The following is a 56,515-nucleotide window of genomic DNA, read 5'->3' on the forward strand; positions in this document are numbered from 1 at the left end:
TCTCAATATGGTGGCGCGATATGACCCAACAATCTCCCTATTCCGCGGCCGTTGCCGAACAACGTCATCAGGAGTGGCTGCGCTTTGTGGCGCTGCTACAGCAGGCCTATGCGCAGGATCTGCATCTGCCGCTGCTGCAGCTAATGCTAACCCCTGATGAGCGCGAAGCGCTGGGAACCCGGGTGCGCATTATCGAAGAGCTGCTGCGCGGCGAGATGAGCCAGCGCGAGCTGAAAAATGAGCTCGGCGCCGGCATTGCGACCATTACCCGCGGGTCGAACAGCCTGAAGTCGGCGCCGGTTGAGCTGCGCCAGTGGCTGGAGCAGACGCTGCTGGCTAGCGATAAATAGCGTTGTGGAACGGGCTTAACGCCAGCACGACCGCCTGATGGTAAACGCTGCTGCGGGTTAATTTGCCGCCGGTGAAAACCCCAATCGCCCCCTCTTTACGACCGATCTGATCGATGCCGGTATACTGCGACATGACCGGCCCGAGGGCTTCGCCAGCGCGAACCTGCTCAAGAATAACGTCAGGCAACGGCAGCGTGGCTGAGCGCGCTTCTCCGCGCTGGCTGGCGCTTTCGATGACCACCCAGCTAAAGGTACTGCCATCGTCAATTCCGGCTTCGATGGCGACCCAGAAATCGGCATGGGGCTGGGCGAGGCGCGCATTGGCGACGCGATTTCGTGCGCCAGCGCGCGTTTCCTCGCTGCCGAAGGGCTGTTCCGGCACGCCGCTCTCGACGGATACGGACTCAATGTGGCAGGATCCTTCGCCGAAAATCTCGTCAAAAGCCTGCAGAATTGCCTGAATTTTGGCGGGATTAGTGGTCGCTGAGACAACATGGTGCATAATCAAAACAACTCAGAATAAACTAACGTCATCGCAGTATACTCTAAATCACCCCCAGGGCAGGCGGTAATGCCCGAAAGCGGTCGATAACGAGTTCAGAACGGAAAAAAAGCATGTTACAGGTATACCTTGTTCGCCACGGTGAAACGCAGTGGAACGCCGAGCGACGTATTCAGGGTCAGTCCGACAGCCCGCTGACCGCACACGGTGAGCGCCAGGCCTGGCAGGTTGGCGAGCGCGCCAGAACGCTGGGGATCACCCATATCATTACCAGCGATCTGGGACGAACCCGCCGCACAGCAGAGATTATCGCCGAAGCCTGCGGCTGCAGCGTGATCGCCGATGCGCGCCTGCGCGAGCTGGATATGGGGGTGCTGGAGAAGCGCCATATCGACTCGCTCAGCGAAGAAGAAGAGGGCTGGCGCCGCCAGCTGGTCAACGGCACGCCGGATGGTCGTATTCCTCAGGGCGAATCGATGCAGGAGCTTAGCGAACGCATGCATGCGGCGCTGGCAGCCTGTCTGGAATTACCGGCCGGTAGTCGACCGCTGCTGGTGAGTCATGGTATCGCGCTGGGCTGCCTGGTGAGCACGATTTTAGGGCTGCCGGCGTACGCAGAGCGTCGGCTGCGTCTGCGCAACTGCTCTATCTCGCGCGTCGATTATCAGCAGAGCCCGTGGCTGGCTTCCGGCTGGGTGGTGGAAACGGCGGGCGACGTCTCGCATCTTGACGCCCCCGCGATGGACGAGCTGCAGCGTTAACGGCGGATCGGGATCAGATATTCGCAGCGCAACTGAATCGGCGTGGCCTGATCCCGGCTTTCATCTTCAGGATAGAAGCGTTCAATATCCAGCCCCTTGCGACGCGTCAGGTTCAGCATCGGCATGCAGGTGCCGTAGACCGTCAGGATGAATTCCTGCAGGCCGGTACCCAGCCCTTCATACGTAAACATGACATACTCGCCGCCCTCCAGCGTCACCGGATGGGCGTTCTGCAGGTGGCCGTTAGCCATCTCCGGCGTCAGCGCGGTGGTATAGAACACTTCCTGTTCATCGTCTTTCTCCAGGCTCGGACGCGGTTCATGCAGCCCATAGAGCACCGGGGGGATCGACGGCGAGTTGCCGAGGAAATCGCGCCAGAACTGGACCCGCATCTGGTTGCGGAAGTCGGAGATTTCCTCCAGCTTACAGGTATAGCTCTGGGTTACCCCCAGCAGTTGAGTCGTGGGCAGGGCGACAAATTCATGTTTCGGCAGGGTAAACTCGCCAAGACGCAGCGGCGGACGCATACCGAACGAGCTCCAGTCCGGCGAGCGGCGGTAGAGCGCCGGCGTCAGCGAGAACTGCTTCTTAAACGCCCGGGTGAAGGTCTGCTGGGAGTCGAAACGGTACTGCAGCGCAATATCAAGGATTGGACGGGCGGTAAGGCGTAATGCGACAGCTGATTTCGACAACCGGCGCGCGCGAATATAGGCACCGATGGCATGGCCGGTGACATCCTTAAACATTCGCTGCAAATGCCACTTGGAATAACCCGCCTTCGCCGCCACATTGTCCAGAGAAAGCGGCTGATCCAGGTGACCTTCCAGCCAGCTAAGGAGATCGCGAATAATCCCTGCTTGATCCATAAAATGTCCCCATCCTTAAACACAGGTGCCTGATATTAAAGTAGCGGATAATAGCATTTTTTGATGTTTTAGCATTCAGTGTTTTTTTTGCTTTTAAATGCGGTAGGTCCGTGGATCTGAACGAGATTTTTGTAAAGCTGTGATCTATAAACCTTTTCCGCAAAGTGCGTGATAATCACTCAGCTATATTTTTTAAGAATGGTAACAATATGAAATACAAGAAGTTTGCGATGGGCCTGCTGCTGCTGGCCGGCTGCCAGGTCGCTCAGGCGGAGCAGATTGGTTCCGTGGATACGGTCTTCAAATGGTTAGGGCCGGATCACAAAATTGTCGTCGAAGCCTTTGACGATCCGGATGTGCAGAACGTGACCTGCTATATCAGCCGGGCGAAGACCGGCGGGATCAAAGGCGGGCTGGGTCTGGCGGAAGATACCTCCGACGCGGCCATCTCCTGCCAGCAGGTCGGGCCGATTGAGCTGACGGACAAAATCAAAAATGGCAAAAGCCAGGGCGACGTGGTGTTCCAGAAGCGCACCTCGCTGGTGTTTAAAAAGCTACAGGTCGTTCGCTTCTATGATGCGAAACGCAATGCGCTGGTCTACCTGACCTATTCGGATAAAGTGGTTGATGGTTCGCCGAAGAACGCCATCAGCGCCGTGCCGATTATGCCCTGGAATAAATAAACGGGAGCGCGCATGCAGCAGCCACGGATTTGGTTAGTTGAGGATGAACAGAGTATCGCCGATACCCTGGTTTATATGCTCCAGCAGGAGGGCTTCCAGGTCACCGTCTTTGACCGCGGGTTGCCCGCGCTGGAGGCGGCGGCGCATCAGGCGCCCGATGTGGCCATTCTCGACGTCGGCTTGCCGGATATCAGCGGCTTCGAGCTCTGTCGGCGCCTGCTGACGCGCTTTCCGGCGCTGCCGGTGCTGTTTCTGACGGCGCGGAGCGACGAGGTCGATAAGCTGCTGGGGCTGGAAATCGGCGCTGACGATTACATCGCCAAGCCGTTTTCGCCGCGCGAAGTCTGCGCGCGGGTGCGCAGCGTGCTGCGGCGGCTGCAAAAATTCGCCGTGCCTTCGTCGGTAGTTCGCGTCGGCGAGTTTGTGCTTGACGAGCAGGCGGCGTCGATAAGCTGGTTCGGCCAGCCGCTGAACCTGACGCGCTATGAATTTCTGCTGTTGAAAACGCTGCTTCACGCGCCCGGTCGCGTCTTCTCCCGCCAGCAGCTGATGGAGCTGGTGTGGAGCGATGCTTGGGAAAGCCTCGACCGCACCGTCGACACCCACATCAAAACCCTGCGCGCTAAACTGCGGGTCGTTAATCCTGAGGTGGCGCCAATCAATACCCATCGCGGGATGGGCTACAGCCTGGGGCGCGGCTGATGCGCATCGGCATGCGCCTGCTGCTGGGCTATTTTCTTATCGTCGCGATCGCCGCGTGGTTTGTACTGTCGATCTTTGTCCAGGAAGTCAAGCCGGGCGTGCGCCGGGCGACGGAGGGGACCCTCAACGATACCGCCACCCTGCTGGCGGCGCTGGCGCGTGAGGACCTGCTGGCGGCAAACCCGCAGCAGGGCAGGCTGGCGCAGGCCTTTCACCAGCTCAACCAGCAGCGGCTCAACGCCAATATTGGCGGAATTAAAAAGGTGCGGAATGAGTACCGCGTCTATCTGACCGATGCCCGGGGCAAGGTGGTGTTTGACTCGAACGGAGAGGCGACAGGGCAGGACTATTCACGCTGGAACGACGTCTGGCTCACCCTGCGCGGCCAGTACGGCGCGCGCAGTACGCGCAGCGATCCGCATGATGAAGCCAGCTCGGTAATGTATATCGCCGCGCCGGTGATGGATAAGGGGCGGATTATCGGCGTGCTGAGCGTCGGTAAACCCAACCTGGCGATGACGCCGGTCATTCAGCGCAGCGAGCGGAGGATCCTTTGGGCCGGCGGCGCTCTGCTGGGCATTGCCCTGTTGATTGGCTGCGGCGTCGTCTGGTGGATTAATTTCTCTATCGGCAAGCTGGTGCGCTATGCGGACTCGGTGACCGCTGACCGCCCGCTGCCGCTGCCGGAGGTCGGCAGCAGCGAACTGCGTAAGCTGGCCCAGGCGCTGGAGAGCATGCGGGTGAAGCTCGAAGGCAAAAACGCCATCGAAAACTATGTCTATGACCTGACTCACGAGCTGAAAAGTCCGCTGGCAGCCATCCGCGGTGCGGCGGAGATCCTGCGCGAAGAGCCGCCGCCTGCGGTGGCTGCGCGGTTTACTGAGAATATCCTCGCGCAAAATACTCGCATGCAGCTGTTGGTGGAGCGGTTGCTCCAGCAGGCGCGACTGGAAAGCCGGCTGGAGATAAAGCCGCAGCCGGTGTCGATAGATGCGCTATACCAACGCCTGGCGGAAGAGCGCGACATCGCCCTGGCGGCGAAAGCCATCACCCTGCGCTGGCAGGAGAGTGGGATGCTGGTCAATGGCGATGGCGAACTGCTGTCCCAGGCGCTGGGCAATCTGCTCGACAACGCGATTGATTTTACCCCCCAGGGGGGCGAGATCGCCCTGGCAGTAGAGAAACGAAATGCAGAGGTGCGACTGAGCGTAACGGATAACGGATGCGGTATTCCGGAGTATGCCCTGACGCGGATCTTTGATCGGTTCTACTCGCTGCCGCGTGAAGACGGCCATAAGAGCAGCGGCCTTGGGCTGGCCTTCGTTCGTGAAGTCGCGCGCCTGCATCACGGCGATATCCGTCTACACAATCGGCCCGAAGGCGGCGTGGTCGCCACGCTGAGACTTCACCGTCCCTTCACATAGCTTCAAATTCCCCCCACACAACCGCCCTATTGTGAGGCCATCACGATAGGGAGAAAGCTATGTTGAAATCACCGTTATTCTGGAAAATCACCACGTTAATAGGCTGTATTGTGCTGTTATCTCTGCCTTTGATGATAGTCAGGGAGCTCATCAATGAGCGGGCTGATTATCGCAGCGAGGTTGTGGATGCGATTGAACAGAGCACCAGCGGCCCGCAAAAACTCGCCGGGCCGCTGATCGCTATTCCGGTAACCGAGACGCTGCCCCGCAGGGAGAACCAAAAAGAGGTCGAATATCAGCGGAGCTGGGAGTACTACTGGCTGCCGGAATCGCTGGCGGTCAGCGGCAAACAGACCGTGGAGTCGAGGAGGGTGGGCATCTACAGCGGGCAGGTCTGGCATAACGCCCTGCAGATCAAGGCCACCTTCGATCCGCTGCGTCTGGCGTCATTGCGAAAAACGAATATCTCCCTGGGCCAGCCGCGGCTGGTGGTGAGCGTCGGCGATGCCCGCGGCATTGGCGCCATTCATGCTCCGGAGGTTAACGGCAGCGTATTAAGCGTGGAGCCTGGGCTGGGGATCAGCGGCGATGGGGCGGGCATCCATATGCCGTTGCCTGCGCTGGCGGAGGACAACAAGCCGCTTGAGATCGCTTTTTCGCTCGATCTGAACGGGACGGGCGCATTTTCACTGGCGCCGCTCGGGCGCAACAGCGAGCTGCAGCTGACCAGTAACTGGCCGCATCCCGGCTTTCTCGGCAGCTTCCTGCCAACGAAACGCGAAGTGAATGCTGCCGGCTATCGCGCCCACTGGCAAAGCAGCTGGTTCGCCAATGATATGGGCAGCTATTTCAAGGATGATATGGAGATCCCGTGGTCGCGCCTGCCTGCGTTCAGTGCCGATGTCATGTCGCTTGCCGACCAGTATCAGCTAACCGACCGGGCGACAAAATATGCCATCCTGTTAATTGGGTTGACGTTTATGGCCTTTTTCGCTTTCGAAAGCCTGACCCATCGCCCCCTGCATCCGATGCAATATTTGCTGGTGGGCCTATCGCTGGTGCTGTTTTACCTGGTGCTGCTGGCGCTTTCGGAGCACATTGGCTTTACCGCCGCCTGGCTGGCCGCCAGCCTGTCCGGCGCGGTGATGAACGGGATCTACCTCCAGGCGGTGCTCAGGGGATGGCGTAACAGCCTGCTGTTTGTCGCGGCGCTGCTGCTGCTGGACGGGGTGATGTGGTTTCTGCTGCATTCCGAGGACAGCGCGCTGCTGTTGGGTACCGGGGTGCTGGTGCTGGCGCTAAGCAGCCTGATGTTTTTGACCCGGCGAGTGGACTGGTATGCGTTATCGTTACCGAAAGGCAGTGTGCCTCCGCCGCCGTCTGCCGATGACGACAAACTGCGCCTCTGGAAAGAGTGACGGCATAAAAAAACGGCGCCCTCGGGGCGCCGTTTTCACATCATGGCTGCGGAATAAATCGCATTATTCCTGCAGATCGCCACAGAAACGGTAACCTTCACCGTGAATGGTAGCGATGATTTCCGGGGTATCCGGAGTGGATTCGAAGTGTTTACGAATCCGACGAATGGTCACGTCAACGGTACGGTCATGCGGCTTCAGCTCGCGACCGGTCATTTTCTTCAGCAGCTCGGCACGAGACTGAATTTTGCCCGGGTTTTCGCAGAAGTGCAGCATCGCGCGGAATTCACTGCGCGGCAGCTTGTACTGTTCGCCGTTCGGGCTGACCAGGGAACGGCTGTTGATATCGAGTTCCCAGCCGTTGAACTTGTAGCTTTCCACGCTGCGACGCTCTTCGCTCACGGTACCGAGGTTCATGGTACGGGAGAGCAGGTTGCGCGCGCGGATAGTCAGTTCACGCGGGTTAAACGGTTTAGTGATATAGTCGTCAGCGCCGATTTCGAGGCCAAGGATCTTATCCACTTCGTTGTCGCGACCGGTTAAGAACATCAGCGCGACGTCAGCCTGCTCGCGCAGCTCGCGCGCCAGCAGAAGACCATTTTTACCCGGCAGGTTGATATCCATGATCACCAGGTTGATATCATTTTCAGACAGGATCTGATGCATTTCCGCGCCATCGGTCGCTTCGAATACATCGTAACCTTCTGCTTCGAAAATACTTTTTAACGTGTTGCGTGTTACCAACTCGTCTTCAACGATAAGAATGTGCGGGGTCTGCATGTTTGCTACCTAAATTGCCAACTAAATCGAAACAGGAAGTACCAAAGTCCCTGACCTGCCTGCTGCATGTCGCAAATTAACATGCGCGGCGTAACATGACTAAAGTACGTAATTGCGTTCTTGATGCACTTTCCATCAACGTCAACAACATCATTAGCTTGGTCGTGGGTACTTTCCCTCTGGACCCGACGGTGTCAAAAACGGCTGACATCCTAACCATTTTAACAGCAACATAACAGGCTAAGAGAGGCCGAACACCCAATAAAACTACGCTTCGTTGACATATATCAAGTTCAATTGTAGCACGTTAACAGTCTTGTGAAATCATTGCATCGCCATGCTCTTTATAGTCACAATCTTTACCCGGCTCAACTAGTTGCGTGGATAAATTAATAACTACAGTGAATCCAATGCCTGGAACGATGCGTCAGGTGAAATTTCATTGCCCATCATATGGATAAATGGGTTCTGTTAACATACTCCTTGTCATGGCCTCCTGAGAACAGTTTAGATTTTTTTATGGGTAAGAAAACGCAATTTTAGTGATTTTTGTTGCAAATTTGTAAATTTTCACCGCGTAAAATGGGGGGCTCCGCGCCTCGACAACGCCTGAGAGAGAGAAAAAAACCGCAATGCGTTTAACGATTATTTTAGTCGGTCCTGCCCGGGCCGAGAACGTCGGCGCCGCCGCCAGGGCGATGAAAACCATGGGATTTCGCGATCTGCGGATCGTGGACAGTGAAGCCCATCTGGCGCCGGCGGCACGCTGGGTGGCGCACGGCTCAGGCGACATCCTCGATGGCATCACCACCTATTCCACCCTTGCCGAGGCGCTGCACGACGTCGATTTTACCGTCGCCACCACCGCCCGCAGTCGCGCGCGGTTTCACTATTACGCCACGCCGCAGCAGCTGTTGCCGCTGCTGGAGGAGAAGGCGAACTGGATGACCCATACCGCGCTGGTATTTGGCCGTGAAGACGCCGGATTGACCAATGAGGAGCTGGCCCTGGCCGATGTGCTGACCGGCGTGCCGATGGCCGCGGATTATCCTTCGCTAAACCTCGGTCAGTCGGTGATGGTCTACTGCTATCAATTAGCATCGCTTATGCAACAACCGGCGCCCGCCGCCGCCGCGGCAGACCATCATCAGCTGCAGGCGTTGCGCCTGCGCGCCCTGGCCTTGCTTTCGCGTCTGGGCGTGGAGGATGATGCCAAACTGGCCGACTGGCTGTCGCAACGAATGGGGCTGCTGCAGCAGCGCGACACGGCAATGTTGCATCGTTTGCTGCATGATATTGAAAAAAACCTGCCAGAATAAAGCTCTGTCATATATTTTAATTATGGTTGTATGTGCTGTTTTCGCGGGGGGTGTTCCGCCGATCTGGATGTTTTTCCTTGTCGGGGTGGCGCAATACGTAAGCTCGCTGAAATGAGGTTAATTGAGAAATTCATTGACTTAAGAGGGCAGATACTTTAACCAATATAGGCAGGACACACAGACAGATAAAAATACAGAGTACACAACATCCATGAATCGCATCGGCATGATTACCACCATTATCACCACCACCATTACCACAGGTAACGGTGCGGGCTGACGCGTACAGGAAACACAGAAAAAAGCCCGCACCTGAACAGTGCGGGCTTTTTTTTTGACAAGAGATCAAGGGGTAAGAACCATGCGAGTGTTGAAGTTCGGCGGTACATCAGTGGCAAATGCGGAACGGTTTCTGCGGGTAGCCGATATTCTGGAGAGTAATGCCAGGCAGGGGCAGGTAGCGACCGTCCTGTCTGCCCCGGCGAAGATCACCAACCATCTGGTAGCGATGATTGAAAAGACCATTGGCGGCCAGGATGCCCTCCCCAATATTGCCGACGCTGAACGCATTTTTACCGAACTTCTTCAGGGCCTTGCCGACGCCCAGCCCGCTTTCCCGCTCGCCCAGCTGAAAGCCTTTGTTGAGCAGGAGTTTGCTCAGATTAAGCATGTCCTGCACGGTATCAGCCTGCTGGGTCAGTGCCCGGACAGCGTCAATGCCGCGCTGATCTGCCGAGGCGAAAAGCTCTCCATCGCCATCATGGCGGGTCTGCTGGAAGCCCGTGGTCATAAAGTCAGTGTGATTAACCCGGTGGAAAAACTGCTCGCGGTGGGCCACTATCTGGAATCCACGGTCGATATCGCCGAATCCACCCGCCGCATCGCCGCCAGCCAGATCCCGGCAGACCATATGATCCTGATGGCCGGGTTTACCGCCGGCAATGAGAAGGGCGAGCTGGTGGTGCTGGGGCGCAACGGCTCCGACTATTCGGCTGCGGTACTGGCCGCCTGCCTGCGCGCCGACTGCTGCGAAATCTGGACCGATGTCGACGGCGTGTACACTTGCGACCCGCGCCAGGTGCCGGATGCGCGTCTGCTGAAATCGATGTCTTATCAGGAGGCGATGGAGCTCTCCTACTTTGGCGCGAAAGTGCTGCACCCGCGCACCATCGCCCCTATCGCCCAGTTCCAAATCCCATGTCTGATTAAAAATACCGGCAACCCGCAGGCGCCGGGAACGCTCATCGGCGCCAGCCGCGACGAGGACGATCTGCCGGTCAAAGGCATCTCTAACCTCAACAACATGGCGATGTTCAATGTCTCCGGGCCGGGGATGAAAGGCATGGTCGGCATGGCGGCCCGCGTCTTCGCCACCATGTCCCGCGCCGGCATCTCGGTCGTGCTGATCACCCAATCCTCTTCCGAGTACAGCATCAGTTTCTGCGTGCCGCAGAGCGACTGCGCGCGTGCCAAACGGGCGATGGAAGATGAGTTTTATCTCGAGCTGAAAGAGGGGCTGCTGGAGCCGCTGGCCATTATGGAGCGTCTGGCTATTATCTCGGTGGTGGGCGACGGAATGCGCACCCTGCGCGGTATCTCGGCAAAGTTTTTTGCCGCGCTGGCCCGCGCCAATATCAATATCGTGGCGATTGCCCAGGGTTCATCCGAGCGCTCCATTTCGGTGGTGGTCAGCAATGACGACGCCACCACCGGCGTGCGCGTGACCCATCAGATGCTGTTCAACACCGACCAGGTGATCGAAGTGTTCGTCATCGGCGTCGGCGGCGTCGGCGGCGCGCTGCTGGAGCAAATCAAACGCCAGCAGAGTTGGCTGAAGAGCAAACATATCGATCTGCGCGTTTGCGGCGTGGCCAACTCTCAGGCGCTGCTGACCAGCGTGCATGGTCTGAATCTGGAAAACTGGAGTGAGGCGCTGGCGGAGGCGAAAGAACCCTTTAATCTCGGTCGCCTGATCCGCCTGGTAAAAGAGTACCACCTGCTGAATCCGGTGATCGTCGACTGTACCTCCAGCCAGGCGGTCGCCGATCAGTACGCCGACTTCCTGCGCGAAGGTTTCCATGTGGTCACGCCGAATAAAAAGGCCAATACCTCTTCGCTGGATTATTATCATCAGCTGCGCCATGCCGCGAGCAGCTCGCGCCGCAAGTTCCTCTATGACACTAACGTTGGCGCTGGCCTGCCGGTGATTGAGAACCTGCAGAACCTGCTCAACGCCGGCGATGAACTGCGCCATTTCTCCGGGATCCTCTCCGGCTCTCTGTCGTTTATCTTCGGCAAGCTGGATGAAGGCGTGAGTTTCTCGGCGGCGACGGCGATGGCCCGTGAGATGGGGTATACCGAGCCGGATCCGCGCGACGATTTATCCGGGGTGGATGTCGCGCGTAAGCTGCTGATTCTGGCCCGTGAGACCGGACGTGAACTGGAGCTGTCGGACATTATCGTCGAGTCGGCGCTGCCGGCGGACTTCGACGCCAGCGGTGATGTTGAGACCTTTATGGCCCGCCTGCCGTCGCTGGATGATGCGTTCGCCTCGCGGATCGCTAAGGCGCGCGATGAAGGTAAAGTCTTGCGCTATGTCGGTAACATCGAAGAGGATGGTACCTGCCGGGTGAAAATTGCCGCCGTTGACGGCAACGATCCGCTGTTCAAAGTCAAAAATGGCGAGAACGCGCTGGCCTTTTACAGCCACTATTATCAGCCATTGCCGCTGGTGCTGCGCGGCTATGGTGCCGGGAACGACGTCACGGCGGCCGGTGTATTCGCCGACCTGCTGCGCACCCTTTCCTGGAAGTTAGGAGTTTAAGATGGTCAAAGTATATGCCCCGGCTTCCAGTGCCAATATGAGCGTCGGGTTTGATGTGTTGGGCGCGGCGGTCACGCCGGTCGATGGCACGCTGCTGGGCGACAACGTCACTGTCGAAGCGGCGGAGCAATTCAGCCTGCAGAATCTGGGACGCTTCGCCAGCAAACTGCCGACGGCGCCGCAGGAGAACATTGTTTACCAGTGCTGGGAAAGCTTTTGCCGGGAGATCGGTAAAACGGTGCCGGTGGCGATGACCCTGGAAAAAAACATGCCGATTGGCTCCGGGCTGGGCTCCAGCGCCTGCTCGGTGGTCGCCGCGCTGGTGGCGATGAACGAGTTTTGCGGTAAGCCGCTGAACGAGACGCGCATGCTGGCGCTGATGGGGGAGATGGAAGGGCGTATCTCCGGCAGCATTCACTACGACAACGTGGCGCCGTGCTATCTTGGCGGCATGCAGTTGATGATCGAAGAGAACGGGATTATCAGCCAGCAGGTGCCCGGGTTTGATGAGTGGCTGTGGGTGCTGGCCTATCCGGGGATTAAAGTATCCACCGCCGAAGCGCGGGCGATTCTGCCGGCGCAGTACCGCCGTCAGGATTGTATCGCCCATGGTCGCCACCTCGCGGGCTTTATTCACGCCTGCTACACCCGCCAGCCGCAGCTGGCGGCAAAATTGATGAAAGATGTGATTGCCGAACCGTACCGAACCAAACTGCTGCCGGGCTTTAGCGAAGCGCGTCAGGCGGCCATGGAGATGGGCGCCCAGGCTTGCGGCATCTCCGGCTCTGGCCCAACGCTGTTCGCGTTGTGCGATAAGCCGGACACCGCACAGCGCGTCGCCGACTGGCTTGGCGCGCACTATCTACAGAATCAGGAAGGCTTTGTTCATATTTGCCGGCTGGACACGGCGGGCGCACGCGTAGTGGGATAACCAATGAAACTGTATAACTTAAAAGATCACAATGAGCAGGTCAGCTTTGCGCAGGCCGTTACCCAGGGACTTGGCAAGCATCAGGGCCTGTTCTTTCCGCACGATCTGCCGGAATTCAGCCTGACTGAAATCGACGACATGCTGGCGCAGGATTTTGTCACCCGCAGCGCCAAAATTTTATCCGCCTTTATCGGCGATGAGATCCCGCAGGATGTCCTGCAGCAGCGGGTCCGCGCGGCGTTTGCGTTTCCGGCGCCGGTGAGCAAGGTTCAGGAGGATGTCGGCTGTCTGGAGCTGTTCCATGGCCCCACGCTGGCGTTCAAGGATTTCGGCGGCCGCTTTATGGCGCAGATGCTGACCCATATCGCAGGCGATAAGCCGGTCACCATCCTCACGGCGACCTCTGGCGATACCGGGGCGGCGGTGGCGCATGCTTTCTACGGACTGCCGAACGTTAAGGTAGTGATCCTCTATCCGCGCGGCAAGATCAGCCCGCTGCAGGAGAAGCTGTTCTGTACTCTCGGCGGCAACATTGAAACCGTGGCGATTGACGGCGACTTCGACGCCTGCCAGGCGCTGGTGAAGCAGGCGTTTGACGATGAAGAACTGAAGGCGACGCTGGGGCTCAACTCGGCTAACTCCATTAACATCAGCCGCCTGCTGGCGCAGATCTGCTACTACTTCGAAGCGGCGGCGCAGCTGCCGCAGGAAGCCCGCAATCAGCTGGTGATTTCCGTGCCGAGCGGCAACTTCGGCGATCTGACCGCCGGTCTGCTGGCGAAGTCGCTGGGTCTGCCGATCAAACGCTTTATCGCCGCCACCAATGCCAACGACACCGTTCCGCGCTATCTGCAGGGCGGCGAGTGGGCGCCAAAAGCCACCCAGGCGACGCTGTCCAACGCCATGGACGTCAGCCAGCCGAACAACTGGCCGCGTGTCGAAGAGCTGTTCCGCCGTAAAATCTGGCGTCTCAGCGAGCTGGGCTATGCCGCGGTCGATGATGAGACCACCAAAGCGGCAATGCGCGAGCTGAAGGCCATCGGCTACATCTCTGAGCCGCACGCGGCGATTGCCTGGCGCGCGCTGCGCGATCAGCTGCAGCCGGGAGAGTACGGTCTGTTCCTCGGCACCGCCCATCCGGCGAAGTTCAAAGAGAGCGTGGAGGAGATCCTGCAGGAGACCCTGCCGCTGCCGAAAGAGCTGGCCGACCGCGCCGACCTGCCGCTGCTGTCTCACAACCTGCCGGCGGATTTCGCCGCGCTGCGTAAGCTGATGATGGGCTAAATCCTTACCGTCCCCCTGTTGCGTCGAACGCCGTAGGGGGACCGTTTACTTACTGCTCGTGGCGTTTAAACACCAGTTCGCCTTTCTCCGACGCCTCCGCATCAAAGAAATAGCCTTCGCTATTAAAGGATTTCAGCTGTTCCGGCTGGGTTAAGCGGTTTTCAATAATGTAGCGACTCATCAGGCCACGGGCCTTCTTGGCATAGAAGCTGATCACTTTGAATTTGCCGTTCTTCTCATCGAGGAATACCGGCTTGATCAGCTGGCCCTGCAATTTTTGCGTTTTCACCGATTTAAAATATTCATCGGAAGCCAGGTTGATGACGATATCGTCGCCCTGAGCCTGCAGCGCCTGATTCAGCTTCTCGGTAATGGTCTCGCCCCAGAACTGGTACAGATCTTTGCCGCGGGGGTTTTCCAGACGGATCCCCATCTCCAGGCGGTAGGGCTGCATCAGGTCCAGCGGACGCAGCACGCCATACAGGCCGGAGAGCATGCGCAGGTGTCGCTGGGCGAAGTCAAAGTCGTCCTCGGTGAGCGTCTCTGCCTGCAGGCCGGTGTAGACATCGCCCTTAAAGGCGAGGATCGCCTGGCGGGCATTTTGCGGCGTAAAGTCAGGGTGCCAGTCGTGGAAACGGGTGGCGTTCAGATCCGCCAGCTTGTCGCTGATGCTCATCAGCTTGCCGATTTGCGGCGCGGTCAGCTGACGGGCGATGCTGATAAGCTGTTGAGAATACTCGAGGAGTTCGGGCTGGGTATAGCGAGTCGTTGCCAGCGGGCTTTGATAATCGAGCGTTTTAGCAGGTGAAATCAGAATCAGCATATCCAGTCCTTGCAGGTAATTTCGACGAATTTTAACAAAAAAAGTGCATGGTGGGATCGATAGCTGCGATTGCCGCGCTATTCGCGCGGCAGTTCATTCCACGCGCCCGGGGCCAGCTGTTGGTGAATCTCAGGATAGCGCGACGCATCGAAAGTGGGCTGAATGCCCAGCTGGCGCTGACGCAGATAATCACTGGCGATAATCCGCACCGTCGGGGAGAGCAGCAGGATGGCCGTCAGGTTGGTCATCGCCATCAGCGCCATAATGATATCCGCGCTCTGCCAGACGACCGGCAGGCTAACCACGGTTCCCAGCAGCACCATCAGGACGGTAAGTATCCGCAGCGCCCAGATATAGCGCGGCTTATCCAGACGCAGAAAGACCAGATTATTTTCCGCGTACAGGTAGTTGGCGACGATAGAGCTAAAGGCGAACAGCAGCACGATGAAAGCGATAAAACCCGCCCCCCAGCCCCCGACCAGCATGCTCATCGCGTGCTGCAGGGCCTGGATGCCGTTGAGCGTATACTCATTGTCGGGGTGAGGCGCCAGCATGACGATAATCGCGCTGGCGGTACAGATGACGATGGTATCAATAAACACGCCAATCATCTGCACGATACCCTGCGCCGCCGGGTGCGGCGGCCAGGAGGCGGCGGCTGCGGCGGCGTTAGGCGAAGAGCCCATTCCTGCTTCATTGGAGAACATGCCGCGCTGAAAGCCGCTGGTCAGCGCCTGGCTGATGGTGTAGCCCACCGCGCCGGCGGCGGCTTCCTGCCAGCCGAAGGCGCAGCGAAAGATGGTGGCGAAAATCGTCGGCAGGGCGGTGATATGCCACAGGCCGATAATCAGGCTGGTGGCGATCCACAGCAGCGCCATGATGGGGACGATCCACTGCATCAGGCGCGCCACGCCGCGTAAACCACGGCGGATGGCCAGCAGAACGACAACGGCCAGCACGCCGCCGCTGACTGCCGCCGGCAGATCGAACGCATAGCGCAGGGCATGGGCCACGGAGTTGGCCTGTACGGTATTGAAGATAAAGCCATAGGCCAGCAGCAGGAGGATCGAAAACAGAACGCCCATCCAGCGCATGCCGAGCCCGCGCGCCATATACCAGGCTGGGCCGCCGCGAAACTGCCCGCGGCTATCGCGCTCTTTATACAGCTGGGCAAGGGAACATTCGGCGAAGCTGCTGGCCATGCCGAGCAGGGCGGAGACCCACATCCAGAATACGGCGCCGGGCCCGCCGGCGGCGATAGCCAGCGTGACGCCGGCAAGATTGCCGCTGCCGACTCGCGCAGCAAGGCTGGTACAGAGCGCCTGAAAGGAGGTTAAACCGCCCGGCTGCGGGTGCAGGCTTTTTTTCAGGCTGCGGCCAAATTTGCGCACGTAACGGAACTGAATACCCCGGGTTTGCCAGCTAAACCAGATACCGGCGCCCAGTAGCAGATAAATCATCACTGAGCCCCAGAGTATTTCATTGATAAATGAGAGAAAATCAGGCATTAAACATCCTCTTGTCCATGCCGGCACGCCAGTGTAAGCGTTACCAATTAAGTGACAATCCTTGCGCTTTCAGCAAATTAATCTGCATAGTTTATCACACTCTGCGCTCTTCTCTCGTCGGCGGTTGCGCTGACCCGGCAGCGTGTTATCATCTGGGCAGACCGGTTACATCCCCTTAACTGCTGTTTAAGAGAAATATATCATGACGGATAAATTAACTTCTCTGCGTCAGTACACCACTGTCGTCGCTGACACCGGAGATATTGCGGCAATGAAGCTGTATCAGCCTCAGGATGCCACCACCAACCCTTCCCTGATCCTCGGCGCGGCTCAGATCCCTGAGTACCGTAAGCTGATTGACGACGCTGTGGCCTGGGCTCGTAGCCAGAGCAGCGATCGCGCGCAGCAGATCCTCGATGCTTCCGACAAGCTGGCGGTGAACATCGGTCTCGAAATCCTGAAACTGATCCCGGGCCGTATCTCCACCGAAGTGGATGCGCGTCTCTCCTACGACACTGAAGCGTCTATCGCTAAAGCCAAGCGCATCATCAAGCTGTATAACGACGCGGGCATCAGCAACGATCGTATTCTGATCAAGCTGGCTTCCACCTGGCAGGGTATTCGCGCCGCTGAACAGCTGGAAAAAGAGGGCATCAACTGCAACCTGACGCTGCTGTTCTCCTTCGCTCAGGCTCGCGCTTGCGCCGAAGCGGGCGTCTTCCTGATTTCGCCGTTCGTTGGCCGTATCCTCGACTGGTACAAAGCCAATACCGATAAGAAAGAGTACGCGCCGGCAGAAGATCCGGGCGTGGTTTCCGTCAGCGAAATCTACGAGTACTACAAGCAGCACGGTTATGAAACCGTGGTGATGGGCGCCAGCTTCCGTAACGTTGGCGAAATTCTGGAACTGGCTGGCTGTGACCGCCTGACCATCGCCCCGGCGCTGCTGAAAGAGCTGTCCGAAAGCGAAGGCGCCGTTGAGCGTAAACTGGTGTATACCGGTGAAGTGAAAGCGCGTCCGGAGCGTATTACCGAATCTGAGTTCCTGTGGCAGCATAACCAGGATCCGATGGCGGTAGACAAACTGGCGGAAGGTATCCGTAAGTTTGCGATCGACCAGGAAAAACTGGAAAAAATGATCGGCGAACTGCTGTAATCCCGCAGGTGGCCGACGCCCGTCGGCCACATTACACTGTCTGTCCCGCCAGCAGCAGTGTATCATTTCGTTTAACGCCACAGTTTGAACGGAATAACCATGAATACCTTACGAATCGGCTTAGTTTCCATTTCCGATCGCGCCTCCAGCGGCGTCTATCAGGACAAAGGCATCCCGGCACTGGAAGAGTGGCTGGCGCGTGCCCTTACCACCCCTTTTGAACTGCAGACTCGCCTGATCCCGGATGAGCAGGTCATTATTGAGCAAACGCTGTGCGAACTGGTTGACGAGATGGGGTGCCATCTGGTGCTGACCACCGGCGGCACCGGCCCGGCGCGTCGCGATGTGACGCCCGACGCCACGCTGGCGATTGCCGATCGCGAGATGCCGGGCTTCGGCGAGCAAATGCGCCAGGTTAGCCTACACTTTGTGCCGACGGCGATCCTTTCCCGGCAGGTCGGGGTGATCCGCAAGCAGGCGCTGATCCTCAATCTTCCCGGACAACCGAAAGCGATTCAGGAGACCCTGGAAGGGGTGAAAGATGCTGACGGCAACGTGCTGGTGCACGGTATTTTCGCAAGTGTACCTTATTGTGTACAGTTGCTGGAGGGGCCTTATGTGGAAACCGATGGCCGTGTGGTAGAAGCATTTCGTCCCAAAAGTGCCCGACGCGAAACTTTATCCTGAATTTGATGCATTTGTGACATAACATGCATCACTGATGGTGTGCCGTTTTATTTACGATATAGTGCTTTTTACTTTACACACTATAAAATACGCTGCACGCCTCAGGATGAAATCGCGTTATGTCATATGCAAACCGACCGCTCAACCGCCAGGATTATAAAACGCTGACGCTGGCCGCCCTTGGCGGCGCGCTGGAGTTTTATGACTTTATCATCTTCGTTTTCTTCGCCGCCGTCGTCGGCGAGCTCTTCTTCCCCGCGGATATTCCGGAATGGCTTCGCCAGGTACAGACCTTTGGCATTTTCGCCGCCGGTTACCTGGCGCGTCCGCTGGGGGGGATCATCATGGCCCATTTTGGCGATCTGGTTGGCCGCAAGAAAATGTTTACCCTCAGCATCCTGCTGATGGCGCTGCCGACCCTGGCGATTGGTCTGTTGCCGACCTACAGCTCGGTGGGCATCGTCGCGCCGCTGCTGTTGCTGCTGATGCGTATTCTGCAGGGGGCGGCGATCGGCGGCGAGGTGCCTGGCGCCTGGGTGTTTGTCGCCGAGCATGTTCCGGAAAAACGCATTGGTATCGCCTGCGGCACGCTGACGGCCGGCCTGACCGTAGGCATCCTGCTGGGATCGGTGGTAGCGACGCTTATCAACACCAGCCTGACGCCGCAGGGGATCCACGACGGCGGCTGGCGGATCCCCTTCCTGCTGGGAGGCGTATTTGGTTTGGTGGCGATGTATCTGCGCCGCTGGCTGCAGGAGACGCCGATTTTTCTTGAGATGCAGCAGCGCAAAGCGCTGGCGCAGGAGCTGCCGGTAAAAGCGGTCGTCCTCAAGCACCAGAAGGCGGTGGCGGTCTCTATGCTGCTGACCTGGCTGCTGTCGGCAGGCGTGGTGGTGGTGATCCTGATGTCGCCGGTCTGGCTGCAGAAACACTATGGCTTCGCCCCGGCGATAACCCTGCAGGCCAACAGCATTGCCACGATTATGTTGTGCATCGGCTGTCTGCTCGCCGGGCTGGCGGCGGACCGCTTCGGCGCCAGCCGCACCTTTATCGTCGGCAGCCTGCTGCTGGCGGTTGCCAGCTGGGCATTTTACCACCTGTCTGGCGCCAGCCCGCAGCGGCTGTTTCTGCTCTACGGCACGGTGGGACTCTGTGTGGGCGTGGTGGGGGCGGTGCCTTATGTTATGGTGCGGGCCTTCCCGGCGGAAGTGCGCTTCACCGGCATCTCCTTTTCCTACAATCTGTCGTACGCGATTTTTGGCGGCCTGACGCCAATTGCCGTCACGATGCTGATGGGGGTGTCGCCGATGGCCCCGGCCTGGTATGTGCTGGCCTTGTCGCTGATGGGGCTGGGATTAGGTATCTGGCTGCGTCAGGGGCTGACGGCGGCGAGGTTGCCGGAAGGGGAGCTGCAGCGCTAAGCAGGTTTGCCGATGATGACCAGCCGCCGCCCTGTTACTGGGCGGCGGCGGAAGATTAACGCGGTTCGCCGATCGGCAGCACGGTGCGGCCGAACTGCTCGTTCAGCACTTCGCCCATCGCCAGGTAAATGGCGCTGGCGCCGCAAACCAGGCCGACCCAGCCGGCAACTTTCACGATGCCTTCGTTATCCACCAGATGACCAATCGCCAGCAGCGCAAACAGCACCGTCAGGCTCAGGAACACGAACTGCAGCATGCGTGCGGCTTTCAGCGTACCGAAGAACATGAACAACGTAAAAATACCCCACAGGCCGAGATACATGCCGAGGAAGTGCGCGTTCGGCGCATCAGCCAGGCCCATTTTCGGCATCAGGAGAATAGCAACCAGCGTCAGCCAGAAGCTGCCGTAGGAGGTAAAAGCGGTCAAGCCAAAGGTGTTGCCTTTTTTGTATTCCAGCAGGCCGGCAAAAATTTGCGCAATGCCGCCGTAAAAAATGCCCATCGCCAGGATAGCTACATCGAATGCGAACAGGCCGCTATTCGCCAGGTTAAGCAGAATAGTGGTCATGCCGAAGCCCATAAGGCCCAGCGGTGCCGGATTAGCCAACTTAGTGTTGCCCATAATTCCTCAAAATTATCATTAAAAGGGAAGCATTACCCCGCGACTTGGCGGCGGGGCGCGGCATAATAATGAGGCGCGGAAAGGCTGTCTATGATCTGGCGGGGTATTTTTCACCAATTTCAGTTGCGCCCGACGACGAGTGGAGCATTTGTCGTAAACAGGCAATATGCAGAACCGCGGGGATGGTGACCCGATAAGCGCTGCCGCTTACCGCTTTCACGCTGTTCAGCGCGGCGCCAAGCGGCCCTCCCAGCCCGGCGCCGCGTACCAGGCCATGGCCGATGACGCTCACGGCGGCGTGCGTGCGCAGGATGGCGGTTAACCGCTCATCCAGTAGCAGGGCAACGCCTTCACTCAGCTTGCGGCGCCTCAACAGATGGGGCAGCAGGCTTTCCAGCTCATGACTCCGGCACTCCACCGCGGCGAGAAAGTGCGTTTTTTGTTCCTCATCCAGCTTATTCCAGCTGTGCTGCAGAAAATGCGTCAACAACTGTTGCTCGATCTGCGGCGTCGTCATCTGTTTATCGACCTTCGCCTTTAGCCTTTTACACACATCCAGCAGGATGGCGCGATAAAATTTGCCATGGCGGCGCAGCGTATTGGCGATGCTGTCGCCGCCGAAATGCTGTAGCTCGCCGGCGATCAACTGCCAGTTGCGGCGATAGCGCTTCGGGTGGCCCTCCATAGACAGAAAGGTCTCGTTGCGCAGCAGCGTACTGGAGAGACGGGGTTTGCCATTTTCCCCGTGGGTCAGAATACGGGTAAACGCTTCCAGATGCGCCTCGCTGCACTCAGGCAGAAAGGCGAGATCGTCATCATCCAGATAGTTAATATGCATAACGTTTTCTCTCGGGCAGGGGACGACGTTAGTCGTCGCCGATAATTTTCAGTGAGGCCATATCTGAGGAGTTGACCGTGTGGCCGGAGAAGGCGATTTTTTTCACACAGCGCTTGTTGTCGTTATCGCTGTTGAGGGAGATCCAGCTGGTGGTGTGGCCTTCTTTGATCCCGGCGGGCACGTTCAGGGTGTGGCTGGCGCCGTGGCTGGCCTTAAAGTAGACCGTTGCTCCGGAGAGCTGAATATCGCCGCGTTCGGCGCTGAGCTGAATACGTTTGACCACCCGGCAGACGGGGAGCTTCAGCGTCAGATCGTTGGTCTCATTGCGCGGCATGGCTATCACGCCGAGGATCTTATGGTCGTTGGCGGCCGCCGAGGTGATAACTGACACGCTAAGGATAAGCCCGGCTGAAAGCCGGAATAGTGATTTCATTAATCTGTCCCCTGAATAAGTAAAGTGCGAGGGCGGGGATCTTATCACTGCGAAAACGGGGCTTTTAGCGCACAAGTATTGCGTTTTATGTCAATGATATTATGAATATATTCGGTTTTTTTTATTCGTTACTTGTATGGGGGTTTCGCCATCTTTTTTGCCGCCCGGCAACATCGTTTGCTAGGCCATCGACGGCAGCGGGCGAGGGCGTCGGCTGGCCTCCGGCAAAAAATTTTTCTGCTTGCCCCTTGATGCCGGGGTGGGCGACCCCATCTTGTAGTCAACCGCAGTGAAGAACCTGAAAAAAAATGATGTCTGGGCAGTTGAAACCGCACGTTTCGCCCTTATTACAGGTTCACAACCACATGTTGATCGAATTTTTAGTGGAGACGTTTAGATGGGTAAAATTATTGGTATCGACCTGGGTACTACCAACTCTTGTGTAGCGATTATGGATGGCACTACTGCACGCGTGCTGGAGAACGCCGAAGGCGATCGCACCACGCCTTCTATCATTGCCTATACCCAGGATGGTGAAACTCTGGTTGGTCAGCCGGCTAAACGTCAGGCAGTGACAAACCCGCAAAACACCCTGTTTGCGATTAAACGCCTGATTGGCCGCCGCTTCCAGGACGAAGAAGTTCAGCGTGACGTTTCTATCATGCCATACAAAATTGTTGCCGCAGACAATGGCGACGCATGGCTGGATGTGAAGGGCACCAAAACTGCACCGCCGCAGATCTCTGCTGAAGTGCTGAAAAAAATGAAGAAAACGGCTGAAGATTACCTGGGTGAACCGGTAACTGAAGCGGTTATCACCGTACCGGCTTACTTCAACGATGCGCAGCGTCAGGCAACCAAAGATGCTGGCCGTATCGCCGGTCTGGAAGTCAAACGTATCATCAACGAACCGACCGCGGCCGCGCTGGCGTACGGTCTGGATAAAGAAGTGGGCAACCGCACGATCGCGGTTTACGACCTCGGTGGTGGTACTTTCGATATCTCTATTATCGAAATCGACGAAGTTGATGGCGAAAAAACCTTCGAAGTACTGGCGACCAACGGTGATACCCACCTGGGCGGCGAAGACTTCGATACCCGTCTGATCAACTACCTCGTTGATGAATTTAAGAAAGATCAGGGCATTGACCTGCGCAACGACCCGCTGGCGATGCAGCGCCTGAAAGAAGCCGCTGAGAAAGCGAAGATTGAACTGTCTTCTGCTCAGCAGACCGACGTTAACCTGCCGTACATCACGGCAGACGCGACCGGTCCGAAACACATGAACATCAAAGTGACGCGTGCGAAACTGGAAAGCCTGGTAGAAGACCTGGTTAACCGTTCCATCGAGCCGCTGAAAGTGGCCCTGCAGGATGCCGGTCTGTCCGTTTCCGATATCAACGACGTCATCCTCGTTGGTGGTCAGACTCGTATGCCGATGGTGCAGAAGAAAGTGGCCGAGTTCTTTGGTAAAGAACCGCGTAAAGACGTTAACCCGGACGAAGCCGTGGCTATCGGCGCTGCCGTTCAGGGCGGTGTACTGACCGGTGATGTGAAAGACGTTCTGCTGCTCGACGTGACCCCGCTGTCGCTGGGTATCGAAACCATGGGCGGCGTGATGACTGCGCTGATCAGCAAAAACACCACTATCCCGACCAAGCACAGCCAGGTGTTCTCTACCGCTGAAGACAACCAGTCCGCGGTTACCATCCATGTGCTGCAGGGTGAGCGTAAACGCGCGTCTGATAACAAATCTCTGGGTCAGTTCAACCTGGATGGTATTAACCCGGCGCCGCGCGGCATGCCGCAGATCGAAGTGACCTTTGACATCGATGCTGACGGTATCCTGCACGTCTCCGCGAAAGACAAAAACAGCGGTAAAGAGCAGAAGATCACCATCAAAGCGTCTTCCGGTCTGAATGAAGAAGAAATTCAGAAAATGGTTCGCGAAGCGGAAGCTAACGCCGAATCTGACCGTAAGTTCGAAGAGCTGGTACAGACCCGTAACCAGGGCGACCATCTGCTGCACAGCACTCGCAAGCAGGTTGAAGAAGCAGGCGATAAACTGCCGGCTGACGACAAAACTGCCATCGAGTCTGCGCTGACCGCGCTGGAAACTTCGCTGAAAGGTGAAGACAAAGCGGACATCGAAGCGAAAATGCAGGCGCTGGCGCAGGTTTCCCAGAAGCTGATGGAAATCGCCCAGCAGCAGCATGCTCAGCAGCAGGCGGGTTCCGCTGACGCTCAGGCGAGCAACGCGAAAGACGACGATGTTGTCGACGCTGAGTTCGAAGAAGTGAAAGATAAAAAATAATCGCCCTTTGAACGGGTAAAACACTGGCACGGGCGAAGAGGTTTCCTCTCCGCCCGTGCACGCATGTTAAGGGGCTGAAAAACACCGATGGCAAAGCAAGATTACTACGAGATTTTAGGCGTCTCCAAAACAGCGGAAGAGCGTGAAATCAAAAAGGCTTATAAGCGCCTGGCCATGAAGTATCACCCGGACCGCAACCAGGGTGATAAAGAGGCCGAAGCCAAATTTAAAGAAATCAAAGAAGCGTATGAAATCCTGACTGATGCCCAGAAGCGTGCGGCCTACGATCAGTACGGCCATGCGGCCTTTGAGCAGGGCGGCATGGGCGGCGGCGGCGGTTTTGGCGGCGGTGCGGACTTCAGCGATATCTTTGGCGATGTTTTCGGCGATATCTTTGGCGGCGGACGTGGCCGGCAGCGCGCGGCGCGCGGCGCCGATCTCCGTTACAACATGGAGCTGACGCTGGAAGAAGCGGTACGTGGCGTCACCAAAGAGATCCGTATTCCGACGCTGGAAGAGTGCGACGTCTGCCACGGCAGCGGCGCCAAAGCAGGCAGCAAACCGCAGACCTGTCCGACCTGTCATGGCGCGGGCCAGGTACAGATGCGTCAGGGCTTCTTTGCTGTACAGCAGACCTGTCCGCACTGTCAGGGACGCGGTACGCTGATTAAAGATCCGTGCAATAAATGTCATGGTCACGGCCGCGTTGAGAAGACCAAAACCCTGTCGGTTAAAATCCCGGCGGGCGTGGATACCGGCGACCGGATCCGTCTGGCGGGCGAAGGCGAAGCCGGCGAGCATGGCGCACCGGCAGGGGATCTGTACGTTCAGGTTCAGGTGAAGCAGCACGCTATCTTTGAGCGTGAAGGTAATAACCTGTACTGCGAAGTGCCGATCAACTTCACTATGGCTGCGCTGGGTGGTGAGATTGAGGTCCCGACGCTCGACGGTCGCGTCAACCTGAAAATTCCGGGTGAAACCCAGACCGGCAAGCTGTTCCGCATGCGTGGGAAAGGCGTGAAATCCGTTCGCGGCGGCGCGCAGGGCGATCTGCTGTGCCGGGTGGTGGTGGAGACGCCGGTGGGGCTGAACGAGAAGCAGAAGCAGCTGCTGAAGGAGCTGCAGGAAAGCTTCGGCGGCCCGACCGGGGAAAACAACAGCCCGCGTTCGAAAAGCTTCTTTGACGGTGTGAAGAAGTTTTTTGATGATTTGACTCGTTAATCATTTCCGTCATTGCTGATAAAAAGCCTGAGATTGAGAAATCCCAGGCTTTTTTATTTCTTCTTGATGCATCCATTAATTTAAGTCTTTGATTCAGAATCTTTATTTTATTGAATCAGGAGTATTAACAGCGTTCTTCCCATTGATTTATTTTTTCCTTATGGCATAACCTACATGCATTTAATATATGTGCAGTTAATCACAATAGGGCTTTATTATTTATAACATGAATAATTGATGGTCTGGTCATTTCGATGTTGCTGGGGCATTATGTCTTAATCATCCAGGATAAAGCCCGAACGTTTCATCTGTGGTTGCCCAAATGGGTATTGTCGGACGTCGCTCAAATCAATAACGTCCTTGCGCGCCAGTTATGACAAAAATAGGTAACAGACAAGTGCGTTATGATCGTGCCGGATATTTATAAACAATAAGTTACCCTCACTAAAAAAACATATTTTGACACATGCCTGATAATACCCATCGTCCCTTTTGATATGAGATTTTCATCACTATTTTGATGGTGTGTTTCGCTAACAATAAGCGCCGCAGAAAAGTAGTGTATGTCTATGGACGAATTATAACTTTGGGAAATACTTTCAATGCCTCGGATAAAAAATACGCTATTGGCTTGTACGATACTTGCAGCATCCTTGGGCTTTAGTCACTCCGTACAAGCATCTTTGGACTACCAATATTCTTTTGGATCGATTAATGCAGGTTATGCTGACTGGAACAGCGGCTTTGTCGATGTAGGTCGTGGTGAGGTCTGGAAAGCCACAGCTGATTTTGGCGTCAATTTTAAAGAAGCTGAATTCTATTCTTTTTTTGAAAGTAATGTACTCAACCATTCTGTCGCGGGGCGTAACCATACGGTTTCAGCGATGACGCATGTTCGCCTTTTTGGCTCTGACTATACGCTCTTTGGCAAGATTTATGGCCAGTGGGAAAATACGTGGGGGGATGATCTGGACATGTTTTATGGTCTTGGTTATCTGGGATGGTCCGGGAAATGGGGATTCTTTAAACCTTACCTCGGACTCCACAATGAGTCGGGTGATTATGTTTCACCAAAATATGGGCAAACAAGCGGCTGGAACGGGTATGTGCTGGGCTGGACGGCAGCTTATAACTTCACGCTATTTGACGAGAAATTTGTTCTGTCAGACTGGAATGAAATTGAATTTGAGCGAAATGATGCCTACGCGGAACAGCAACACGGTGATTATGGCATTAATGGCGGTTTAACGCTGGCCTGGAAATTTTATCCTCGCTGGAAGGCAACGGTAACCTGGCGTTATTTTAAAAACAAATTAGGTTATGACGGCTTTGGCGATCAAATGATTTATATGGTTGGGTATGAATTTTAAAAAATGTCAAAGGAGTTAAAATGAAAAAAACAGTTGTTGCCAGTATGATTGGGCTGGCGCTATGTGCCGGGAGCGCGCTGTCAATAGCACATGCCGCAACAGAAAAGCGTCCTAATTTGGTTATTATTCTGGCTGATGATTTAGGGTATGGCGATCTTGCAGCTTATGGACATCCCATTGTCAAAACCCCGAATATCGACAAACTGGCGCAGGAAGGGGTGAAATTCACCGATTATTATGCGCCTGCGCCGCTGTGCTCTCCCTCCCGTGCGGGTCTGTTAACCGGTCGTATGCCATTTCGCACTGGTATTCGCTCATGGATCCCGGAAGGCAAAGATGTTGCATTAGGGCGTAATGAACTGACCATCGCCAATCTGTTGAAACAGCAGGGCTATGACACGGCGATGATGGGCAAACTGCACCTGAATGCAGGCGGAGATCGTACCGATCAGCCCCAGGCAAAAGATATGGGGTTTGATTACAGTCTGGTGAATCCGGCGGGATTTGTCACGGATTCCACGCTGGATAATGCCAAAGAGCGTCCTCGCTACGGGGTGGTGCATCCGACAGGATGGCTACGCAATGGGCAACGAATTGGTCGCGCAGATAAAATGAGCGGTGAATTTGTCAGCTCTGAAGTGGTGAACTGGCTGGATAATAAGAAAGATGATAAGCCGTTCTTCTTATATGTCGCGTTTACTGAGGTGCACAGCCCGCTGGCTTCGCCGAAGAAATATCTCGATATGTACTCGCAATATATGAGCGCGTACCAAAAACAGCACCCGGATCTGTTTTATGGCGACTGGGCTGATAAACCGTGGCGTGGCACGGGGGAGTACTACGCGAACATCAGTTACATGGATGCTCAGGTCGGTAAAGTGCTGGATAAAATTAAGGCAATGGGCGAAGAAGACAACACCATCGTGATTTTCACCAGTGACAATGGCCCGGTAACGCGTGAGGCGCGTAAGGTGTATGAGCTGAACCTGGCGGGTGAGACCGATGGTTTGCGTGGCCGTAAAGATAATCTGTGGGAAGGCGGCATCCGCGTTCCGGCGATTATTAAATATGGCAAACATCTGCCGCAGGGGATGGTGACGGATACGCCGGTTTCCGGTCTTGACTGGATGCCGACGCTGGCGAAGATGATGGATTTTACACTCCCGAACGATCGCACGTACGATGGCCAGTCTTTGGTTCCGCTGCTGGAACAGAAGCCGCTGGAGCGTAATAAGCCGTTGATCTTCGGCGTTGATATGCCATTCCAGGACGATCCAACCGATGAGTGGGCGATCAGGGATGGCGACTGGAAGATGATCATCGATCGTGAAAATAAACCGAAATATCTCTACAACCTGAAGACCGACCGTTACGAAACGCTCAATCAGATTGGCAAACGGCCGGATATTGAGAAACAACTGTACGATAAGTTCCTGAAGTATAAAGCAGACATCGATAACGATTCGTTAATGAAAGCCCGTGGCGATAAGCCGACGCCGGTCACCTGGGGCTAACCGAATAACCATAAAACCGTAGTATGCCACTTAGGGCGATGCCCGCCTGATTCGGTGTTTAAACTGAATCAGGTTCTTTTTATTGGGATGGATATAGCGATCATGCGAAGAAAGAGCTGTCAGGTCATGATTAAACCGACAGGTTCAGTATGCAATCTTGATTGTAAGTACTGCTTCTATCTGGAAAAGGAAAAGCTCTACCCGGAGCGAAAGCGCAACTACAGAATGTCAGACGAGATGCTGGAACGCTTCATTAAACAACATATTGCCGCACAAGAGATTGATGAGGTGATTTTTGCCTGGCAGGGCGGAGAACCGACGTTGATGGGGCTGCCTTTTTATCGCCGGGCGATCGAACTCCAGCAGCGTTATGCTGCGGGAAAAACGATTGTGAATACCTTCCAGACGAACGGCATTTTGATCGACGACCAATGGTCTGAGTTTTTTCGGGCCAATCAATTCCTGGTCGGTATTTCCATTGACGGCGATGCAGCCTTGCATGACGAATGGCGCGTTACGCGCTCGGGAAATCCGACGCATGCGAAAGTTGAACAGGCCATACAATGTCTGCACCGCCACGGCGTTGAATTTAATACGCTGACGGTTGTTAATCAGAGCAATATGCGCCATCCGCTTCAGGTATATCGCTATCTGAAGAGCATCGGCAGCCGTTATATGCAATTTATCCCTTTGGTGGAAAGAAGCAGCGAAAAGAGCGGCCTTGGGCTGGCGCACCCTGAGGACAGGCAAACAAAAATGATGCCGTGGTCGGTTGATCCGCTACAGTTTGGCCATTTTCTTAACGCTATTTTTGATGTATGGGTCCGCGAAGACATTGGCGACATAGGCATACAGATGTTTGAACAGACGCTTGCCGCCTGGTGTGGGTTGCCTCCCCAGGTATGCGTATTCGCGCCAACCTGCGGCAGCGCGTTTGCGATGGAGATGAACGGCGACGTTTATAACTGCGATCATTTTGTTTATCCGCAGTACAGGCTGGGAAATATTCAGGATACAACGCTACATGCGATGAATAATAGCGCGCAAAACCAGCAGTTTGGTGATGATAAAAGCCACTCAATGGCGCAGGAGTGTCGCTCTTGTCAGTGGCAATTTGCCTGCTACGGCGGCTGCCCCAAGCACCGCTTCTTGCAATCCGCGACGGGCGAGAGAAACCACAACTATTTGTGCGCAGGCTATAAAGCGTTTTTCTCTCATAGCGCGGTGACTATGAGCGCGATGAAAACACTCCATCAGAATGGTTTTTCACCGGCAGAGATAAAATCAATATTTGTTTGAAAATCATACCGTCACAGGGAGTTAATCATGTTTTCTCAGGTTAATGTCGATAGCTGCAAAACGCCAGGCTGCAAAAATCTGGGCGTGCTGAACAGCCCGGATTACCAGAACCAGGGGAAAAATGTGTTATGCAGGGCATGTGGTTTTCATTTTCCTGTGATTTCGGCAAGATCGCTGAATCTTTTTCGCCAGTCGGTAAATCGGGTATGGAAAGGATTGATAAAATCCTGCCCAGGATGCGGCGGCGTCTCACTAAAAAAGTATGGCTTTTCCGCGCAGGGAGAGCCACGCGTCTGCTGCCAGCAGTGCCATAAAACATTTCTTTATCCCGTCAGATATAAAACCGATCCGCGCCAGGATTATCTTGCCGCACTCATCCAGGATGGGGCTTCGCTGGCGGATATCCGATCCGCCCTTGCGTTAGACAGTACCGGACTAAGCCGCGAATTACAGAAGTTATCCCGCAGGGCAAATCAGGCGGAACGTGAGTTTGCCTTTCCCGCTTTCGACATTACCCTGAGCACCCGCGCTTTTCGGGTTAAATTTAACGGCGGTGACAATTTTCTGTATGTGCTGGTCACCGCCGAGGAGACTACCGGTCGGATTATATCCGTAACAACCAATTATTCACTCCAGCCCGTTGAAGCGGAGTATCAATACCACTCTTATTACGAAGAGCGCCTGCCGCCCGGTACGCTGGTACATCTTGTGCAACGGAAAGAAGCGATAACGATGCGGCGCGCAACGCTTTTTGATGTGGATTACGGACCGGCTGCGTTATACAAAAACGATCCGGGAATGCTGGTCAAACCCGTATTGCCGGCTTATCGCCATTTTGAATTAGTCAAAACACTGACAGATGCACGCTCCCTCAATATTCAACACTACATCGATCAGGAATGTTTTATATTAGGTGGCTGCCTGATGGCGAATTTGCAGCAGGTTCAACAGGGGCGATGCCATATCTCATTTGTCAGAGAGCGAGGCATGACGCCGCCGCTGCATGATATCCCGCCGCGCCTGTTTATGGGCGGAGGGAACCGCAACAATGTCTGGCGGACCTTCTCTACACGGGACTATGCGATGGCGGTTTGTAACCTAACCGGCAATAAAAAAACGGCCAATCTGCGGCACGCCACGTTAAATGGCGCGACGAAATTTATTCAATACCTGCACGCGCATCCTTTTTTGCCGCAGCTAAATCGCCTGTCTCCGGCGAACGTGACCGTGACGCTGGATTGTCTGAAATATGAATATAATAAAAGACAGAAAATGTGGGACGATCTACGCGGTTAATTCTGCATTCATCAACGCCTGGCCTTTTGCTGCCCAGTCTATCATTGTCTTATCCCTCCTCTTTAACTCGTAAAAATCGAGCATTAGCGCAACTTAAATCTGATTTTTTCGAGTTATCAGTCTGTGTATTATACTTTTATCGAGTTATTCACCAACAGGATGAAAGTAAAAGTGAAACATCTGCAACGATTCTTCAGTAGCGATGCTTCCGGCGGCATTGTCTTAATCATCGCCGCGGCGCTGGCGATGGTCATGGCCAATACCAGCGTGACCAGCGGTCTGTATCACTCCTTCCTTGATACGCCTGTACAGCTGCGGGTAGGGGCGCTGGAGATCAACAAGAATATGCTGCTATGGATCAATGATGCCCTGATGGCGGTGTTCTTCTTGCTGATTGGCCTGGAGGTTAAACGCGAGCTGATTCAGGGCTCGCTGGCGAGTCGCCGTCAGGCGGTCTTTCCGGTGATTGCCGCGCTCGGCGGGATGATCGTCCCGGCGCTGGTCTATCTGGCCTTTAACGCTCAGGATCCTGTCGCCAGAGAGGGTTGGGCGATCCCGGCGGCGACGGATATTGCCTTTGCCCTCGGCGTGCTGGCGCTGTTAGGCAGCCGCGTCCCGACGGCGCTGAAGATTTTCCTGATGGCGCTGGCGATTATTGATGACCTTGGGGCTATCGTGATTATCGCGCTGTTTTATACCCACGACCTGTCAATGCTCTCGCTGGGCGTGGCGGCGGCGGCGATTGCGGTGCTGGTGGTTCTGAATCTGAGCGGCGTGCGACGCACCGGGATCTATATTCTGGTCGGTGCGGTGCTGTGGACCGCGGTGCTGAAGTCCGGCGTTCACGCGACGCTTGCCGGGGTCATCGTCGGCTTTATGATCCCCCTCCAGGAGAAGCAGGGTCAGTCACCGGCTAAAGTGCTTGAGCATGTCCTGCATCCGTGGGTGGCGTTTATGATCCTGCCGCTGTTTGCCTTCGCCAACGCGGGCGTCTCGCTGGGGGGGGTTACGCTTGATGGACTGACGTCGCTGCTGCCCCTGGGTATCATGGCCGGCCTGTTTATCGGTAAGCCGCTGGGGATCAGCCTGTTCTGCTGGCTGGCCCTGAAGCTGAAGTGGGCCTCGCTACCGGAGGGGACCACCTGCCGGCAGATTATGGCGGTGGGCATTCTGTGCGGGATTGGCTTTACGATGTCGATTTTTATCGCCACGCTGGCCTTCGGCAATGTCGATCCCGCGTTAATCAACTGGGCCAAGCTTGGCATCTTAATTGGATCGGTGGTATCAGCTGTTACCGGCTACCTCATACTGCGTCAGCGCGTAACGGATACTCGCCTCGCGGTATAACCTTTCTGCAGGAGGGCCTGCCAGGCTCTCCTGGACATTATCAGGGAGAGAAGCATGTCACATATCAACTACAACCATCTGTACTACTTCTGGCACGTCTATAAAGAAGGGTCTGTCGTGGGCGCGGCGGAGGCGCTGTTTCTGACGCCGCAAACCATTACCGGGCAGATCAAAGCGCTGGAGGAGCGTCTGCAGGGAAAGTTATTTAAGCGCAAGGGAAGAGGGCTGGAGCCGAGCGAGCTCGGGGAGCTGGTCTTTCGCTACGCCGACCGGATGTTTACCCTGAGCCAGGAGATGCTCGACATCGTCAACTACCGCAAAGAGTCGAATCTGCTGTTTGACGTCGGCGTGGCCGATGCGCTATCGAAACGGCTGGTCAGCGGCGTACTGGATGCCGCCGTTGTCGAAAGCGAGCAGATCCATCTGCGCTGTTTTGAATCCACCCATGAGCTGCTGCTGGAGCAGCTGAGCCAGCATAAGCTCGATATGATTATCTCTGACTGCCCGATCGACTCGACGCAGCAGGAAGGGCTGTTTTCGGTGAAGATTGGCGAGTGCAGCGTCAGCTTCTGGTGCATGAACCCGGCGCCAATGAAGCCGTTCCCGGCCTGTCTTGAAGAGCGACGGCTGCTGATCCCTGGTCGACGCTCGATGCTGGGACGTAAGCTGCTGAACTGGATTAACGTGCAGGGGCTGAAGGTGGAGATCCTCGGCGAGTTTGACGACGCGGCGCTCATGAAAGCCTTCGGCGCCGCGCATAATGCGATTTTTGTCGCGCCGACGCTCTACGCGCATGATTTCTACCATGATGAATCGATTGTCGAAATTGGCCGCATGGATAGCGTGATGGAGGAGTATCACGCCATTTTCGCCGAACGGATGATTCAGCATCCGGCGGTACAGCGCATCTGCAATCGCGATTATTCGTCGCTGTTTACTGAACCCAGATAGCCGGAAAGCGTGGGCTGGCGTGGCTCAGGTCGCGCCAGGACGGGAAAGATGACAGGCATAAAAAAACCCGCTTTCGCGGGTTTTTTCACAAAGCGACAACAAGCAGCGATTAAGCCAGTTTGTTGATCTGAGCGGTCAGGTTAGCCTTATGACGCGCAGCTTTGTTTTTGTGGATCAGACCTTTAGCAGCCTGACGGTCCACGATTGGTTGCATTTCGTTAAATGCTTTCAGTGCAGTAGCTTTGTCGCCAGCTTCGATAGCTGCGTATACTTTCTTGATGAAAGTACGCATCATAGAGCGACGGCTAGCGTTGTGCTTGCGAGCCTTTTCAGACTGAACGGCGCGCTTCTTAGCTGATTTGATATTAGCCAAGGTCCAACTCCCAAATGTGTTCTATATGGACAATTCAAAGGCCGAGGAATATGCCCGTTTAGCCTTCTTTTGTCAATGGATTTGTGCAAATAAGCGCCGTTTAACACCACAGCGCTTCATTACGTAGTGATGGCGCAAGATTCTACCAGCTTGTTGCAGGCGAATACAGCTTTTCCACCATAAAAATCGCCGGGGGCGGGCGGTTTTCCCGCTGACTCGCGCTGAGTGAATGAATTCCTGAGAACTTTCGTTGCCGAGGAGCAATCGCTGGTTAACGTTGACAGTTGTACAAGGTATACTCGGACGATTTTCACTGTTTTGAGCCAGACATGAAGCTGATACGCGGCATACATAATCTCAGTCAGGCCCCGCACGGGTGCGTGCTGACCATTGGCAATTTTGACGGCGTGCATCGTGGGCATCAGGCGCTGCTGCAGCGCTTGCGCGAAGAGGGCCGCCAGCGCGGTTTACCGGTGGTGGTGATGATTTTCGAACCCCAGCCGCTCGAGCTCTTTGCCGCCGATAAAGCCCCGGCGCGGTTGACCCGCCTGCGTGAAAAGCTGAGCTATCTGGCTGAAAGCGGGGTCGACTATGTGCTGTGCGTTCGCTTCGACCGCCGGTTCGCCGCGCTGACGGCGCAGGATTTTATCAGTGAACTGCTGGTGCGCCGCCTGGGCGTGCAGTTCCTTGCCGTCGGTGACGATTTCCGCTTTGGCGCTGGTCGCCAGGGGGATTTCTTGTTATTACAAAAGGCGGGGGCGGAATACGGCTTCGACGTCACCAGCACCCAAACCTTCTGCGAAGGCGGGGTGCGGATCAGCAGCACGGCGGTGCGTCAGGCGCTGGCTGATGACGATCTCCTGTTGGCGGAGACGCTGCTCGGCCATCCGTTTAGCATTTCCGGGCGCGTCGTGCATGGCGACGAACTGGGCCGTACCATAGGTTTTCCGACGGCGAACTTACCGCTGCGTCGTCAGGTTTCCCCGGTTAAAGGGGTCTATGCGGTAGAAGTGACCGGGCTGGGCGACAAACCGATCGCCGGCGTCGCCAATATTGGCACCCGTCCAACGGTAGCGGGCGTGCGTCAGCAGCTCGAAGTGCATCTGTTGGACGTTGTAATGGACCTCTACGGTCGCCATATCAATGTAGTACTGCGTAAAAAGATACGTAATGAGCAGCGGTTTGCGTCGCTCGACGAGCTGAAGGCGCAAATCGCACGTGATGAGTTAACGGCCCGCGAATTATTTGGGCTGACCAGCCAGGCCTGAGCCACTGGTGTTTATCAAACCGAAATACGGAACCGAGAATCTGATGAGTGACTATAAATCGACCCTGAATTTGCCGGAAACAGGGTTCCCTATGCGTGGCGACCTCGCCAAACGCGAACCGGGAATGCTGGCGCGTTGGACCGATGATGACCTGTACGGCATCATTCGTGCAGCCAAAAAAGGCAAAAAAACCTTCATTCTGCATGATGGCCCTCCTTATGCGAATGGCAGTATTCATATTGGTCACTCGGTTAACAAGATTCTGAAAGACATTATCGTTAAGTCCAAAGGACTGACGGGCTATGACTCGCCTTACGTTCCGGGCTGGGACTGCCACGGTCTGCCGATCGAGCTGAAAGTAGAGCAGGAATACGGCAAGCCGGGCGAGAAGTTCACTGCCGCAGAATTCCGCGCCAAGTGCCGCGAATATGCCGCTCTGCAGATCGAGGGTCAGCGTAAAGATTTCATCCGTCTCGGCGTGCTGGGCGACTGGTCGCATCCGTATCTGACCATGGACTTCAAAACCGAAGCCAACATCATTCGCGCGCTGGGTAAAATCATCGGCAACGGTCACCTGCATAAAGGCGCCAAGCCGGTGCACTGGTGCGTAGACTGCCGTTCCGCGCTGGCGGAAGCGGAAGTGGAGTATTACGACAAGACTTCTCCATCCATCGACGTGGCGTTCCACGCGGTAGATAAAGCCGCGGTGCTGGCGAAATTCGGCGTCGCCGACGTCAACGGCCCGGTGTCGCTGGTTATCTGGACCACCACCCCGTGGACCCTGCCGGCTAACCGCGCTATCTCCCTGTCGCCAGAGTTCGACTATGCGCTGGTGCAGGTGGACGGCCAGGCGCTGATCCTGGCGAAAGACCTCGTTGAGAGCGTGATGAAGCGCGTTGGCGCGGCCGATTACACCATCCTGGCGGCGGTGAACGGCGCCGAGCTTGAACTGATGCGTTTCCAGCACCCGTTCCTCGATTTCGACGTGCCGGCGATCCTTGGCGACCACGTGACGCTGGATGCCGGTACCGGTGCGGTGCATACCGCCGGCGGCCACGGTCCGGACGATTACACGATCAGCCAGAAATACGGTCTGGAAATCGCTAACCCGGTTGGCCCGGACGGGGCTTATCTGCCAGGCACCTATCCGTCTCTGGACGGTATCAACGTCTTCAAAGCCAACGATATCATCGTTGAGATGCTGCGTGAGCGCGGCGCGCTGCTGCATGTGGAAAAAATGCAGCACAGCTATCCGTGCTGCTGGCGCCACAAGTCGCCAATCATCTTCCGCGCCACCCCGCAGTGGTTCGTGAGCATGGATCAGAAAGGTCTGCGCGCGCAGTCGCTGAAAGAGATCAAAGGCGTGCAGTGGATCCCGGACTGGGGCCAGGCGCGTATCGAATCGATGGTCGCCAACCGTCCTGACTGGTGCATCTCCCGTCAGCGTACCTGGGGCGTGCCGATGTCGCTGTTCGTGCATAAAGAAACTCACGAACTGCACCCGCGTACCCTTGAGCTGATGGAAGAAGTCGCGAAGCGTGTTGAAGTCGACGGCATCCAGGCGTGGTGGGATCTCGATTCCCGCGACATCCTTGGCGATGACGCTGACAGCTACGAGAAAGTGCCGGATACCCTCGACGTCTGGTTTGACTCCGGGTCGACCCACTCTTCCGTGGTTGACGTGCGCCCGGAATTCGCCGGTCACGCCGCCGATATGTATCTGGAAGGCTCCGACCAGCATCGCGGCTGGTTCATGTCCTCTCTGATGATTTCCACGGCGATGAAAGGCAAAGCGCCATATCGTCAGGTACTGACCCACGGCTTCACCGTCGATGGTCAGGGCCGCAAAATGTCCAAGTCTATCGGCAACACCGTTAGCCCGCAGGACGTGATGAACAAGCTGGGCGCCGATATCCTGCGCCTGTGGGTGGCTTCCACCGACTACACTGGCGAAATGGCGGTCTCTGACGAGATCCTCAAACGCGCCGCGGACAGCTATCGTCGTATCCGTAACACCGCGCGCTTCCTGCTGGCCAACCTGAACGGTTTCGATCCGGCAAAAGACATGGTCAAACCGGAAGAGATGGTGGTGCTGGATCGCTGGGCGGTCGGCTGCGCGCAGGCGGCACAGGAAGATATCCTGAAAGCCTACGAATCCTACGACTTCCACGAAGTGGTGCAGCGCCTGATGCGCTTCTGCTCCATTGAGATGGGCTCGTTCTACCTCGACATCATCAAAGACCGTCAGTACACCGCCAGGGCGGACAGCGTGGCGCGTCGCAGTTGCCAGACCGCGCTGTTCCACATCGTGGAAGCGCTGGTGCGCTGGATGGCGCCGATCATGTCCTTCACCGCGGACGAAATCTGGGGTTACCTGCCGGGCGAGCGTGAGAAATACGTCTTTACCGGCGAATGGTATCAAGGTCTCTTCGGTCTGGCCGACAACGAAGCGATGAATGACGGCTTCTGGGATGAGCTGCTGAAAGTCCGCGGCGAAGTCAACAAAGTGATCGAACAGGCGCGTGCGGATAAGAAAGTCGGCGGCTCGCTGGAAGCCTCGGTGACGCTGTATGCTGATGCCGATCTGGCCGCTAAGCTCAACGCGCTGGGCGATGAATTGCGATTTGTCCTGTTGACCTCCGGGGCGAACGTCGCAGACTATGCGAGCGCGCCTGCTGATGCCCAGCAGAGCGAACTGCTCAAAGGGCTGAAAGTCGCATTGAGCAAAGCTGAAGGTGAGAAATGCCCGCGCTGCTGGCATTACACCACCGATATCGGCAAGGTGGCGGAACACGCGGAAATCTGCGGACGCTGTGTGAGCAACGTCGCCGGTGACGGCGAGCAACGTAAATTCGCCTGATGAGTAAATCGATTTGTTCAACGGGGCTACGCTGGCTGTGGGTGGTCGTAGCCGTGCTGATTATCGATCTGGGCAGCAAATTCCTGATCCTCCAGAACTTCGCTCTGGGGGAGACGGTGCCGCTGTTCCCGTCGCTTAATCTGCATTATGCCCGCAACTATGGCGCGGCCTTTAGCTTCCTCGCCGACAGCGGCGGCTGGCAGCGCTGGTTCTTTTCCGGGATCGCCATCGGCATTTGCGTGGTGCTGACGGTGCTGATGTACCGTTCGAAGGCGACGCAAAAGCTGAACAATATTGCCTACGCCCTGATTATCGGCGGCGCGCTGGGCAACTTGTTCGATCGCCTGTGGCACGGCTTTGTGGTCGATATGATCGACTTCTACGTCGGCGACTGGCACTTTGCCACTTTCAACCTCGCCGATAGCGCTATCTGCATCGGCGCGGCGATGATTGTGCTGGAAGGCTTCCTGCCGAAACCGACCGCAAAAGAGCAGGCGTAAATGTTAATGCCGGGTGGCGTCACGTCAGCCCGGCCTACAGAATGTGTGGTCTCCCGTCGCCCGGTAAGCGTAGCGCCTCCGGGCAACAGGAGATCGAAAACAAGCGAGCAATTTGCATGTCTAAATCCGTACAGAGCAACAGCGCGGTTCTCGTTCACTTCACGCTGAAGCTGGACGATGGATCCACCGCCGAGTCCACCCGTAACAATGGCAAACCGGCGCTGTTTCGCCTCGGCGACACCTCCCTGTCTGAGGGGCTGGAGCAACAGCTTCTTGGTCTGAAAGAGGGCGAGAAAAAGGCCTTTTCGCTGGAGCCTGACGCCGCATTTGGCGTCCCGAGCCCGGACCTGATTCAGTATTTCTCTCGCCGCGAGTTTATCGACGCCGGCGAGCCGGAGATCGGCGCGATTATGCTCTTTACCGCAATGGATGGCAGCGAAATGCCTGGCGTGATCCGTGAAGTGAACGGCGATTCCATCACCGTCGACTTCAACCATCCGCTGGCCGGGCGCACCGTTCATTTTGATATTGAAGTGCTGGAGATCGATCCGGCGCTGGAGGATTAACATGCAGATCCTGTTGGCTAACCCGCGCGGCTTTTGCGCTGGCGTTGACCGCGCTATCAGCATTGTAGAAAACGCGCTGACGCTGTACGGCGCGCCGATCTATGTTCGTCATGAAGTGGTGCATAACCGCTATGTGGTGGATAGCCTGCGCAAGCGCGGCGCCATTTTTATCGAACAGATCAGCGAAGTACCGGATGGCGCGATCCTGATCTTCTCCGCTCACGGCGTATCGCAGGCGGTACGGAATGAAGCGAAGAGCCGCGATCTGACGGTGTTCGACGCCACCTGTCCGCTGGTGACGAAAGTGCATATGGAAGTCGCCCGCGCCAGCCGCCGTGGCGAAGAGTCGATTCTGATCGGCCATGCCGGGCACCCGGAAGTCGAAGGCACGATGGGGCAGTACAATAACCCGCAAGGGGGCATGTACCTGGTCGAGTCGCCGGAAGACGTTCTCAAGCTGGAAGTCAAAAACGACGCCCGGCTGTCGTTTATGACCCAGACCACCCTCTCGGTGGATGATACCTCGGATGTGATTGACGCGCTGCGCGCGCGTTTCCCGAAAATCGTCGGCCCGCGCAAAGACGACATTTGCTATGCCACCACTAACCGTCAGGAAGCGGTGCGCGCGCTGGCGGAGCAGGCTGACGTGGTGCTGGTGGTTGGTTCGAAAAACTCCTCCAACTCAAACCGTCTCGCCGAACTGGCGCAGCGGATGGGTAAGGCGGCTTACCTGATTGACGATGCCTCCGATATTCAGGAAGCGTGGGTCAAGGATGCGGCCTGCGTTGGCGTGACGGCGGGCGCGTCGGCGCCGGATATTCTGGTGCAGAACGTCATTACCCGCCTGCAGGAGCTGGGCGGCGGCGAAGCCGTACCGCTGGAAGGCCGGGAAGAGAATATCGTCTTTGAAGTGCCGAAAGAGCTGCGTGTGGATGTCCGTGAAGTAGAGTAAGTTCTTTCCGTCAGCAGTATGAGAAGATGCCAGACTTAACGTCTGGCATTTTTTTTAGGGAGAAACCATGCGCTTACCGATCATTCTTGATACAGACCCGGGCATCGACGATGCTGCCGCTATTGCCGCGGCGCTGTTCGCCCCTGAGCTGGATCTGCAGCTGATGACCACCGTGGCGGGCAATGTCTCGGTGGAGAAGACGACCCGTAACGCGCTGCAGCTGCTGCACTTCTGGCATGCCGATGTGCCGCTGGCGCAGGGCGCCTCGATGCCGCTGGTGCGTCCTCTGCGCGATGCCGCCTCGGTGCATGGCGAATCCGGTATGGAAGGGTATGACTTTGTTGAGCATCACCGGCAGCCGCTGGCGAAGCCGGCCTTCCAGGCGATCCGCGATGCGCTGATGCATGCTGCCGAGCCGATCACTCTGGTGGCGATTGGCCCATTGACCAATATTGCGCTGCTGCTGACCCAGTATCCGGAATGCGTGTTCAACATTCGCCGGCTGGTGATCATGGGCGGCTCGGCGGGCCGGGGCAACTTTACGCCGAATGCCGAATTCAATATTGCCATCGATCCGGAAGCCGCCGCGAAAGTCTTCCACAGCGGGCTGGAGATTATCATGTGCGGGCTGGACGTCACCAATCGGGCGCTGCTGACGGCGGATTATCTGGCGACCCTGCCGACGCTGAATCAGACCGGTAAAATGCTCCATGCGCTGTTTAGCCACTATCGCAGCGGCAGCATGAGTAGTGGTCTGAGAATGCACGATCTCTGCGCTATCGCATGGCTGGTCCGCCCGGAACTGTTCACCCTACAGCCGTGTTTTGTGGCGGTGGAGACGCAGGGAACCTGGACCGCCGGCGCCACGGTGGTGGATATCGAAGGGCGACTGGGCCAGCCGGCCAATGCCCAAGTGGCGCTGGATATCGATGTCGACGGGTTTCAGCGCTGGGCGGCGGAGGTGATCGCCCTGGCGCCGTGATACTCACCCAATCTTCAAGGAGAGAAGTGATGACCTATGGACAGGCGTATTTAAGCGGCTGGAAAGGGACCTTTAATTTTAGCGGCCGGGCCAGCCGACAGCAGTTCTGGACGTTTTTTCTTATCAATCTACTGATCGCCAGCGCGCCGCTGGCCGTCTGGTGGCTGGCAACCAGCTTTAACCCTCAATACGGCATCCTCAGTTTTGTTGTTATTCCCTTTGCTGCGCTGTGGTTGCTGCTGATGACTCTCCCTCTGCTGGCGATCGGCTGCCGGCGGATGCATGATATCGGCCGCTCCGGGCTCTGGTTCGTGCTGGGGGTTATCATTCCGTGGTTTGCGGTTATTTCGCTGGCGCTATGCTGCCTGCGTTCAGCGCCGGCACCGTCTCGCTGAGATAATCAATCATCGCCCGCATTCTGGCGGGCATATGCTTATCTCCCGCCCAGAGCAGCCACAGATCGCCGGAGTAGCTGCTGATAAATTCCCATTCGGGCAGCACCTGCACGATGTCGCCATTCGCCAGCGCCTCGCGGGCGGTGAACAGCGGCAGGCTGCCGATCCCTAAATGCTGCCTGACCGCGTCGAGGCGCACGGCGGTATGGTTGGCGGCGTACCGCCCGTATGTTTGCACCGTTTCGGTTTTCCCTTCCCGACGGAACTTCCAGCGCGCGTCGGCGGGCGTTTCGCCAAGGCTGATGCAGCTGTGCGCGCGCAGTTCCTGCGGCGTGCGCGGCATACCGTGGCGCTGTAAATAGACCTCAGTGGCGCAGATAACGTGCGTGACTGGCATCAACGGTTTGCCATGCAGACCGGGCGAGGGGGTATCGGTGATGCGTAACGCCAGATCGATACCGTCATCGATAAAATCCAGAGGGCGATCTTCCAGCCGCAGGCAGACGTCAACCTGCGGGTAACGCTGAAAAAACGCCATCATCAGCGGATGGATCACGAAGCGGCCGACGGCTTTCGGTACGCTGAGCGTCAGCTTTCCCTGGGCGACCGTTTGGCGACTGCCGGCGGAATCCATCGCCTGTCGCGCCGCTTCCAGCATCTGCTGGGCATGCTGATACACCGTTTCCCCGGCATCGCTCAGACGCAGCTTGCGGGTGGTACGCTGCAGCAGTTTGCAGCCCATCTCTCGCTCCAGCCGCGACACGCTGCGGCTAACGGCGGAAGGGGTAATGCCGCTCTGGCGGGCGACGGCGGAGAAGCTGCCCTGGTCGACGATCTGGACGAAAAGGGCAAGGTCGGGCAGGAGGCTGAGATTCATTTGTGCTCCCGGAGCAAGAGTGCATTGGCTGGTGATAGGATTATCGCTGTCGGTATTAATAATATACTGGGCGGACAGAGAGGAGAATCACTATGACTGAACGGGTTTATTACACCAGCGACGCTACCGATGGGCGCGCCCAGATCATCGCCTGCACTGCGGAAGCGGATGGCCGCTACGCCATCGAACTGGATCGGACGCTGTTTCACCCGCAAGGGGGCGGTCAACCGGCGGATCGCGGCTGGATAGCTGGTCAGGCCGTTGAGACGGTTATTGTGCGTGGCGACAGCGTGCTGCATATTCTGTCGCAACCGCTTCCCCTCGGTGAAGTGGAGATGAGAATAGATGCCTCCGCGAGACACCTGCATGCCCGCCTGCATTCCGCCGGCCACCTGCTTGGCCTGGCGGGCGAACAGCTTGGCTGGCAACCGGTGAAAGCGCACCACTGGCCTGGCGAGGGGCGGATCGCTTTCACCGGCGGGAACCACGCCGTGATACCCGACGCCAGCGCGCTGCTGAGCCAGGTGAAGGCATGGCAGGCGCAGGACCTCCCGCGTCAGGTGAGCTTCGCTGAGGGTTTGCGCATGGTGGGGTTTGGCGCACTGCCCGCCTATCCCTGCGGTGGCACACACGTCGCCCGCCTGGCGGAGCTGGGCGACATCCTTATCAGTCAGATTAAGATGAAGAAGGGGCAGCTGGTGGTCAGCTATTCCCTGGCGTAAACGTTTCAGACCTGCTCAGGGGAGGTCTGTTTGCCGCGATAAATACGCTCCGGTCGACCAACCTTGCCGTAGCTGATTTCCGCTTCCAGAAAGTCGTTCTTCACCCCTTGTTCCAGATAACGGCGGGCGGTGGTTTTGCTGCTGCCAAGGATACGCGCCAGCGAGTCGGCGGTATGTACCACCCCCGTGTCGGCAAACAGCTGGAGTACGCGCTGAAAGGTGCTTTCATCAATCCCGCGTAGCGGTGCGCTGGCCGGTTCCGTCTGTTCCCGAGCCTGAATATTAAACAGCGCATCGACGTGGATCTGGCTGGCTTGTTCGCTGGAACGCAGCGAGCTGCGATAGCGAGCGAAGCGCTCCAGGGTGTGCTGCAGGCGCTGATAGTGCACCGGCTTAATCAGATAGTCGAACACCCCCAGGCGCAGTGCTTCGCTGATGGTATCCATATGATTATCAGCGGTAATAAAGATAATCCGCCCCTTGTAATGGGTACTGACCGCATGGCGGATCAAGTCGATACCTTTGCCGTCAGGTAAGAAATTATCCAGCAGGATCAACTGCGGTTGATACAGTCTGAGTTGTTTCCTGGCGCTCTCGAGTTTATCCGCAATGCCAATGACGTCGAACTGGGGAAACTGTTTGATGTTATCCACCAGGATCTCCGCCAGCATAGGTTCGTCTTCAACGATAAGAGTGGTGATGCTATCCATGATGTTCATCTCGGGTCAGGGGAATATAAAGAGTAAAGATGGTGCCAAAAGGAATGTTATTTTCGACGACGATGCTGCCGCCTGCCTGTTCCACGTAGCTGCGAACCAGCCAGAGTCCGATGCCATGATCTTTGCTGACGCTGCTGGTGACGCCGCGCTCGAAGATCCGATCGCGCAGCGTCTCGTCAATGCCGCATCCCTGATCGGCGACCTCGATAATCACCTCGTGGCCGTCACTGTTGATCAGGCACTCTATCTGCCTTGAGCCCTGCGGCTGTTGCAGGCTGGCATTGTAGGCGTTATCAAGCAGATTCCCCACGATCGAGATCCATTCGTTGTGAGAAAGGGCGGTGGGTAATCTGTCGACGAAGCAGGCCGGATCGAAAATCAGCTCAAGTCCAAGCTCTTTGGCCCGGTAATATTTGCCGATCAACAGCCCGGCCAGGTGGTTGTCCTGGAAATTACGCGCGATAAAATCGATGACCTTCTGGTGACTTTCCGACTGCTGTTGGATCAGATCCAGCGCATGATCGTAGCGTTTAAGAAACAGCAGGCCGGCGATAGTGGAGATCAGATTGCGATGCTCATGCTGCACGGCGCGCAGGTTATCGGCATATTGTTGTACCTGGCTAAGCTGCAGGCTGAGGGTGTTGATATCGTCTTTACTACGAAAGCTGATCACCCAGCCCTGTGGCTCATTATTTAAGATCACCGCCATCCGGCTGGCGATCACTTTGATCTGATTGAAGGTGACGATCTCGTCTTTTTTATTGGTCTGCGGCGCATCGTAGAAGAAAGCCTCCTGCGAAATCACGCTGCTGATCCCTTTACCGATAAGCGTCGTTTCCGGTTGGCTCAGGTTGAGCAACCGGCGGGCAGTCTGATTAATCGCGGTGATCTTGTAACGGGAGTCGATGGCGATAAGCCCTTCGAACACGGATTCAAACAATACGCTTTGCTGGATCAACAGCTGCGACAGCTGTTGGGGTTCCATATTCAGCATCTGCTTTTTGATATGCAACGAGAAGCGGCGGGCGCAGTAGAGCAGGAGCAGTAACATGATCGCCATCGGGATCAGCAGCGAGCTTATCTGCAGGCTGAGCCAGTTTTCTAACTGTTCAATGGTATAGCCTACCGACACAATGCCGATCACCTTGCCGGTCTCGTCCTGAATCGGTGATTTACCGCGCAGCGAGGAACCCAGCGAGCCTTTGCGCACTGACACGTAGCTTTTCGCGTTTAATAGTGCTTCATCGCTGTCGCCGCCCTCCATCGATTTGCCGATTTCATCAGGGTTGACGTGATAGAGGCGCTGGCCGCTAGCATCACCGACGGTGATATAGGTGGCGTCGGAGAACGAACGCATGGGGTCGATAAGCGCTTTGATTCTGGCGAGGTCGCGTTTCTGAACCGCCTCGACCAGCTCCGGCATCGCCGAAATCTGCATTGCCTGAATCAGCGCCCGCTGCCCGACCTGGTAATGCAGACGCTCTTCGGTGATGTCTGTCAGATACCATGACATCGCCAGCATAACGATCGTCGAGGTGAATAAGATCAGCAGGAAGATGCGATTCTGAAACGATCGCCTGGCAAACCAGTGGGTGATTTTTCGGGTATACATAGCGCCAATAGACATTAAATGATTAGTTTCCCCGTTTCGCGGCCCGAGAACCCGCAGATGGCGCACAGAACCGCTAATTTCAGAAAAGTGATCGATGGCAAAGGGGCGTTGTTAATCCTGACCCGGAGGCGGGGCAACGGCCACGCCTCCGGGGAGGACGCCGGCCTACATCGCCAGCACGTACTTGAGCATCACCCCGGCGGCGATCGCCGAGCCGATCACCCCCGCCACGTTCGGGCCCATCGCGTGCATCAGCAGGAAGTTCTGCCCGTCCGCTTCCAGACCCACCTTGTTCGACACCCTTGCCGCCATCGGCACCGCCGACACCCCGGCTGAACCGATCAGCGGGTTGATCGGGTTCTTACTGAACCTGTTCAGCAGCTTCGCCATCAGCACCCCCGCGGCGGTCCCCACGCAGAAGGCGATCACCCCCAGCAGCAGGATCCCCAGGGTCTGCGGCTGCAGGAACTTGTCCGCCACCAGCTTGGCCCCCACCGACAGCCCGAGGAAGATGGTTACGATGTTGATCAGCGCGTTCTGCACCGTATCGCTCAGCCGCTCCACCACCCCGCTCTCGCGCATCAGGTTGCCGAAGCAGAACATCCCCAGCAGCGGCGCGGCGTCCGGCAGCAGGAGCGCCACCAGCAGCAACAGCACCGCCGGGAAGAGGATCTTCTCCCGCTTACTCACCGTGCGCAGCTGCACCATGCGGATCTTCCGCTCCTTATCCGTGGTCAGCGCCTTCATGATCGGCGGCTGGATCAGCGGCACCAGCGCCATGTAGGAGTAGGCGGCCACCGCGATGGCCCCCAGCAGCTCCGGCGCCAGCTTGCCCGACAGATAGATGGCCGTCGGGCCGTCGGCGCCGCCGATGATGCCGATGGCCGCCGCCTGCGGCAGGGTGAACGAAATCAGGCCGAAGTAGTTCAGCGTCAGCGCCCCGAGGACGGTGGCGAAGATACCGAACTGCGCCGCCGCCCCCAGCAGCAGGGTGCGAGGGTTGGCCAGCAGCGGGCCGAAGTCGGTCATCGCCCCGACGCCCATAAAAATCACCAGCGGCGCGATGCCCGAGCCAATCGCCACCTTATAGAAGATGGCCAGCACCCCGGCGGAGTAGCCCATGTCCACCGCCAGGCTCTCCATCTGCCCCTGCACCGACGGCAGGGCCAGGGCCAGCGCCTCCTTAATGGCGTGGACGTCCGGCGCGCAGTGGAGCTTCGCGGCAATCACCGCCAGCTGCGCCGGGTCGTGGTGGGCCAGCAGGCTCTCCAGGGCGCTCAGCGCCAGGCCGGCCTCCGGGATGTTCGACAGCAGGCCGCCGAAGCCAATCGGCAGCAGCAGCAGCGGCTCGAACTTCTTCGCAATCGCCAGCCAGAGCAGCAGCAGGCTGACCAGCAGCATCACCGCCTGGCCGAACCCCAGGTGCATCAGCCCCATCCCCTGAATCAGGGCGTTCAGACTTTCCATTTCCGCTCCTCGTCGTTACGCCAGCTGCAGCAGGGTGTCGCCGACCGCCACCGCGTCGCCGGCTTTCACCGCGATACCGCGGACGGTGCCGGCCTGCGCGGCGCGGATTTCGGTCTCCATCTTCATGGCTTCCAGAATCAGCAGCACCTCGCCTTCGGCCACCGTCTGGCCTTCCGCGGCAATGACCTTCCAGATAGTGCCCGCCAGCGGCGCGGTGACCGGGGTGCCGGCGCCGGCCGGGGCGGCGGCCGGAACCGGTGCGGAAGACGGGGTGGCCGCCGTCAGCTGGCTGACGTCGCCGCCGTCGCTGACCTTCACCACAAAGGCTTTGCCTTCCACTTCCACGGTGTAGACGCCGGAGGCGGCAGCTTTTACCGGGGCAGGAGCAGGCTGCGCGGCTTCCACCTGCGGCAGCGGTTCAAAGGCTGCCGGGTTATGGCGGTTTTCGAGGAACTTCAGGCCGGGCTGGGGGAACAGGGCCACGGTGAGCACGTCGTCGATGGCGTTCTCCGCCAGCTGAATATTCTTCTCCTGCGCCTGGTGCTTCACATCGGCTTCCAGCTGCCCCAGCTCCGGCTTCAGCAGGTCCGCCGGACGGCAGGTGATGGCCTCAGCGCCGTCCAGTACGCGGGCCTGCAGGGCGGCGTTCACCGGCGCCGGCGTGTGGCCGTATTCACCTTTCAGAATCCCGGCGGTCTCCTTCGCGATGGTTTTGTAGCGCTCGCCGGTCAGGACGTTGAGCACCGCCTGGGTGCCGACAATCTGCGAGGTCGGGGTGACCAGCGGGATGAAGCCGAGGTCCTCGCGCACGCGGGGGATTTCCGCCAGTACCTGGTCGAGTTTGTCCGCGGCGTTCTGCTGCTTCAGCTGGCTTTCGAGGTTGGTGAGCATCCCGCCCGGCACCTGGGCGACGAGGATACGGCTGTCGGTGCCTTTCAGCTGGCCCTCGAAGGCGTGGTACTTCTTACGCACCTCGCGGAAGTACGCCGCGATGCTCTCCAGCTTGTGGATATCCAGTCCGGTGTCATATTTCGTGCCGGCGAGGGTGGCCACCAGCGCTTCGGTGGCCGGGTGGCCGTAGGTGGCGCTCATCGAGGAGATGGCGGTATCGACGCCGTCGACGCCGGCTTCAATGGCCTTCAGCAGGGCCATCTCCGCCATGCCGGTGGTGGCGTGGCAGTGCAGGTGCAGGGTGACGGCAAAGCGTTTTTTGATTTCGCTGACCAGCTCAAAGGCGGCGCCGGGGGTGAGAATGCCGGACATGTCTTTAATCGCGATGGAGTCGACGCCGGTCTCCAGCAGCTGTTCGGTGAGGTCGAGCCAGGTCTGCAGGGTGTGGGCCGGGCTGGTGGTGTAGCTCAGGGTGCCCTGGGCGTGGGCGCCGTGGCTGCGGACCGCCTGCAGGGCGGCTTTCATGTTGCACGGGTCGTTCATGGCGTCGAAGACGCGGAACACGTCCATGCCGTTTTTGACGGCGCGCTCCACGAAGCGTTCGACCACGTCGTCGGCGTAGTGACGGTAGCCGAGCAGGTTCTGGCCGCGGAGCAGCATCTGCAGCGGGGTTTTCGGCATCGCCTTTTTCAGCTCGCGCAGGCGGACCCACGGGTCCTCGCCGAGGAAGCGGATGCAGGCGTCGAAGGTGGCGCCGCCCCAGCACTCCAGCGAGCGGTAGCCGACGTCGTCAAGCTGAGCGGCGACGGGGAGCATATCGTCGAGACGCAGACGGGTGGCGAACAGGGACTGGTGGGCGTCGCGCAGGACGACATCGGTAATGGCAACGGTCATGAATTCCTCCGTGAATTAAGGGTGAAGACGGCGGTGGTGGTGAATGGCGGCGACAATCGCCGGCGTTAAGCGGGCGAAGTCGCCGGCGGGCGCAACGGCGGGCAGTGGCGTCGCTTTCGGCGCCGCAGCCGGTTCGGGGAAGAAGCGGTTGACGGCGGCGGACATCCCCTGGATGGCGAAAATCAGCAGAAACAGAAACGCCAGCACGAACCCCATGCCGAGGCACATCAGGGTGAAGCCTTCACCCAGCAGTACAGCTTCAGTCATTGAAAGACCCTAAAGTAAGGGCACGACGGCGTGTTTGAAGGTTAACCAAACGATACTTCCGGCTAAGGAGTAGGGGGGATTTCCCGAAGCCGCCCCCGGCTCTGGCCCCTGACTGGCATCGCTGTGGTTGACGCTCAAACATCGCCATCGTGCGTGTTGGTTACATCATCATGCCGAACACAATGCTGGCGATGACCAGCACAATACCGCCGCCCAGACGGGAGGAGATTTGCGCATAAGAGATAAGATTCATACGGTTACAGGCAGAGAGCACTTCCAGGTCGCCTGAGCCGCCGCGGTTAGCCATGCACAGGCCTGCGGTGATGGCGGATTCGATCGGGAAGAAGCCAATCATCCAGCCGCCGATGGCCGCCCCGACGACAGCACCCACGACGATTACCGCAGCGATGATGACGTTCGCGAAGGTAATCGCGTCGATAATTTCCTGCAGGTCGGTGTAGCACACGCCGACCCCGACCATCAGTACCCACAGCAGCTGCTTAGAGAAGAAGTCAGACAGGCGTTTGGCCCCGGCTTTGATCTCCGGCGAGCAGAGGCCGGAAGCGTTCAGCGCCGCGACGATCAGCACCATCCAGGCGAAATAGTGGATTGAGACACCGCCAATGCTTGGCAAAATTTTCTTGGCAATGACGTAGGCCAGCAGGAAACAGGTGGTGGCGAGCACCAGGCCGACTGCCGTTTCGCGATGGGTAATCTGGCCTGCTTTTTCATCATCATCAACTTTAAAGGAGGCTTTACGTACCAGTTCGCCTTCCCCGCTCAGCCAGGTGTGTTTTTTACCGATAATATCGAGCAGCGCGGCAAAAACGATGGCGAAGATATTGGCGATGGTCAGAATGGCAATCGCGGTGGAGTAGTACTCTTCACGGGAGCGGCCGGTGACGGAGTGATAAATTTCAGACAGCGGAACCGCGCCTGCGCCGTTGCCGCCGCCCATAATCGGCAGGACGTACAGCATCATGATGCGGTCTACGGAAATACCGAAGCACAGGCCGATGATAATCCCGAAGATAGATGCGCCGAGGATCCCCATAAGGATCGTCGGAATATAACCCAGCAGCGATTTCAACAGCAGTTTACGGTTAACCGAGAGAATGGCGCCAGTTATCAAAACTGCGATGAATAAGTTCAGGAAGTTGCTTTTATCCATCACATTAGTGATTGCATCAATTTCTTTTTGGGTAAAAATGCCTGCGTAAACGAAATAAGCGGCGACGAGGAAGATCATCACCGGCGCGCCGCCAATATATTTATTAAATATCGGCAGCCGTTTGCCAATCTCGCCAAAGATGGCGCCGATAATAAACATAATGGCAAAGCCGCCAACCAGGTCGGTGGGTAACGCATTAAAGAAGTGGGAAAGTAATAGCGTAATTAACGCAAACGCATAAAGGGGTAACGGCATGCCGAAGATTTTAAATCCCAGCAGGTCGCTTACGCCCTTTTTCTCCGTCGCCGGAGCCTGGCTCATGTTAGTCATAAACGTTATCCTGTTTATCAATGAAGTAATAAGACCGGCGCATAGTAATAAATAGACTCAGTGTTAAGGTGTGATAACCTTCACTGAATACTCGTGTTTTTAATTAATTTAATTATTTTTATTATGCTGAATGAATTAACAACATAAAAACCATAAAGCCAATTAAGCGACGGGGAAAATTGTGATTTAAATACAAGAATCGATAGCCGAACGCTGGCGAAATACAAGTCGTTTTGGAATAACGAAGCGCTAAAAAATGACTCTGATATTAAAACGCGTTCTGCTACGGAAGGATAAATCGCGGCGAGAGGCGATTGACCTCTTTCTCCATCAGCATCAGCTCTCATTAGAGGCTGATTGCGAAATGGCCATTGTCGCCGAGTATCAGCAGCGGCTGGTCGGCTGCGGCGCCATCGCCGGCAACGTCCTGAAGTGCATCGCTATCGACCCCTCGCTGCAGGGGGAGGGGCTGAGCCTTAAGCTACTGACAGAATTACTCACCCTGGCCTACGAGCTGGGGCGCAGTGAACTGTTTTTATTCACTAAGCCCTGTAACGTCGCGCTCTTTGCCGGCGCCGGATTCTGGCCAATCGCGCAGGCCGGCGATCTCGCCGTGTTACTGGAAAATAGCCGCGAACGGCTGACCCGCTACTGCCGCCAGCTGGCGATGTACCGTCAGCCGGGACGCAAAATAGGCGCTATCGTGATGAACGCCAACCCGTTCACGCTCGGCCACCGCTGGCTGGTGGAGCAGGCGGCCCGTCAGTGCGACTGGCTACACCTGTTTGTGGTGAAAGAGGATGCCTCCCGTTTCACGTATCAGGATCGCTACACGCTAATCGAAAAAGGGATTGCCGGCATCGACAAGGTAACGCTACATCCCGGTTCGGCATACCTCATCTCGCGGGCCACCTTCCCTGGCTACTTCCTCAAAGAACAGGGGGTGGTAGACGACTGCCACAACCAGATCGATCTCCAGCTGTTCCGCGAACATTTAGCCCCGGCGCTGAAGATAACCCATCGTTTTGTCGGCACTGAGCCGCTGTGTTCGCTGACCCGCCATTACAACCAGCGTATGAAAGCGTTGCTGGCAGCGCCAGGCGACGCGCCGCCTGTTGAAGTGGTTGAGCTGGCGCGGATCGAAAAAAACGGCGGGCCGATATCGGCTTCCAGGGTGCGCGAACTGTACCGGCAGCGCAACTGGCAGGCGGTGGCGGCGCTGGTGCCGCCGGGAACCCTCTCTTTTCTGATGCAACTGGCGGAAAGCGAACATCAAACCGCCTGATTTTTACGCCATAACAAAGGATTTGCCTCTATGGAAATGAAGATTGACGCCCTGGCCGGCACGCTGGAGTCCAGCGATGTGATGGTCAGGATTGGGCCGGCGACGCAGCCGGGCATTCAACTGGAGATCGACAGCATTGTGAAGCAGCAGTTTGGCGATGCGATTGAGCAGGTGGTCAGAGAAACCCTGACGCAGCTCGGCGTTAGCCAGGCCAACGTGGTGGTGGATGATAAAGGGGCGCTGGAGTGCGTTCTGCGCGCCCGGGTTCAGGCTGCGGCCCTGCGCGCGGCGCAACAGTCTCAATTGCAATGGAGCCAGCTATGAAACCACGTCGCAGTATGCTGTTTATCCCCGGCGCCAATGCCGCCATGTTAAGTACTTCATTCGTTTACGGCGCCGATGCGGTGATGTTCGACCTTGAAGATGCCGTTTCGCTGCGCGAGAAAGATACCGCTCGCCTGCTGGTGTATCAGGCGCTGCAGCATCCGCTGTATCAGGATATCGAAACCGTGGTGCGCATTAACCCGCTAAATACGCCGTTTGGTCTGGCCGACCTGGAAGCGGTGGTACGCGCGGGTGTGGACATGGTACGTCTGCCGAAAACCGACAGCAAAGAAGATATTCATGAACTGGAAGCCCACGTTGAGCGGATTGAACGCGAGTGCGGCCGGGAAGTGGGTAGCACCAGGCTTATGGCGGCCATCGAGTCGGCGCTGGGGGTGGTAAACGCGGTCGAGATCGCCCGCGCCAGCCCGCGTCTGTCGGCCATCGCGCTGGCGGCCTTCGACTACGTTATGGATATGGGCACCTCCCGCGGCGACGGCACTGAGCTGTTCTATGCCCGCTGCGCCGTGCTGCATGCTGCGCGGGTCGCCGGCATCGCCGCCTATGACGTCGTGTGGTCGGATATTAATAATGAAGAGGGCTTCCTCGCGGAAGCGAATCTGGCGAAGAACCTCGGCTTCAACGGGAAATCACTGGTCAACCCGCGCCAGATCGAACTGCTGCACCAGGTCTATGCCCCGACGCGAAAAGAGGTCGACCATGCGCTGGAGGTGATTGCCGCGGCGGAAGAGGCAGAGTCGCGCGGTCTGGGCGTGGTGTCGCTGAACGGCAAGATGATCGATGGACCGATTATCGACCACGCGCGCAAAGTGGTGGCGCTTTCAGCTTCCGGTATTCGTGATTAAGGGGAATAAGATGAAAGAGACAGTAGCAATGCTTAATCAGCAGTATGTGATGCCGGAAGGATTGACCCCTTACAGCGGCGTGACGGCGAAAAGCCCATGGCTGGCCAGTGAGACGGAAAAGCGCCGGCGTAAAATCTGCGACTCGCTGGAAACGGCAATCCGTCGTTCCGGCCTGCGAAACGGCATGACCATCTCGTTCCACCACGCGTTTCGCGGCGGTGACAAAGTGGTCAATATGGTGGTGGCGAAGCTGGCGGAGATGGGCTTTCGCGATCTGACCCTGGCGTCCAGTTCGCTTATCGACGCTCACTGGCCGCTGATCGAGCATATTAAAAACGGCGTGATCCGCCAGATCTACACCTCCGGCCTGCGCGGGAAGCTCGGCGAGGAGATCTCCGCCGGGCTGATGGAAAATCCGGTGCAGATCCACTCTCACGGTGGTCGCGTACAGCTGATCCAAAGCGGTGAGTTGTCCATTGACGTGGCGTTCCTCGGCGTTCCCTGCTGCGATGAGTTTGGCAATGCCAACGGCTTTAGCGGTAAGTCGCGCTGCGGCTCGCTGGGCTACGCGCGCGTTGATGCGGAACATGCCAAATGCGTCGTGCTGTTGACCGAAGAGTGGGTGGACTACCCTAACTACCCGGCCAGTATCGCCCAGGATCAGGTGGATCTGATCGTTCAGGTGGACGAAGTAGGCGATCCGGAAAAAATCACCGCTGGCGCCATTCGTCTGACCAGCAATCCGCGCGAGCTGCTGATCGCCCGCCAGGCGGCGAAAGTGGTTGAACACTCCGGTTACTTTAAAGAGGGTTTCTCACTGCAGACCGGTACCGGCGGCGCCTCGCTGGCGGTGAGCCGCTTCCTGGAAGACAAAATGCGCCGCAACGGTATCACCGCCAGCTTCGGCCTTGGCGGCATCACCGGGACGATGGTCGATCTGCATGAGAAAGGGCTGATTAAAACGCTGCTCGACACCCAGTCGTTCGATGGCGATGCGGCGCGCTCGCTGGCGCAGAACCCGAACCACGTCGAAATCTCTACCAATCAGTATGCCAGCCCGGGTTCCAAAGGGGCCTCCTGCGAGCGCTTAAACGTGGTAATGCTCAGCGCGCTGGAAATTGACACCGACTTTAACGTCAACGTGATGACCGGCTCCAATGGCGTGCTGCGCGGCGCGTCAGGCGGCCATAGCGATACCGCCGCCGGCGCGGATTTGACCATCATTACCGCGCCGTTAGTTCGCGGCCGCATTCCCTGCGTCGTGGAAAAGGTGCTGACCCGCGTGACGCCGGGAGCCAGCGTGGATGTGCTGGTCACCGACCATGGCATTGCGGTAAACCCGGCGCGCCAGGACCTGATCGACAATTTACGCAATGCTGGTATTGCGCTGATGACCATTGAGGAACTGCAGCAGCGCGCGGAGTTGCTGACGGGCAAACCGAAAGCGATCGAATTTACCGATCGGGTGGTGGCGGTAGTCCGCTATCGCGACGGTTCGGTCATCGATGTAATCCATCAGGTGAAAAACAGCGACTAAGCGCAGAGGGGAAAGGCCATGAGCGACGTGTTAATTCAACCTCCGCGTGTGCTACGCGGAAAACCACTGAGCGCCGAAGAGGTGGTCAGCGCGGTAGAGCGCGCGCTGTTGACCGAAGTTCGCCTGACCCCTAAGCCCGGGCTGGTGGATATTCGTAACGCTGGCGCGCACCGGGATATGGATCTGGCCTCGTTTGAGGCCAGTACCGCGGTGGTGGCGCCGTGGATGGAGAAGTTTTTTATCATGGGCCACGATACCGCGGCGGTCGCGCCGGAGCAGGTGTTGATGATGCTGCGTCCGGTGGGAATGGCCTGCGAGAACGATATGCTGGAGGTCACCGGCGGGGTGAATACCCATCGTGGGGCGATCTTCGCTTTTGGCCTGCTCAGCGCGGCAGCGGGCAGGCTGGTCTCGAAAGTCGAGCCGATAGAGCAGCACCGGCTTTGCGACCAGGTGGCGCGCTTCTGTCGCGGCATGGTTATGCAGGAATTGTCCTCCGCCAGTGGGGAACGGCTGAGCAAAGGCGAGATGCATTTTCTGCGTTACGGCTTCTCCGGCGCCCGCGGCGAGGCGGAGAGCGGATTCCTGACTGTGCGCACCCAGGCATTACCGGTCTTTAACCGCATGATGGAGGAGACCGGCGACAGCAATCTGGCGCTACTGCAAACCCTGCTGCATTTGATGGCATGGAATGATGACACCAACCTGGTGTCACGCGGCGGGCTGGCCGGATTGAACTATGTCCAGCAGGAGGCGCAGCGGCTGCTGTGGCAGGGCGGCGTGCTGGCTGACGGTGGGCTGGAGGCGTTGCGCCAGTTTGATGACGATCTGATTGCCCGCCATCTTAGCCCCGGCGGTAGCGCCGATCTGCTGGCGGTGACCTGGTTTTTATCCGCGTTTCCCGCCGGCGCGCTTTTCCCGCTGTAACCCTCTGCAACATCGTCCTCGCCCGCACCGTGCGGGCGGGGCATCATCATTCGCATCCTGGTTCTCACTGCGTAAACGAGGAATTGCGGCACAATCATATAGTTTTTACTGATATCGTCCGCCGTTTGTCATAAATTTCTAATTATCGGCGTTTTTGAGTAGCGGCCCGCTGACGGGCTGGTTACTCTGAAAACAATTTACGTAATGTTAACAAAAGAGAATAGCTATGCATGATGCACAAATCCGCGTGGCCATCGCCGGCGCGGGCGGCCGGATGGGACGCCAGTTAATTCAGGCTGCGCTGCAGATGGATGGAGTGGCGCTGGGCGCGGCGCTGGAGCGTGAAGGATCCAGCCTGGTGGGCAGCGACGCCGGCGAGCTGGCGGGCGCCGGCAAAGCGGGCGTCACGGTGCAGAGCAGCCTGGCGGCGGTAAAAGATGATTTCGACGTGTTGATCGATTTTACCCGCCCGGAAGGCACGCTGAACCATCTGGCGTTTTGCCGCGACCACGGCAAAGGGATGGTCATCGGCACCACCGGTTTTGACGACGCTGGCAAGCAGGCGATTAGCGATGCCGCGCAGGAGATTGCCATTGTCTTTGCCGCTAACTTTAGCGTCGGCGTCAATGTTCTGTTAAAGCTGCTGGAGAAGGCGGCGAAGGTGATGGGCGACTACACCGACATCGAAATTATCGAAGCGCACCATCGGCATAAAGTGGATGCGCCGTCAGGCACCGCGCTGGCGATGGGCGAAGCGATCGCCGGGGCATTGAACAAAGATCTCAAGGACTGCGCGGTCTACAGTCGTGAAGGCCACACTGGCGAACGCGTCCCGGGCACCATTGGCTTCGCGACCGTCCGCGCGGGGGATATCGTCGGTGAACATACAGCGATGTTTGCTGATATTGGCGAACGTATTGAGATCACCCATAAAGCCTCCAGTCGGATGACATTTGCTAATGGCGCGGTTCGCTCTGCATTGTGGCTGAAAGGCAAGAAAAATGGCCTCTTTGATATGCGCGATGTGCTGGAACTGAATAGTTTATAACGATTATTACCCATCGTGATGTGGTTATTGCTATCAATAAGTTATTGATGCAAGGGGCAATATTTTGTTGCCCTTTTTTATTTTTAGCTGTTTTTGTTTGTTTTTCATATGAGAAGGCTATAAGTTTGGGTGTAGTTCGGTTTTTTAGTGAACGAAATGTAAATTTTGACCATTTGGTCCACTTTTTTGCCGTTCAGCGCCAGGTTTTACACTCTTCGCCGTCCGCAAGCGTTTTCTCAGCCAGGTTTGTTGATCTTTTTGGCGTAAAAATCACGTGTTATGCGCCAGTGGCGTAAAATGACATTAAAAATCTCCGCTTTAAGTTGACTTTTATCCGACATCTCTCCAGAATGCCGCCGTTTGCCAAAAATCTGCGGGCAACAGATTTGCATTGATTCAGATCGTGTTTATGAATTAATATGCAAATAAAGTGAGTGGATATTCTCTGGAGGATGTTTTGATTAAGTCAGCGCTATTGGTTCTGGAAGACGGAACCCAGTTTCACGGTCGGGCCATCGGGGCAACCGGCACGGCGGTTGGGGAAGTCGTTTTCAATACTTCAATGACCGGTTATCAAGAAATCCTCACTGATCCTTCCTATTCCCGCCAAATCGTCACTCTTACTTATCCTCATATTGGTAATGTCGGCACCAACGCCGCCGATGAAGAATCTTCTCAGGTACATGCTCAGGGTCTGGTTATTCGCGACCTGCCGCTGATTGCCAGCAACTTCCGCAGTACCGAAGACCTCTCTTCCTATCTGAAGCGCCATAACATCGTGGCGATTGCCGATATCGATACCCGCAAGCTGACGCGTCTGCTGCGTGAGAAAGGGGCACAGAACGGCTGCATCATCGCGGGCGACAGTCCGGATGCCCAGCTGGCGCTGGAAAAAGCGAAAGCGTTCCCTGGCCTGAACGGCATGGACCTGGCGAAAGAAGTGACCACCGCAGAAACCTACAGCTGGACGCAAGGCAGCTGGACCCTGGCGGGCGACCTGCCGGAAGCGAAAGCGGAAAGCGAGCTGCCGTTCCACGT

At 57.0% G+C, this 56,515-nt stretch carries 54 protein-coding genes, 1 pseudogene and 1 other annotated feature (1 of these 56 only partly in view); of the genes and pseudogenes, 39 read left to right on the plus strand and 16 right to left on the minus strand.

Annotated elements, in window-relative coordinates; translation table 11 throughout:
• The first annotated feature begins 20 nt into the window (after positions 1-20).
• On the plus strand, positions 21-350 hold the full coding sequence (gene trpR / locus ACLH1U_RS13420) for a trp operon repressor (RefSeq protein WP_004204213.1): 330 nt from the start codon (positions 21-23) through the stop codon (positions 348-350).
• On the opposite strand, the gene yjjX is transcribed toward trpR, so the two are convergent.
• A complete protein-coding gene (gene yjjX / locus ACLH1U_RS13425; RefSeq protein WP_032452387.1) occupies positions 337-852 on the minus strand; it encodes an inosine/xanthosine triphosphatase in 516 nt (171 codons plus the stop codon). The two genes, trpR and yjjX, sit on opposite strands and share 14 nt — an antisense overlap.
• Positions 853-965: 113 nt before the next feature.
• Between yjjX and gpmB the strand changes: the two genes are divergently transcribed.
• Positions 966-1,613, plus strand: a complete 648-nt coding sequence (gpmB, locus tag ACLH1U_RS13430; RefSeq protein WP_004204216.1) for a 2,3-diphosphoglycerate-dependent phosphoglycerate mutase GpmB — start codon at positions 966-968, stop codon at positions 1,611-1,613.
• Here gpmB and robA read toward each other — a convergent pair.
• The gene (robA, locus tag ACLH1U_RS13435) at positions 1,610-2,479 is read right to left on the minus strand and encodes an MDR efflux pump AcrAB transcriptional activator RobA (protein ID WP_004204217.1); all 870 of its coding nucleotides are present in this window, start codon (positions 2,477-2,479) and stop codon (positions 1,610-1,612) included. The two genes, gpmB and robA, sit on opposite strands and share 4 nt — an antisense overlap.
• A 209-nt stretch (positions 2,480-2,688) precedes the next feature.
• On the opposite strand from robA, the gene creA reads away from it, so the two are divergent.
• The 4 genes from creA to creD are packed head-to-tail and all read left to right on the plus strand — an operon-like array spanning position 2,689 to position 6,706.
• A complete protein-coding gene (creA, locus tag ACLH1U_RS13440; protein ID WP_009309170.1) occupies positions 2,689-3,162 on the plus strand; it encodes a protein CreA in 474 nt (157 codons plus the stop codon).
• A 12-nt stretch (positions 3,163-3,174) separates the two neighbouring features.
• The gene (gene creB, locus ACLH1U_RS13445) at positions 3,175-3,864 is read left to right on the plus strand and encodes a two-component system response regulator CreB (RefSeq protein ID WP_105491193.1); all 690 of its coding nucleotides are present in this window, start codon (positions 3,175-3,177) and stop codon (positions 3,862-3,864) included.
• Positions 3,864-5,288 (plus strand): two-component system sensor histidine kinase CreC, encoded by a 1,425-nt coding sequence (creC, locus tag ACLH1U_RS13450; RefSeq protein WP_032452388.1) that lies wholly within the window; start codon positions 3,864-3,866, stop codon positions 5,286-5,288. Before creB ends, creC begins: the two co-directional genes overlap by 1 nt.
• Before the next feature lie 59 nt (positions 5,289-5,347).
• Positions 5,348-6,706: a cell envelope integrity protein CreD gene (gene creD / locus ACLH1U_RS13455; protein WP_411299296.1), complete on the plus strand. Its 1,359-nt coding sequence runs from the start codon at positions 5,348-5,350 to the stop codon at positions 6,704-6,706.
• Positions 6,707-6,769: 63 nt separating this feature from the next.
• Here creD and arcA read toward each other — a convergent pair whose 3' ends face one another.
• A complete protein-coding gene (gene arcA / locus ACLH1U_RS13460; RefSeq protein ID WP_002887843.1) occupies positions 6,770-7,486 on the minus strand; it encodes a two-component system response regulator ArcA in 717 nt (238 codons plus the stop codon).
• Between the two features lie 95 nt (positions 7,487-7,581).
• Here arcA and yjjY point away from each other — a divergent pair, with 95 nt between their 5' ends.
• From yjjY to thrC, 6 genes are all read left to right on the plus strand, one after another.
• The gene (yjjY, locus tag ACLH1U_RS13465) at positions 7,582-7,722 is read left to right on the plus strand and encodes a protein YjjY (RefSeq protein WP_004146984.1); all 141 of its coding nucleotides are present in this window, start codon (positions 7,582-7,584) and stop codon (positions 7,720-7,722) included.
• A gap of 396 nt (positions 7,723-8,118) precedes the next feature.
• Complete coding sequence (locus ACLH1U_RS13470) at positions 8,119-8,805, plus strand: tRNA/rRNA methyltransferase (RefSeq protein ID WP_023291907.1); 687 nt, start codon at positions 8,119-8,121, stop codon at positions 8,803-8,805.
• Between the two features lie 211 nt (positions 8,806-9,016).
• Entirely contained in the window at positions 9,017-9,085 is a 69-nt protein-coding gene (gene thrL, locus ACLH1U_RS13475; protein WP_004222578.1) for a thr operon leader peptide, read from the plus strand.
• Positions 9,024-9,141: a sequence feature (Thr leader region), on the plus strand. Its footprint overlaps the gene before it by 62 nt.
• A 25-nt stretch (positions 9,142-9,166) precedes the next feature.
• On the plus strand, positions 9,167-11,629 hold the full coding sequence (gene thrA / locus ACLH1U_RS13480) for a bifunctional aspartate kinase/homoserine dehydrogenase I (RefSeq protein WP_044525310.1): 2,463 nt from the start codon (positions 9,167-9,169) through the stop codon (positions 11,627-11,629).
• A gap of 1 nt (position 11,630) precedes the next feature.
• Positions 11,631-12,560: a homoserine kinase gene (gene thrB, locus ACLH1U_RS13485; protein ID WP_002887853.1), complete on the plus strand. Its 930-nt coding sequence runs from the start codon at positions 11,631-11,633 to the stop codon at positions 12,558-12,560.
• A 3-nt stretch (positions 12,561-12,563) separates the two neighbouring features.
• Positions 12,564-13,844, plus strand: a complete 1,281-nt coding sequence (gene thrC, locus ACLH1U_RS13490; RefSeq protein ID WP_002887863.1) for a threonine synthase — start codon at positions 12,564-12,566, stop codon at positions 13,842-13,844.
• 49 nt (positions 13,845-13,893) lie between these two features.
• On the opposite strand, the gene yaaA is transcribed toward thrC, so the two are convergent.
• Both yaaA and ACLH1U_RS13500 read right to left on the minus strand, forming a co-directional pair.
• Positions 13,894-14,667 (minus strand): peroxide stress protein YaaA, encoded by a 774-nt coding sequence (yaaA, locus tag ACLH1U_RS13495; RefSeq protein ID WP_032452393.1) that lies wholly within the window; start codon positions 14,665-14,667, stop codon positions 13,894-13,896.
• Between the two features lie 77 nt (positions 14,668-14,744).
• The gene (locus ACLH1U_RS13500) at positions 14,745-16,175 is read right to left on the minus strand and encodes an alanine/glycine:cation symporter family protein (RefSeq protein ID WP_049014564.1); all 1,431 of its coding nucleotides are present in this window, start codon (positions 16,173-16,175) and stop codon (positions 14,745-14,747) included.
• A gap of 202 nt (positions 16,176-16,377) precedes the next feature.
• On the opposite strand from ACLH1U_RS13500, the gene tal reads away from it, so the two are divergent.
• From tal to ACLH1U_RS13515, 3 genes are all read left to right on the plus strand, one after another.
• Positions 16,378-17,331, plus strand: coding sequence for a transaldolase (gene tal, locus ACLH1U_RS13505; RefSeq protein ID WP_004204228.1), 954 nt, complete (start codon positions 16,378-16,380; stop codon positions 17,329-17,331).
• 99 nt (positions 17,332-17,430) lie between these two features.
• On the plus strand, positions 17,431-18,018 hold the full coding sequence (gene mog, locus ACLH1U_RS13510; protein WP_004204229.1) for a molybdopterin adenylyltransferase: 588 nt from the start codon (positions 17,431-17,433) through the stop codon (positions 18,016-18,018).
• Positions 18,019-18,137: 119 nt separating this feature from the next.
• Positions 18,138-19,439 carry an MFS transporter gene (locus ACLH1U_RS13515; protein ID WP_023291913.1) on the plus strand — a complete coding sequence of 434 codons (1,302 nt, stop codon included), beginning with the start codon at positions 18,138-18,140 and terminating at the stop codon, positions 19,437-19,439.
• Between the two features lie 55 nt (positions 19,440-19,494).
• Here the strand turns inward: ACLH1U_RS13515 and satP are convergent, their stop codons facing one another.
• The 3 genes from satP to ACLH1U_RS13530 all read right to left on the minus strand — a co-directional run bounded on the left by satP (position 19,495) and on the right by ACLH1U_RS13530 (position 21,332).
• Positions 19,495-20,061 (minus strand): acetate uptake transporter, encoded by a 567-nt coding sequence (gene satP / locus ACLH1U_RS13520; RefSeq protein ID WP_032452395.1) that lies wholly within the window; start codon positions 20,059-20,061, stop codon positions 19,495-19,497.
• An 88-nt stretch (positions 20,062-20,149) separates the two neighbouring features.
• Entirely contained in the window at positions 20,150-20,899 is a 750-nt protein-coding gene (gene msyB / locus ACLH1U_RS13525; protein WP_411299297.1) for an acidic protein MsyB, read from the minus strand.
• A 28-nt stretch (positions 20,900-20,927) separates the two neighbouring features.
• Entirely contained in the window at positions 20,928-21,332 is a 405-nt protein-coding gene (locus ACLH1U_RS13530; protein ID WP_411299298.1) for a DUF2541 family protein, read from the minus strand.
• Between the two features lie 397 nt (positions 21,333-21,729).
• Between ACLH1U_RS13530 and dnaK the strand changes: the two genes are divergently transcribed.
• From dnaK to nhaR, 8 genes are all read left to right on the plus strand, one after another.
• Positions 21,730-23,646 carry a molecular chaperone DnaK gene (dnaK, locus tag ACLH1U_RS13535; protein WP_023291917.1) on the plus strand — a complete coding sequence of 639 codons (1,917 nt, stop codon included), beginning with the start codon at positions 21,730-21,732 and terminating at the stop codon, positions 23,644-23,646.
• Positions 23,647-23,733: 87 nt separating this feature from the next.
• Positions 23,734-24,867 (plus strand): molecular chaperone DnaJ, encoded by a 1,134-nt coding sequence (dnaJ, locus tag ACLH1U_RS13540; protein ID WP_002887955.1) that lies wholly within the window; start codon positions 23,734-23,736, stop codon positions 24,865-24,867.
• 602 nt (positions 24,868-25,469) lie between these two features.
• On the plus strand, positions 25,470-26,237 hold the full coding sequence (locus ACLH1U_RS13545; protein ID WP_023291918.1) for an outer membrane protein OmpK: 768 nt from the start codon (positions 25,470-25,472) through the stop codon (positions 26,235-26,237).
• A gap of 20 nt (positions 26,238-26,257) precedes the next feature.
• Positions 26,258-27,751 (plus strand): sulfatase, encoded by a 1,494-nt coding sequence (locus tag ACLH1U_RS13550; RefSeq protein ID WP_411299299.1) that lies wholly within the window; start codon positions 26,258-26,260, stop codon positions 27,749-27,751.
• 99 nt (positions 27,752-27,850) lie between these two features.
• Entirely contained in the window at positions 27,851-29,050 is a 1,200-nt protein-coding gene (locus tag ACLH1U_RS13555) for an anaerobic sulfatase maturase (protein ID WP_411299313.1), read from the plus strand.
• 27 nt (positions 29,051-29,077) lie between these two features.
• Positions 29,078-30,346: a hypothetical protein gene (locus ACLH1U_RS13560; RefSeq protein WP_032452399.1), complete on the plus strand. Its 1,269-nt coding sequence runs from the start codon at positions 29,078-29,080 to the stop codon at positions 30,344-30,346.
• A gap of 171 nt (positions 30,347-30,517) precedes the next feature.
• Positions 30,518-31,693, plus strand: coding sequence for a Na+/H+ antiporter NhaA (nhaA, locus tag ACLH1U_RS13565; RefSeq protein ID WP_032452400.1), 1,176 nt, complete (start codon positions 30,518-30,520; stop codon positions 31,691-31,693).
• Between the two features lie 54 nt (positions 31,694-31,747).
• Positions 31,748-32,644: a transcriptional activator NhaR gene (gene nhaR, locus ACLH1U_RS13570; RefSeq protein ID WP_023291923.1), complete on the plus strand. Its 897-nt coding sequence runs from the start codon at positions 31,748-31,750 to the stop codon at positions 32,642-32,644.
• A gap of 109 nt (positions 32,645-32,753) precedes the next feature.
• Here nhaR and rpsT read toward each other — a convergent pair whose 3' ends face one another.
• Positions 32,754-33,017, minus strand: coding sequence for a 30S ribosomal protein S20 (gene rpsT, locus ACLH1U_RS13575; RefSeq protein ID WP_003018940.1), 264 nt, complete (start codon positions 33,015-33,017; stop codon positions 32,754-32,756).
• Positions 33,018-33,133: 116 nt separating this feature from the next.
• On the opposite strand from rpsT, the pseudogene ACLH1U_RS13580 reads away from it, so the two are divergent.
• The 8 genes and pseudogenes from ACLH1U_RS13580 to ACLH1U_RS13615 all read left to right on the plus strand — a co-directional run.
• Positions 33,134-33,339: pseudogene (locus ACLH1U_RS13580) on the plus strand (DUF2575 domain-containing protein); the annotation flags it as partial.
• A gap of 7 nt (positions 33,340-33,346) precedes the next feature.
• The gene (gene ribF / locus ACLH1U_RS13585) at positions 33,347-34,285 is read left to right on the plus strand and encodes a bifunctional riboflavin kinase/FAD synthetase (RefSeq protein WP_004204236.1); all 939 of its coding nucleotides are present in this window, start codon (positions 33,347-33,349) and stop codon (positions 34,283-34,285) included.
• A 43-nt stretch (positions 34,286-34,328) separates the two neighbouring features.
• Positions 34,329-37,145: an isoleucine--tRNA ligase gene (gene ileS, locus ACLH1U_RS13590; protein ID WP_032429278.1), complete on the plus strand. Its 2,817-nt coding sequence runs from the start codon at positions 34,329-34,331 to the stop codon at positions 37,143-37,145.
• Positions 37,145-37,645 (plus strand): signal peptidase II, encoded by a 501-nt coding sequence (gene lspA, locus ACLH1U_RS13595; RefSeq protein WP_023291926.1) that lies wholly within the window; start codon positions 37,145-37,147, stop codon positions 37,643-37,645. The genes ileS and lspA overlap by 1 nt, the downstream gene beginning before the upstream one ends.
• 116 nt (positions 37,646-37,761) lie before the next feature.
• The gene (gene fkpB, locus ACLH1U_RS13600) at positions 37,762-38,211 is read left to right on the plus strand and encodes an FKBP-type peptidyl-prolyl cis-trans isomerase (RefSeq protein WP_023291927.1); all 450 of its coding nucleotides are present in this window, start codon (positions 37,762-37,764) and stop codon (positions 38,209-38,211) included.
• A 1-nt stretch (position 38,212) separates the two neighbouring features.
• Positions 38,213-39,163 (plus strand): 4-hydroxy-3-methylbut-2-enyl diphosphate reductase, encoded by a 951-nt coding sequence (gene ispH / locus ACLH1U_RS13605; RefSeq protein ID WP_002887979.1) that lies wholly within the window; start codon positions 38,213-38,215, stop codon positions 39,161-39,163.
• A gap of 67 nt (positions 39,164-39,230) precedes the next feature.
• Positions 39,231-40,145: a ribonucleoside hydrolase RihC gene (gene rihC, locus ACLH1U_RS13610; protein ID WP_032452404.1), complete on the plus strand. Its 915-nt coding sequence runs from the start codon at positions 39,231-39,233 to the stop codon at positions 40,143-40,145.
• Between the two features lie 29 nt (positions 40,146-40,174).
• Positions 40,175-40,540: a DUF805 domain-containing protein gene (locus ACLH1U_RS13615; RefSeq protein WP_117132835.1), complete on the plus strand. Its 366-nt coding sequence runs from the start codon at positions 40,175-40,177 to the stop codon at positions 40,538-40,540.
• Here the strand turns inward: ACLH1U_RS13615 and ACLH1U_RS13620 are convergent.
• The gene (locus ACLH1U_RS13620; protein WP_032452406.1) at positions 40,488-41,417 is read right to left on the minus strand and encodes a LysR family transcriptional regulator; all 930 of its coding nucleotides are present in this window, start codon (positions 41,415-41,417) and stop codon (positions 40,488-40,490) included. The two genes, ACLH1U_RS13615 and ACLH1U_RS13620, sit on opposite strands and share 53 nt — an antisense overlap.
• Positions 41,418-41,509: 92 nt before the next feature.
• Between ACLH1U_RS13620 and ACLH1U_RS13625 the strand changes: the two genes are divergently transcribed.
• Positions 41,510-42,139 carry an alanyl-tRNA editing protein gene (locus tag ACLH1U_RS13625; RefSeq protein ID WP_411299300.1) on the plus strand — a complete coding sequence of 210 codons (630 nt, stop codon included), beginning with the start codon at positions 41,510-41,512 and terminating at the stop codon, positions 42,137-42,139.
• A gap of 5 nt (positions 42,140-42,144) precedes the next feature.
• Here the strand turns inward: ACLH1U_RS13625 and ACLH1U_RS13630 are convergent, their stop codons facing one another.
• From ACLH1U_RS13630 to citS, 6 genes are all read right to left on the minus strand, one after another.
• Positions 42,145-42,849 (minus strand): response regulator, encoded by a 705-nt coding sequence (locus tag ACLH1U_RS13630; RefSeq protein WP_044525323.1) that lies wholly within the window; start codon positions 42,847-42,849, stop codon positions 42,145-42,147.
• Entirely contained in the window at positions 42,842-44,470 is a 1,629-nt protein-coding gene (locus ACLH1U_RS13635) for a sensor histidine kinase (RefSeq protein ID WP_048296653.1), read from the minus strand. The genes ACLH1U_RS13630 and ACLH1U_RS13635 overlap by 8 nt, the downstream gene beginning before the upstream one ends.
• A 165-nt stretch (positions 44,471-44,635) precedes the next feature.
• Complete coding sequence (locus ACLH1U_RS13640; protein ID WP_023291143.1) at positions 44,636-45,937, minus strand: oxaloacetate decarboxylase subunit beta; 1,302 nt, start codon at positions 45,935-45,937, stop codon at positions 44,636-44,638.
• Between the two features lie 15 nt (positions 45,938-45,952).
• A complete protein-coding gene (gene oadA / locus ACLH1U_RS13645; RefSeq protein ID WP_411299301.1) occupies positions 45,953-47,722 on the minus strand; it encodes a sodium-extruding oxaloacetate decarboxylase subunit alpha in 1,770 nt (589 codons plus the stop codon).
• Positions 47,723-47,737: 15 nt separating this feature from the next.
• On the minus strand, positions 47,738-47,989 hold the full coding sequence (locus ACLH1U_RS13650; RefSeq protein WP_044520980.1) for an oxaloacetate decarboxylase subunit gamma: 252 nt from the start codon (positions 47,987-47,989) through the stop codon (positions 47,738-47,740).
• Between the two features lie 160 nt (positions 47,990-48,149).
• Positions 48,150-49,490, minus strand: a complete 1,341-nt coding sequence (gene citS / locus ACLH1U_RS13655; protein WP_023291938.1) for a citrate/sodium symporter CitS — start codon at positions 49,488-49,490, stop codon at positions 48,150-48,152.
• A 256-nt stretch (positions 49,491-49,746) separates the two neighbouring features.
• Between citS and citC the strand changes: the two genes are divergently transcribed.
• The 7 genes from citC to carA all read left to right on the plus strand — a co-directional run.
• The gene (gene citC / locus ACLH1U_RS13660; protein WP_102002463.1) at positions 49,747-50,775 is read left to right on the plus strand and encodes a [citrate (pro-3S)-lyase] ligase; all 1,029 of its coding nucleotides are present in this window, start codon (positions 49,747-49,749) and stop codon (positions 50,773-50,775) included.
• A 30-nt stretch (positions 50,776-50,805) separates the two neighbouring features.
• On the plus strand, positions 50,806-51,099 hold the full coding sequence (gene citD / locus ACLH1U_RS13665) for a citrate lyase acyl carrier protein (RefSeq protein ID WP_023291940.1): 294 nt from the start codon (positions 50,806-50,808) through the stop codon (positions 51,097-51,099).
• Positions 51,096-51,965, plus strand: coding sequence for a citrate (pro-3S)-lyase subunit beta (gene citE, locus ACLH1U_RS13670; RefSeq protein WP_023291941.1), 870 nt, complete (start codon positions 51,096-51,098; stop codon positions 51,963-51,965). The genes citD and citE overlap by 4 nt, the downstream gene beginning before the upstream one ends.
• Positions 51,966-51,975: 10 nt before the next feature.
• A complete protein-coding gene (gene citF / locus ACLH1U_RS13675) occupies positions 51,976-53,502 on the plus strand; it encodes a citrate lyase subunit alpha (RefSeq protein ID WP_032429096.1) in 1,527 nt (508 codons plus the stop codon).
• Positions 53,503-53,520: 18 nt separating this feature from the next.
• A complete protein-coding gene (gene citG, locus ACLH1U_RS13680) occupies positions 53,521-54,429 on the plus strand; it encodes a triphosphoribosyl-dephospho-CoA synthase CitG (RefSeq protein ID WP_102002464.1) in 909 nt (302 codons plus the stop codon).
• Between the two features lie 226 nt (positions 54,430-54,655).
• Positions 54,656-55,477: a 4-hydroxy-tetrahydrodipicolinate reductase gene (dapB, locus tag ACLH1U_RS13685; RefSeq protein ID WP_032453158.1), complete on the plus strand. Its 822-nt coding sequence runs from the start codon at positions 54,656-54,658 to the stop codon at positions 55,475-55,477.
• A gap of 457 nt (positions 55,478-55,934) precedes the next feature.
• On the plus strand, positions 55,935-56,515 hold the 5' portion of the coding sequence (gene carA, locus ACLH1U_RS13690; RefSeq protein ID WP_023291945.1) for a glutamine-hydrolyzing carbamoyl-phosphate synthase small subunit. 568 nt of this gene lie beyond the right edge of the window; only the first 581 of its 1,149 coding nucleotides appear in the window; it begins with the start codon at positions 55,935-55,937; its stop codon lies off the right edge, out of view.

It is taken from the genome of Klebsiella sp. 1SOBk5mer (assembly GCF_046603115.1).
Lineage (GTDB): Bacteria > Pseudomonadota > Gammaproteobacteria > Enterobacterales > Enterobacteriaceae > Klebsiella > Klebsiella quasipneumoniae.

Excerpts from the sequence above, each read along its gene's own strand:
- trpR (WP_004204213.1), top strand. The coding sequence starts at position 21 with ATGACCCAACAATCTCCCTATTCCGCGGCCGTTGCCGAACAACGTCAT.
- yjjX (WP_032452387.1), bottom strand. The coding sequence starts at position 852 with ATGCACCATGTTGTCTCAGCGACCACTAATCCCGCCAAAATTCAGGCA.
- gpmB (WP_004204216.1), top strand. The coding sequence starts at position 966 with ATGTTACAGGTATACCTTGTTCGCCACGGTGAAACGCAGTGGAACGCC.
- robA (WP_004204217.1), bottom strand. The coding sequence starts at position 2,479 with ATGGATCAAGCAGGGATTATTCGCGATCTCCTTAGCTGGCTGGAAGGT.
- creA (WP_009309170.1), top strand. The coding sequence starts at position 2,689 with ATGAAATACAAGAAGTTTGCGATGGGCCTGCTGCTGCTGGCCGGCTGC.
- creB (WP_105491193.1), top strand. The coding sequence starts at position 3,175 with ATGCAGCAGCCACGGATTTGGTTAGTTGAGGATGAACAGAGTATCGCC.
- creC (WP_032452388.1), top strand. The coding sequence starts at position 3,864 with ATGCGCATCGGCATGCGCCTGCTGCTGGGCTATTTTCTTATCGTCGCG.
- creD (WP_411299296.1), top strand. The coding sequence starts at position 5,348 with ATGTTGAAATCACCGTTATTCTGGAAAATCACCACGTTAATAGGCTGT.
- arcA (WP_002887843.1), bottom strand. The coding sequence starts at position 7,486 with ATGCAGACCCCGCACATTCTTATCGTTGAAGACGAGTTGGTAACACGC.
- yjjY (WP_004146984.1), top strand. The coding sequence starts at position 7,582 with ATGACTAAAGTACGTAATTGCGTTCTTGATGCACTTTCCATCAACGTC.
- ACLH1U_RS13470 (WP_023291907.1), top strand. The coding sequence starts at position 8,119 with ATGCGTTTAACGATTATTTTAGTCGGTCCTGCCCGGGCCGAGAACGTC.
- thrA (WP_044525310.1), top strand. The coding sequence starts at position 9,167 with ATGCGAGTGTTGAAGTTCGGCGGTACATCAGTGGCAAATGCGGAACGG.
- thrB (WP_002887853.1), top strand. The coding sequence starts at position 11,631 with ATGGTCAAAGTATATGCCCCGGCTTCCAGTGCCAATATGAGCGTCGGG.
- thrC (WP_002887863.1), top strand. The coding sequence starts at position 12,564 with ATGAAACTGTATAACTTAAAAGATCACAATGAGCAGGTCAGCTTTGCG.
- yaaA (WP_032452393.1), bottom strand. The coding sequence starts at position 14,667 with ATGCTGATTCTGATTTCACCTGCTAAAACGCTCGATTATCAAAGCCCG.
- ACLH1U_RS13500 (WP_049014564.1), bottom strand. The coding sequence starts at position 16,175 with ATGCCTGATTTTCTCTCATTTATCAATGAAATACTCTGGGGCTCAGTG.
- tal (WP_004204228.1), top strand. The coding sequence starts at position 16,378 with ATGACGGATAAATTAACTTCTCTGCGTCAGTACACCACTGTCGTCGCT.
- mog (WP_004204229.1), top strand. The coding sequence starts at position 17,431 with ATGAATACCTTACGAATCGGCTTAGTTTCCATTTCCGATCGCGCCTCC.
- ACLH1U_RS13515 (WP_023291913.1), top strand. The coding sequence starts at position 18,138 with ATGTCATATGCAAACCGACCGCTCAACCGCCAGGATTATAAAACGCTG.
- satP (WP_032452395.1), bottom strand. The coding sequence starts at position 20,061 with ATGGGCAACACTAAGTTGGCTAATCCGGCACCGCTGGGCCTTATGGGC.
- msyB (WP_411299297.1), bottom strand. The coding sequence starts at position 20,899 with ATGCATATTAACTATCTGGATGATGACGATCTCGCCTTTCTGCCTGAG.
- ACLH1U_RS13530 (WP_411299298.1), bottom strand. The coding sequence starts at position 21,332 with ATGAAATCACTATTCCGGCTTTCAGCCGGGCTTATCCTTAGCGTGTCA.
- dnaK (WP_023291917.1), top strand. The coding sequence starts at position 21,730 with ATGGGTAAAATTATTGGTATCGACCTGGGTACTACCAACTCTTGTGTA.
- dnaJ (WP_002887955.1), top strand. The coding sequence starts at position 23,734 with ATGGCAAAGCAAGATTACTACGAGATTTTAGGCGTCTCCAAAACAGCG.
- ACLH1U_RS13545 (WP_023291918.1), top strand. The coding sequence starts at position 25,470 with ATGCCTCGGATAAAAAATACGCTATTGGCTTGTACGATACTTGCAGCA.
- ACLH1U_RS13550 (WP_411299299.1), top strand. The coding sequence starts at position 26,258 with ATGAAAAAAACAGTTGTTGCCAGTATGATTGGGCTGGCGCTATGTGCC.
- ACLH1U_RS13560 (WP_032452399.1), top strand. The coding sequence starts at position 29,078 with ATGTTTTCTCAGGTTAATGTCGATAGCTGCAAAACGCCAGGCTGCAAA.
- nhaR (WP_023291923.1), top strand. The coding sequence starts at position 31,748 with ATGTCACATATCAACTACAACCATCTGTACTACTTCTGGCACGTCTAT.
- ribF (WP_004204236.1), top strand. The coding sequence starts at position 33,347 with ATGAAGCTGATACGCGGCATACATAATCTCAGTCAGGCCCCGCACGGG.
- ileS (WP_032429278.1), top strand. The coding sequence starts at position 34,329 with ATGAGTGACTATAAATCGACCCTGAATTTGCCGGAAACAGGGTTCCCT.
- lspA (WP_023291926.1), top strand. The coding sequence starts at position 37,145 with ATGAGTAAATCGATTTGTTCAACGGGGCTACGCTGGCTGTGGGTGGTC.
- fkpB (WP_023291927.1), top strand. The coding sequence starts at position 37,762 with ATGTCTAAATCCGTACAGAGCAACAGCGCGGTTCTCGTTCACTTCACG.
- ispH (WP_002887979.1), top strand. The coding sequence starts at position 38,213 with ATGCAGATCCTGTTGGCTAACCCGCGCGGCTTTTGCGCTGGCGTTGAC.
- rihC (WP_032452404.1), top strand. The coding sequence starts at position 39,231 with ATGCGCTTACCGATCATTCTTGATACAGACCCGGGCATCGACGATGCT.
- ACLH1U_RS13615 (WP_117132835.1), top strand. The coding sequence starts at position 40,175 with ATGACCTATGGACAGGCGTATTTAAGCGGCTGGAAAGGGACCTTTAAT.
- ACLH1U_RS13620 (WP_032452406.1), bottom strand. The coding sequence starts at position 41,417 with ATGAATCTCAGCCTCCTGCCCGACCTTGCCCTTTTCGTCCAGATCGTC.
- ACLH1U_RS13625 (WP_411299300.1), top strand. The coding sequence starts at position 41,510 with ATGACTGAACGGGTTTATTACACCAGCGACGCTACCGATGGGCGCGCC.
- ACLH1U_RS13630 (WP_044525323.1), bottom strand. The coding sequence starts at position 42,849 with ATGGATAGCATCACCACTCTTATCGTTGAAGACGAACCTATGCTGGCG.
- ACLH1U_RS13635 (WP_048296653.1), bottom strand. The coding sequence starts at position 44,470 with ATGTATACCCGAAAAATCACCCACTGGTTTGCCAGGCGATCGTTTCAG.
- ACLH1U_RS13640 (WP_023291143.1), bottom strand. The coding sequence starts at position 45,937 with ATGGAAAGTCTGAACGCCCTGATTCAGGGGATGGGGCTGATGCACCTG.
- oadA (WP_411299301.1), bottom strand. The coding sequence starts at position 47,722 with ATGACCGTTGCCATTACCGATGTCGTCCTGCGCGACGCCCACCAGTCC.
- ACLH1U_RS13650 (WP_044520980.1), bottom strand. The coding sequence starts at position 47,989 with ATGACTGAAGCTGTACTGCTGGGTGAAGGCTTCACCCTGATGTGCCTC.
- citS (WP_023291938.1), bottom strand. The coding sequence starts at position 49,490 with ATGACTAACATGAGCCAGGCTCCGGCGACGGAGAAAAAGGGCGTAAGC.
- citC (WP_102002463.1), top strand. The coding sequence starts at position 49,747 with ATGACTCTGATATTAAAACGCGTTCTGCTACGGAAGGATAAATCGCGG.
- citD (WP_023291940.1), top strand. The coding sequence starts at position 50,806 with ATGGAAATGAAGATTGACGCCCTGGCCGGCACGCTGGAGTCCAGCGAT.
- citE (WP_023291941.1), top strand. The coding sequence starts at position 51,096 with ATGAAACCACGTCGCAGTATGCTGTTTATCCCCGGCGCCAATGCCGCC.
- citF (WP_032429096.1), top strand. The coding sequence starts at position 51,976 with ATGAAAGAGACAGTAGCAATGCTTAATCAGCAGTATGTGATGCCGGAA.
- citG (WP_102002464.1), top strand. The coding sequence starts at position 53,521 with ATGAGCGACGTGTTAATTCAACCTCCGCGTGTGCTACGCGGAAAACCA.
- dapB (WP_032453158.1), top strand. The coding sequence starts at position 54,656 with ATGCATGATGCACAAATCCGCGTGGCCATCGCCGGCGCGGGCGGCCGG.